The sequence below is a fragment of the Rhodoferax sp. OV413 genome (assembly GCF_900104385.1).
Lineage (GTDB): Bacteria > Pseudomonadota > Gammaproteobacteria > Burkholderiales > Burkholderiaceae_C > Rhodoferax_B.
Window position 1 is genome coordinate 389175 of the sequence record NZ_FNJA01000002.1, and the last position, 56159, is coordinate 445333.

Sequence of the window (56159 nt, forward strand, 5' to 3'; positions counted from 1 at the left end):
CCTCGCCCGCGTCGACCAACGGCGGCAGGCGCAGCGACAGCTTGAAGGCGGTATAGGGCCGCAGCACATTGCCGGCGTTCTGCATGCTGGGGAAGCCCTCGGCACCGGTGACGCTCAGGGTCGGCGTCCAGGTGCGGTTCAGCAGCGCCTGCACCGGTTCGGTGGTGGTGGGCAGCGTAAACATGGTGGAACCACCGCAGTCGTAGTGCGCCCACGGAAAACGTTTGTAAATTTCGTCACCAAGTATGGCGGCCGTGGCGCGCGCCTGGGCCAGCCGATCCGCGGGTACTTCGCAGTGGAAGCTGGCCGGCAGCAAACGGCCGGTGGCGCTGTCTTCCAGCCGATCCAGCACCTGGCGCATGATGCGAAAGCTCGACGGTACCAGGCCGCTGGCGTCGCCGGAATGGACGCCTTCGGTCAGCACCTCCACCTTCAAGGTACCGCTGGCCATGCCACGCAGGCTGCTGGTCAGCCACAGCTGGTCGTAGTTGCCGGCGCCCGAGTCCAGGCAGATCACCAGCGACACATCGCCCAGGCGCGACCGCATCGCGTCCACGTAGGGCAGCAGGTCGTAGGAGCCGCTTTCTTCACAGCTTTCGATCAGGCCGACGATGCGCGGGTGCGCGAGCTTTTGCGCCTTAAGCGCCTGGATGGCGGTGATGCTGGCGTAGACCGCATAGCCGTCGTCGGCGCCGCCGCGGCCGTAGAGCTTGCCGTCCTCGTACTTGGGCGTCCAGGGGCCAAGGTCGTTGCGCCAGCCGTTGAATTCGGGTTGTTTGTCCAGATGCCCGTACATCAGCACGGTCTGGTCGGAGGTGGCCATCACCGGGCCATCGCCGTTGGACGCGGGGATCTCAAAAAACAGCACCGGCGTGCGGCCTTCGAGGCGGATCACTTCCAGTGCCAGGCCTTCCACCTTCTGCGCCTCGATCCAGGTAGCCGCATTGCGTACTACGGTGTCGATATAGCCATGGGCCGACCAGTCGCTGTCGAACACCGGCGACTTGGCGGGGATCTGGATGTAGTCGCTGAGCTGCTGGACGATGTCGCCATCCCAGGCGCGGCTGGCATCGGCCAGGGCCTGTGCCGGGTTGAGGGCAGATGCGGGGATGCGGGCGTTCATGGGAGCTCCTGGCGGCGGCAAAACCGCTATTGCACCACAAGGCTACCGCCAGCGCCTGCTGCGGTGCTGCCTGCCGCGGTGCTCAGGGGGCTACGAAGGCCGCCACCGCGGCCAGCACGCCCGGGTCTTGCAGCATGCGCCGGTGGCCCAGGCCCTGGGTCTCGACCAGGCGTGCGCCGGGTATGGCCTGGCTGTAGGCCAAGCCATCGGCAAAGCGGTTCACCCGGTCGCCGCGGTCGTGTACCACCAGGGTCTGGGCGCGGATGCGCGGCCCCACGGCGGCGGGCTCGAACTGGGTCATCACCACGCCTTCGCGGGCTTCCAGGCGCTGCTGTAGAGCGGCCCGCAGGGCTTCGCGCAGGCCGAACACCTGGGCGAACTGGTGGGTGTATTGGCGCGGCGACGCTGGCGGCGCCAGCAGCACCAGCTTGGCCGCCGGCAGGCCGCGTGCCAGCGCAAACGCCGCCGCATTGGCGCCCAGCGAATGCGCGACCACCGCCTGCAGCGGCTGGCCGTCTTGCAGCAGGCGGGCGCTGACGTAGTCGATGGCCCGGCTGAACTGCGCCAGGTTGCTGGTCTGGCCGTCGCTGCGGCCATGGGCCGGCATTTCTACCAGCACCGGGTGCAGGCCTTGGGCGGCCAGGGCCTGGGCCAGCGGCAGCATCTGGGCCGCATGGCCGCCCCAGCCGTGCAGCAGCAAGACGGCAGGGGCTTGGGCCGCTGCGGGCAGGCTGTACACCGTCAGGCTGGCCTGCTCGAAGCCCCAGCGCTCGGTCTGCCAGGCGGAACCCCAAGTGTGGTGGCGGCCAAGCCATTTGAGTGGCAGCGGCGTGCCGAACAAGCGGTAGGCCGAGCGCAGCGCCAATGCGGGCGATACCTGCTGGACTGCGCGCAGACCCCAGCGCAAGAAGCGTGTCATTGCGTGGGTGTCGTAGTAGGTGGCCGTCGTAGAGGCAGCGGGGAGCGAGGTATCGGTCATGGCGTGGTCCTTGGGGTGGATGAATGGCACGAGTGTGCGAAATTTGGATAAGAAAAACCGCGGGATGGCTGTTGGCTCAGGTCTGGTAGCTGGCAATCAGCCGGGTCCAGCTGGTCTGGGAGCGCTCGGCGGCGCGCGGGTCGCGCAGGAAGCGCGCATCGTGCAGCAGGCCAATGACCAGGCTGTACAGCTCGCCTACGAGCTGGTCGGCATCGGTATCGGCGCGCAGCTGGCCTAGCCCTATGGCTTGTTGCACGGTGCGCCGCAGCGCCGCGCGCCAGCCGCTGATGGCCTGCATCAGGTGGTCGCGCAGCTCGCCTTCGCGGTCGTCCAGCTCAAACGCGCCGGCGGTAAAGATGCAGCCGCTGTGCACTTCCACCTGGCACACCCGCAGGCTCCAGCGCCGCATGATTTCGTGCAGCCGGGGCAGGCCCTGGGGCTGCTGCAGGGCGGGTGCAAATACCTCGGCCAGAAAGCGGTGGCCGTACTCGTCGATCACCGCTTTCTGCAAGGCCTCGCGCGAGCCTATGCGTGAAAACACCCCGCTCTTGGACAAGCCGATGCGGTCGGCCACGGCTTGCAGGCTGATCGCCTCCAGACCCTCCGCAGCCGCCAGGTCCATGGCCGCGCCAACGATGGCGGCGCGGGTTAGTTCGCTTTTCTGGGTTTTGGCATCCATCGGCAAATATTAGCACGATTGTGCGAAATTGAATGCACCGCGGAATTGCGGGTTTACCTGCACGGGTTTTCACCGGTCCTGCTTTTGCTTACGGCTCCTATAGTTGCACTGAAGCAAAACTAACATGTTAGTGCGCAGTAGCTGCTCCGACTGGCACCTTTCCCGACCCTCCATGCTAAAAAACATTTCGCCCCTGCTGTCCCCCGATCTGCTGCACGTGCTGGCCTCCATGGGCCATGGCGACGAGATCGTGCTGGCCGACGCCAACTTCCCGGCCGCCACCAACGCCAAGCGGCTGATCCACTTGCCGGGCCTGGATGCCACCCGCGTGCTGGACGCCGTGCTGTCGCTGTTGCCACTGGACGAGTACGTGCCCGATGCCGCCTTCACCATGCAGGTGGTGGGCGACGCCAGCGCCGTGCCCGAGGCGGTGCAGGATTTCGCCAGCACCTTGCAGCGCCACGGTGAGCGGGCTCCGGCATCGCTGGAGCGCCATGCGTTCTATGCGCGGGCGGCCCAGGCATTTGCGGTGGTGGCCACAGGCGAAACCCGGCTGTACGGCAATATCCTGCTGAAGAAGGGCGTGGTGCGCTCGTGAGCACCTCGGCCAAGCCCGCCCGCAAAGCCCGCGCCAAGCCGGCGCCGGCCCTGGCCCTGGTGCGCCCCGAATCGAGCAGCCAGCGGGCCCGCGCCTACCAGGGCTTCACCCAGCAAATCCTCAGCGGCAATATCCGGCCCGGCCAGTTTGTCTCGCAGCGCGAGTTGATGACCTTGCTGGATATGCCGCTGGGCGCGGTACGCGAGATGATTCCGCGCCTGGAAGCCGGTGGCCTGGTCAAGACCGTACCCCAGCGCGGCCTGCAGATCGCCCATGTGGACCTGAAGCTGGTGCGCAACGCCTTCCAGGTGCGCAGCCTGATCGAGCGCGAAGCGGTGCGCCATTTCGCCGCCACTGTCAGCGCTGCCGAGCTGGAGACCATCACCGCCAGCCACCAGGACATCCTGCAGCGCGCCAGTGCCGACGTACCCGATGCGGCTTTGCTGGACGACGCCCAGGCGGTGGACTGGGGCCTGCACGACCGCATGGTCGATGCGCTGGGCAACGAAATCATCTCCGAGATCTACCGCGTCAACAGCCTGCGCGTGCGGCTGATCAAGCTGGAGCAAAGCGTGATCACCCCGGCCCGGCTGATCCCGGCGATGCAGGAGCACCTGCGCTTTATAGCGGCCCTGCAGCAGCGCGACGCCACGGCGGCGGTGCAGCTGCTGGAAGCCCATCTGGACAGCGCCCGGAACCGGGTGCTGACCGCCGATTCGATTCTTTCCCCTTAACCCACACAACCACCCCAGGAGCACCCTTTGACACACGCTATAGAGGGCCTTTGGCCCGCCCTGTTGATGCCGTTCGATGCCAGCGGCCAGCTCGATCTGCCGCGCACCCTGGCGCACGTGCGGCGCCTGCTGGATGCGGGCTGCGACGGCGTGACCCTGTTCGGCACCACCGGCGAAGGCCTGTCGTTCAGCGTGGCCGAGCGCAAGAGCTTGCTGGAAGCGGTGCTGGCCAGCGGCGTGCGGCCCGACCAGATCGTCGTCACCATCTCGGCCTGCGCGCTGGCCGAGGCGATTGACCTGGGCCGCCATGCGATTGCGCGGGGCTGCACCCGGCAGCTGCTGATGCCGCCGTTCTTCTTCAACCATCCGCGCGAAGCGGGCGTGGTATCCGCCGTCAGCCAGGTCATCCGCGGCATAGGCTCGGACGACCTGCGTGTGCTGCTGTACCACTTCCCCTCGCTAAGCAATGTGACGTTCACGCATGCCGCGGTGGCCGAGCTGATGCGCTTGCATCCACTGCAGGTGGCTGGCTTCAAAGACAGCGCGGGCGATCTCGAACATTCGCTGGCCATCATCAAGGCCTTTCCCAAGCTGGGGATTCTGGTCGGCTCGGAAGCGCATATCGCCACCGCCATGCGCGCCGGCAGCCCGGGCTCGATCAATGGCTTGTCGAACCTGGCGCCGCATTTGCTCAAGCGCGTGATGCGCAACCCCGAGTCCGTATCGCCGGCCGACGAGGCGCTGATCGTCGATCTGCTGAAGCTGCTGAGCCTACTGCCGAACATGCCCTTCGTCAGCGCCTACAAGACCGCCCTGGCCGAGCAGACCGGTGACGACACCTGGCTGAACGTGCGGGCGCCGCTGACGCCGCTGGATAACACCGAGGCGCAGGCGGTGCGCTTGGCGTACCGTGCGCTAGGCCAGAACGCCGCATCCCTGTAGACAAAAAACTAGGAGACAAACATGACACGTTCCATTCCACGCCGCACCGTCTTGCAGGCCGCCGCCGGCGCCACCGCGCTGGCCGGTTTGCCGACCAGCCAGGCCCAGGGGGCTTTTGACTGGAAGCGCTACAGCGGCCAGAGCATCGAGGTGCATCTGATCAAAAGCCCGCGCGGCGAGCTGCTGCAGAAGTACCAGAAGGAATTCGAAGACCTGACCGGCATCAAGGTCGGCGCCGAGCAGGTGCCTGAGCAGCAGTCGCGCCAGAAGACGGTGATCGAATTCAACTCCGGCAAGACCAGCTTCGACGTAGTGCACCTCAGCTACCACGTGCAAAAGCGCCAGTTCGCCAAGGGCAAGTGGATGGAAGACCTGCGTGGCCTGTTTGCCAATGGAGCAGCGCCCGACTTCGACCTGAAGGACTATTCCGCCGGCGGCATGTTCTACGCCACCCAGAGCGATGGCCGCATCGACAGCCTGCCGTTCAACCTCGACCCCTGGGTGCTGTACTGGAACAAAGAGCTGTTTGCCGCCAAGGGCGTGGCCTATCCCAAGAGCTATGCCGACATCGTCAACGCCGCCAAGAAGCTGCACGACCCGGCGACCGGTGTGGTCGGCTTTGTCGGGCGTGGCCTGAAGAACGCCAACGTGCCGCTATGGACCGGTTTGTTCCTCGGCTTTGGCGGCCAGTTCTTCGACGCCAACGGCAAGCTGGCGACCGAAACCCCCGAAGCCCTGGCCTCGGCCACCATGTACCGCGATTTGCTGAAAAACACCGGCCCGGCCGGCGTGGCCGGCTACAACTGGAACGAGGCGCAAAGCCTGTTCCTGCAAGGCAAGGCGGCGATGTGGCTGGATGGTTCGGGCTTTGCACCGCCGCTGGAAGACCCGGCCAAGTCCAAGATCGTCGGCAAGGTGGGCTACGGCGTGATGCCGCCCGGCCCCAAGCTGCAGGTATCGGCCACCTTTGGCGACGGCATCGGCGTGTCGGCCTTCACCACCAAGAAGGGCCCGGCCTGGTACTACATCCAATGGGCGACCGGCAAGGCCATGCAGGCCCGCATGCTGGCCACCGCCTCGGGCGCACCGGTGCGCTTGTCGGCGTATTCGAATGCCGAGGCGATTGCCAACCTGAAGGTGCCCGCCGAATGGCTGAGCGCCGTGGCCGAGTCGCTGAAGATCGCCCGCCCCGGCCTGCCCATCATCGAGCCGGTGACCGAGTTCCGCGACGTGTTCGGCATTGCGCTGAACAACATGTTGACCGGTGGCGACGTGGCGGCGGAGCTGAAGAAGGCCACGGCCGAATTCGCCCCGGTGCTGGCAAAGTCCGAAACCTGATGCCGTGGCCCGCGCCGCTGGCGTGGGCTGGTTCTTTCCCTTGTGCGCTCCACCCCGGGCGCGTGGAGCTGTAGGCATGCGAAAGCCGTCGCCGTTTCTGTGGTTCATCCTGCCCGCCGTGGTGGTGATCACCGCCGTGATCGTCTTCCCCTGGATGTTCACGCTGTGGATGAGCCTGTTCGACTGGAAGATTGGCTCCAAGGCCACCTTTGCAGGTCTGGGCAATTACGCCGAGTTGGCGAGCAATACCCGCTTCCTGGAGTCGATTGCCCACACCCTGGTCTTCACCACCCTGGCCGTCGCCGCACCGCTGGTGCTGGGCACGGCCGCGGCGCTGGTGTTCAATCAGCAGTTCGCCGGGCGCGGCTTCTGGCGTGGCGCTTTTGTGCTGCCCATGATGGCCACGCCGGTGGCGATTGCGCTGGTCTGGGTGATGATGTTCCATCCGCAGCAGGGCGTGCTCAACTACCTGCTGTCCCTGGTCGGCATAGGCCCGAGCGAGTGGGTGTATTCACCCAAGCTGGCGATCCTGTGCCTGGTGATGGTGGATGTCTGGCAGTGGACGCCGCTGGTGATGCTGATCGTGCTCGGTGGCCTGGCCTCCTTGCCGACCGACCCCTTCGAGGCCGCCTTCATGGAGGGTGCGAGCCGCTGGCAGACCTTCCGCTACGTGACCCTGCCGCTGCTGCTGCCCTTCATTTTGGTGGCTGCCGTTGTGCGGCTCATCGATGCGTTGAAGACCTTCGACACCATCTACGTGATCACCCAGGGCGGGCCGGGCACCTCTACCGAGACCATCAACATCTACCTGTACCTGCAGGCGTTTTCCTTCTACCAGATCGGCAAGTCCTCGGCCGTGGTGGTGGTGTTCTTTGTGCTGGTGGTGGCGCTATCGATGCTGCTGTTCTGGCTACGCGAGCGTTCGAAATACTATGAATAACATCCTTGACCGTCTACGCGACAAGCTGCTGCTGGGCTTGTGCGTCTTCCTGTTGGTATCCCCGGCCATCAGCTTCTTTGTCTGGATGTTGTCGCTGGCCTTCAAGAACGAGGTCGACAACCTGGCCTATCCGCCGGTGTTCATTCCCAGCCCGCCAACCTTGGCCAACTTCGTCAAGGTGTTCGACAGCGGGCCGTTCTTCCAGTACCTGCTGAACAGCATCATGGTCTCGGGCACGGCGACCATCGTGGCCTTGCTGATCGGTGTGCCGGCCGGCTACGGCGTGGCGCGCATGAAGGCGCGCAAGCTGCTGATGGTGATCTTGATCGCCCGCATGACGCCGGCCATCAGCTTCTTGATTCCGCTGTTCACCTTGTTCCAGGCGCTGGGCCTCACCGGTACTTTGGCGCCAGTGATCATTACCCATTTGGTGATTACTGTGCCCATCATGGTCTACATCGTGTCGGGCTATTTCGAGACCTTGCCGGTGGAGCTGGAAGAGGCGGCGGTGGTCGATGGCTGCTCGCCCTGGCAGCGCTTCCGCCATATCGCGTTGCCGCTGGCGCGGCCTGGCATCACGGTGGCCGGCATCCTGGCCTTCATCTTCTCGTGGAACAACTTCATCTTCGGCGCCGTGCTGGCCGGGCGTGAAACCCGTACCCTGCCGGTCGCCATCTACAACGTGCTGACCTTTGAGCAGATCGCCTGGGGCCCGCTGGCGGCGGCGGCCTTGCTGGTCACCTTGCCGGTGCTGATCCTGACCTTGCTGATCCAAAAGGAAATCGTTGGCGGCCTGACCGCGGGCGGCGTCAAGGGCGGCTAACTTTTTATCCAGAGCATATACATCCATGGCATCCGTCACTCTTACCGGCATCGAAAAATCCTTTGCCAACACCCAGGTCATCCGCGGCGTCGATATCGCCATCGGCGACGGTGAATTCGCCGTCTTCGTCGGCCCCAGCGGCTGCGGCAAATCCACCTTGCTGCGCATGCTGGCCGGGCTGGACGCGCCCGACGCCGGTCAGATCCGCATAGGCGACAAGGTCGTCAACGGCCTGCCGCCCAAGGAGCGCGGCGTGTCCATGGTGTTCCAGACCTATGCGCTGTACCCGCACATGACGGTGCAGGACAACATGGGCTTCGGCCTGATGATTGCCGGCACGCCGCCCGGCACCATCGCCAGCAAGGTGGCGGGCGCTGCCAAGATGCTGGGCCTGGACAAGATGCTCGACCGGCTGCCGCGCCAACTGTCCGGCGGCCAGCGCCAGCGCGTGGCCATGGGCCGGGCCATGGTGCGCGATCCGCAGGTGTTTTTGTTTGACGAGCCGCTGAGCAATCTGGACGCCAAGCTGCGCGTGCAAATGCGCACCGAAATCCGCGCCCTGCACCAGCGCCTCAAGACCACATCCATCTACGTGACCCACGACCAGATCGAGGCCATGACCATGGCCGACCGCATCATCGTGCTGCGCGACGGCAAGGTCGAGCAGATTGGCACGCCGGCCGAGCTGTACGACCGGCCGTGCAACAGCTTCGTGGCTACCTTCATCGGCTCGCCTGCTATGAATATCGTAGCTGCTAGAGCAGACAATACAAGCGCCAAAGCCGACTTTGGTGGTCAAGTCTTGCTGCAGGATACATTCGCCAGCCTGGGCAGCCGCCGCGTGTTGCTAGGCCTGCGGCCCGAGCATCTGCAGGTGCGGCCGGCCGGCGAAGCCAATGGCATCCCCTGCGAAGTCAAGGTGGTCGAGTTCAGCGGTGCCGACACTTTGCTGACCTGCGAAGCCCAGGGCCAGCCGGTGCAGGCGCTGGTGCACGACCGCCTGCTGGTCAAGCCCGGCGACAACATCACGCTGGCCGTCGATCCGGCCCGGGTTCACGTGTTTGACGAGGCGACGCAGCAGCGCCTGTAGTTCAGCCTTGCTTGCGGACGATGGCCGCGAGCTTCTTCACTGCAGCGTCCATCTGCTCCGCCGGCACCTGGGCGTAGCCCAGCATCAGGCCGTTCCATACCGGCCCGTTGTCGCCGACTGCATGGGCGCTCAGCGGGTGCGCGACGATGCCTTTTTGCAAAGCCTGGGCGCTGACCACCACGTCGGAGATCGACGCATCCAGGCCCAGCGCCAGGTGCATGCCGGCCGAGCCGCCGTAGACCTGCGCCACACCACCCAGATGCTTCTCCAGCGCGCTGTGCAGCGCATCGCGCCGCTGTCGGTAGAGCCGGCGCATGCGCCGCAGATGGGTGGCGAACTGGCCGCTGCGTAAGAACTCCGCCAGCGCCAGCTGGTCGGCCGCACGGCCCCGCGGCACCGACTGCGTCACCAGCCGTTCCAGCGGCGCCACCAGGTTCGGCGGCACGACGATGAAGCCTATGCGCAGGGCGGGGAACATGGTCTTGCTGAAGGTGCCTAGGTACAGCACTGGCGCGTCCGGCAACAGGCCTTGCATGGCGGCCAGCGGTGGGCCGTCGTGGCGGAATTCGCTGTCGTAGTCGTCTTCGATCAGCAGCGCGCCCGCAGCCTGGGCCTGGGCGATCAGCGCCAGCCGGCGCGGCAGGCTCAGCACGCTGCCCAGGGGGTACTGGTGGGATGGCGTGGCGTAGACCAGCTTGGGTGGATGCAGGCGCCAGTCGGCAGCGCTCGGGGCCATGCCGTCGGCGTCCACCGGAATGCCGTGGACCTGTAGCTCGGCGGCTTTGAACGCCGTGAGCGCACCGCGGTAGCCGGGGTTCTCCAGCCACACGGTGTCGCCTGCATCGGCGAAGGCGTGGGCGCACAGGTCCAGGCTGCTTTGCGTGCCATCGGTGACGAAGACCTGCCGCGCCTCGCAGACCACGCCGCGCGAGGCGCGCAGATGCTCGGCAATCGCTTCGCGCAGCAGCGGCTGGCCGGCCGGACCACCGTAGTTGAGCTGCACGGTCGAGGTGGCACGCCAGGCCCGGTCCATCAGGCGCCGCCAGGCCGGCAGCGGAAAGTCGATCAGCGACGGCACACCGGGCACGAAGGCGCCCATCAGATGGGCTTCGGGCAGCGGCTCTGCGGTCTGGGCGCGGCGCGACAGGCTGGGTGGCGGCTGGGCTGGCCGCGCCCGTGCTGCGGGGCGGGCGACAGCCATGTCCGCCACCCGTGTGCCGCGCCTATCCGGCAGCACATAGCCTTCGGTGGCCAACTGCTCGTAGGCATACAGCACGGTGTTGCGCGACACGCCCAGGTCGCTGGCCAACTGGCGCGTCGCCAGCAGCCGGGTGCCGGCGCCCAGCATGCCGCTGCGGATAGCGGCGCGCAGACAGGCATGCAACAAGCGCTGGCGCGACCAGCCCTGCTGCGCGTGGGCTTGGCTGAATTGCGCGAACAGCACGGCGTAGTCCATTTGTGGCCCTAAAAAATGAAGCAGTTATGGTTCTATTCTTAGAGCCAGAAAAAATTATAGTGCGCAGCCTTTCACTCTTCTTCTGGAATCTGCCCCATGACCGAAACCGCCGTTGCGCCGCCCAGCGCACGCACCCGCATCCGCCGCATTGCCGAGAACGCCGACTACCAGTGCAGCACGCTGCACGCCATCATCGACGCGGCCTATGTCTGCCATATCGCTTTTGTCGACGACAAGGGCACGCACAACATCCCCACCGCCTGCTGGCGCGAGGGCGAGCATCTGTACATCCATGGCTCGAACGGCGGCCGTCTGCTGAAGCTGCTGGGCGCGGGCACCCAGGCTTGTGTGGCCATCACCCATGTGGACGGCCTGGTGCTGGCGCGCTCGGCCTTCAACCATTCGATGAACTACCGCTCGGCCGTCATCTACGGCAGCTTCGAGCGGGTGGCGGAAGACGCGGCCAAACGCGCTGCGATGGATGCCTTCATGGACAAGCTGGCGCCGGGCCGGAACGCGGAAATCCGCCGCGGCAACGACAAGGAGTTCGCCGCCACCACGGTGATGCGCATCGCGCTGGACGAGGCTGTCTGCAAGGTGCGAATCGGCCCGCCCGTCGACGATGCGGAGGACATGGACATTCCGGTGTGGACCGGTGTGTTACCGCTGGTGCAGACCCACGCCACGCCGGTGGTGGACGCAGCAGGGCTTGGCGAAGTGCCGGCCTATGTGCGGCAGTGGCAGGTCAATGCTACTGTTTAGATAGCTGCTAGTGCAGGTGGAATGTGCGCTAGCAGCTGATTTAATGCATAAAAGAGGGCAGACCTTGCGGTGCCAACGGAAACAGGCTCGTGCGCGCCCCTCAAACCATTTGGTCCGACGTCACGACGTGGACACCAGTCTTGGGGTGGATGGCCGCTTCGAGCAGCGCGCTGGCGATCCGCGGGGCCGGGTTGAGGCGCCAGCGCTTGGGCAGCATCGGCCCTGTCCATGCCAGTGCCATCACCATGATCCGCTCGCCCAGCCGGAACTCGTCCCGATGCCCGCCGATGACGCCGGGCCGCACGAAGCCCAGTGACGCGAAACCCTCGCCGGCCAAAGCGTGTTCCAACTCACCTTTGACCCGGTTGTAAAAGAAGCGTGAGCTGGCATCCGCGCCGATCGCCGAGTTCAGCACATAGGTTGGCGTGCCATGCGCACGTGCCAATTTGGCAGCGGCCAACGGGTAGCCGTGGTCCACGCGGCGGAATGCTTGCTCGGAGCCTGCGGCGCGCATTGTGGTGCCCAGTGCGCAAACCACGGCATCCACCTGCCACCAGTCGGCGTCCTGCGGCAGACGATCGAAATCCACCTGCGGATTGCGCAGTTTCGGGTGCACCGGCAACGCTCGGCGCGTGGGCGCGACCACCTCGCCCACGTGCGGGTCGGCCAGCGCCAGTGCCAGAACGTTGCGCCCGACCAGACCGGTAGCACCCAAGAGCAGCAGTTTCATCCGTTCGCTCAGGGGGCGACGTGCGTGTGGTAGATCTTGCTGACCACGGTCCAGTGGCCATCGACCTTCAACAGATGGAAGAAGTCGGTGAAGCAGAAACCGGAGACGTCGTTGGTGTCGATGCGGGCGCTGGCGGCGGTGCCGACGATCTCGATTCTGGCGATCACGTTTTGCGCTTCGGGTGATGGGCGAAAGCCGCTGTCGATGCCGTCGAACAGGTTCTGGATCGCGCCACCGGTGAGCTTGCCGTTGGCACCGACGCCAAAGATGGTCGCCTGTTCGTTGAAGGCCGGCTTCATGATGCTGCTTTGGGCTTGCTTGCAGCCATCGTTGTACTTGTTCAATACCGTGACGATGGCGTTGTAGTCTTGGACGTAAGTAGGTTTGTTCATGGTTTCTCTCTTGGTTGCGTTTGGGGAATCAGTGGGTTCCAGATGCGGCATCGGAACCCAGCTTAGGCTTCGCTCATTTCAGGTGCGCGTTTTTCTGCAGCGGCCAACGGGCCTAGCCGTTGAAGTCTTTTTTGGCGGTCATTGAGCCACCAGCCGGCCTGGATATTCCAGTCAGCGTAAGGATTCTGTGGGTCGGCTGCGTCCAAGGCCTGCAGCGCGTGCAGCGGAAAGTGCGGGTCCCGCAGCGCGCCATGTCCCAGGGCAACGATGTCAGCCTGTCCCGAGGCAACAATCGTCTGCGCCTGTTCCGGATCGACGATCAGGCCCACGGCCATGGTGCGGATGCCCGTCTCGCGACGGATCTGGGCGGCGAACGGTACCTGGAAGCCATAGCCGCTCGGATAGTCGAAGACACCGAAGCCACCCGACGAGCAGTCGACGATATCGACGCCGATCTTGTCGAGTTCCTTGGCGAAAGCCACGCTGTCTTCGATGGTCCAGCCGTCACGGCTGCCATCCACCGCCGATATGCGGACGAACAGCGGCTTGTCCTGCGGCCAGATCTCACGCAGCTCGCGGACGATCTCCAGCGGCAGGCGGATGCGGTTCTCGAAGCTGCCGCCATACGCGTCGGTCCGGTCGTTGGTCAGGGGGGACATGAACGCATTCAGCAAGAAGCCGTGTGCGCAGTGCAGCTCCAATACCTCGAAGCCAGCACGCAGCGCACGGCGCGCAGCGGCGGCAAAGTCGGCTCGGATCTTGGCAATGCCTTGGGCATCGAGCGCGGTTGGCACCAGCCAGCCCTCGGCCACGGGCCGTGCACTTGGAGACACCACCTTCCATGGATGTTCGCCGCGGGCAGCGTCACTCTCGTTCAACGGACCATTGCCCTGGAAGGCGCGCTGGATGCTGGCTTTGGGGCCGGCATGGCCGATCTGGATGCCGGGGACGGCACCGTATTGCTTGGTGAAGGCCGCGATGCGGGCCAGGCCCTCGACATGGGCGTCGTCCCAGATGCCCACATCGCCATGGCTGATTCGCGCCTCGGGGGAAACGCCGGTGGCCTCGACCATCACCAGGCCGAAGCCGCCCAATGCAAAGCGCCCGTAGTGGGCGATGTGGTAGTCGTTCACGAAGCCGTTGCGGGCCGTGTACTGGCACATCGGGCTCAAGGCCAGACGGTTGCGCAAGGTCCCTCCGCGCAAGGCCAAAGGTTCAAATAACTTGCTCATGTTCCAACTTTCTTGAAGTAGATGGATTAATAGATTGATGGACGGCATTGCGGGCGAACCGGGCAATGGTCAGTACCGCCAGCACTGCCGCAGCCAAGCCAACCCAGGTCAGTAAGCGCGCGGCGTCTCCGCCCGCGGCTTCGCCGTTGAGAATCTGCCCCACGTCGGAAACCAGTGAACCGAGATAGACGTACAGGAAGCTGCCTGGCAACAAACCCAGCCACGATGCCAGCACGAAGCTCCGGCCCGAGATGCGGCTGGCGCCCAGCGCATAACTCAGCGGCGCGAACGGCACGATCGAAGCCAGGCGCAGCAGAAACACGATGCGAAAGCCGCCTGTTGCTACAGCCGTGTCCACAGCGGCCAGCCGCGGATGCGCCTGCAGACGCCTGCGCACCCAGGGTCGCGCCGCGGTGCGCCCGATGGCAAAAGCCAAAGCTGCCGACACCACGCCGACCAGAGAGACCAGCAAGGCGCCCCACAGCGGTCCATACAGGAACCCCGCGATGGCCGCCATGGGAGAAGCCGGCACGAACATCAGCGACGCGAGCAGGAAACAAGCGGCATACAAGGCCACGCCAATGCCACCGAATGCACGGACCGCCTCGACCCAGGCCTGAACGTCTTGCGTGAGCGCCTCGATCACTTCCAAATCTGATTTAATGGTTTCACTGTTTTCCCTTTTATTTGTATCGATCACTACAGAAAATAATTATATAGTGATCGATACAGATAGTGTCAAGCGCTTTGATTTCAGAAATTGATGACCATGTCGAACGTCGCATCTCCACCATCCCCCCCATCCCCACTGCGCAGCAAAGGGCGTCCGCGCGGTTTCGACCGCGATGAGGCATTGACCCGCGCACTGGATGTGTTTTGGCGCCGGGGATACGAACCCGCCTCGGTGACCGAGCTCTGCACTGCGATGGGTATCAACCCCCCCAGCCTTTACGCGGCATTCGGTAACAAAGCCAAGCTGTTCCTGGAGGCTGTGGATTTCTATGAGCGCACCTACTGGAATGCCACCTGGGCGGACCTGGAGAAGGCGACCGACGTGTACCGCGCAATCGAGGCGTTCTTCAAGGCCGCGGCGGGCATCCTGCTGTCGCCCCAAGCGCCCTGTGGGTGCCTGGTGGTGCTGGCTGCCATCAATGTGTCATCGGATTCGACCGAGGTTTTTGATGCGATCAAGTCATTGCGCCAAGTCAGCAAGAGGCTCTTCCTGCAGCGGCTCAAGCAAGGTATCAAGGACGGCCAGCTTCCTGCGAAAACCGATGTCAAGTCCCTCGCAGCCACGTTCAGCACCATGCTGGAAGGCATGTCCATCCAGGCGCGCGACGGACTGTCGCCAGCCGAGTTGGTCCGGGTGGGGTCGCATGCTGTCAGGCTGCTGCCACCTCGCTTGACGCACGCGGCATAGCAGTCAGGAGCGGTGCATTTCTGGTGCTACTGTTTGGATATCTTCTAGCGCAGATGGAATATGCGCTAGAAGCTGATTTGATCTATAAAAAAAGGGCGAACCTTGCGGTCCGCCCTTTTCAGGCTCAAGCGTGTGCCGGCACCTGGCGCGGCGCCTCGGCGTAGTGGTCGAACTGCATCGTGTAGCTGGCGCGCCCAGCCGTCAGCGCACGCAGGCTGCCGATGTAGCCAAACAACGTCTGCAGCGGCACCATGGCGCGCACGACCGCCGCGTTGCCGCGCTGGTCCTGGCTGCGCACATGGCCGCGCCGGCGGTTCAGGTCGCCGATCACGTCACCCACATGGTCCATAGGCGTGGTGACTTCCACGTCCATGACCGGCTCCAGCACCGTCGGCCCGGCATTGCGCTGGGCCTGGGTGAAGGCCTGCATGCCGGCGGCCTCAAACGCCAGGGTCGACGAGTCTTTCTCGTGAAAGCTGCCGTCTTCCAGCACCACCCGCACGTCCACCACCGGGTGGCCGGCCAACACGCCGGCCAGGGCCGCACGCCGCACGCCTTGCTCCACGCTGGGGATGAATTCCTTAGGAATCGCCCCGCCGGTGATGGCGCTCTCGAACAGCAGGCCGCCGCCGCGTTCCAGCGGTTCTATGCGCAGCACCACCTCCGCATACTGGCCGGGGCCGCCGCTCTGCTTTTTGTGCAGATGGCGCACCTGGGCCGCACGGCTGATGGTCTCGCGCAGTGCCACCTGGGGCTGGCCGGTATGCACGGTCACGCCGAAGCGGCTGCGCAGCTTTTCCAGCGTCACTTCCAGCTGCAGCTCGCCCACACCGGACAACAGCGTCTGGCCGGTCTCGTCGTCCTGGCCCAGGCGCAGGCTCGGGTCTTCGTCGACCAGCGTGTGCAGGCCGCGCGAGAAGCTGTCCTGGTCTTCGCGCGAGCGCGGCTCTACCGCCATCGAAATGACGGGTTCGGGCGCGTGGATTTCCTCCAGCAGTACCGGCTGCGCCGGATAGGTGAGCGTGTGGCCGGTCTTGCTGTTCTTCAGCCCAGCCACGGCCACGATGTCGCCGGCCTGGGCCAGAGCCAGTTCCTCACGCCGGTCCGCATGCATCTGCACCACGCGCGACAAGCGCTCGCGCTGGCCGGTGTTGGCGTTCAGCACCTGGGTGCCTGCATGGGCTTCGCCACGGTAGACGCGCAGATAGCTCAGCGTGCCGTGCTCGTCATGCACCACCTTGAACACCAGGGCCGCAAAGCCGTCGCCGGCCGGCAGGTCGTTCGCGCGGTCTTCGGGCGCGGGCAGGTAGTCGACCACGGCGTCGAGCAGGGGCTCTATGCCCTTGTTCTTCAGCGCAGCACCGGCTAGCACCGGCACGAAGGCGCGGGCCAGCGTGCCCTTGCGGATGCAGGCCCGCAGGCTGTCGTCGGACACGGCTTGGCCGTCCAGGTAGGCGGTGAGTGCGGCGTCGTCCAGCTCTACCGCCAGATCGACCAGCGTGCGGCGCGCCGCCTCGGCAGCTTGCTGCATGTCGGCGGGAATGGCGGCGCGCGTCAGCGTCGGCTGGCCGCGTTCATTGGGCGGCCAGTAGAGGGCTTGCATGCTCAGCAGGTCGACCACGCCGGCGAATTCGGCCTCCTGGCCGATCGGCAGTTGCAGCACCAGGGGTTGCACGCCCAGGCGCTCGGCGATCATCGCCACCACGCGTGGGAAGTCGGCGCCGGTGCGGTCCAGCTTGTTGACCAGGGCGATGCGTGGCACATGGTATTGGTCGGCCAGGCGCCAGTTGGTCTCGGTCTGCGGCTCCACGCCGGCCACGCCGTCGAACACCACGACTGCGCCGTCGAGCACGCGCAGCGAGCGGCTGACTTCGATGTTGAAGTCGATGTGGCCGGGCGTGTCGATCAGGTTGATCTGGTGGCCGCGCCAGGCCACGGTGGTGGCGGCGCTGTTGATGGTGATGCCGCGTGCCCGCTCCTGCGGGTCGTAGTCCATGGTGGCATTGCCGTCGTGCACTTCACCGGTCCGGTGGATTTCGCCGGTGGTGAACAGCACCCGTTCGCTGACGGTGGTCTTGCCAGCATCGACGTGGGCGATGATGCCAATGTTGCGAAGTTGTCGCGCATGTGTGTTCGTAGTCATACGATGTTCCTTAAAGACAAAAACCCTGGCCTGCTTGTCGCTGGCCAGGGTTTTCAACGGCTGTTTTTAGAACCTGTTCAAGGTCTTTTTGGGGCCGCGCAGCTGCCTTTTCGGGAGGGTCTGGTAGGCGCGGCTCGCCGCCAATAGCCCGGCTATTGGCAAGAGTCGCAACGCCCCAGACTGCCCGAAAAGGCAACTGCCCTTCGGGTTGGGGAGAAATCGGGCGATTTGTCCGCCATCACCCTTGCATGGGCAGAGAGCCCATGCTGCAGGCGCTGACAGCCAACTCATCCCGATTGCTCCTCAACGCGGCCTCAAAAAGACCTTGAACAGGTTCTCAGCCTTGAAAAAATCCCGCAGCTAGCGGTTTATGTCTTGCGCAGATGCAAAGGCACCAATGGACGAGCGCAAGCCCACCATCCACTGGTGCGGATGAATTGCGGCGATCAGCTTGTCAAAGGTGTGCATGGAAATTCCTTAAAAACACGGGTCCAGAAAGCAAAAAACCCCGCGCAAATTGCCGGGGTTGTGTGGGTTCCGGCAAGGCGCATAAGCCCTCCGAAAAATCGGAAGGTTTTTAGAGGATCAAATCTTGGGTGGACATGTGCATGGACGCAATTATAAAAAGTTTTGTAGGTTTTGTCTTTGGGGGTGAATGTTTCAATAGTAATGTGCTATGTAACATTCAAGGCACAAATCACGGCGTGAATCACGGAGCAATTTTTTCCAGACAGTAGCCGAGGCCGCGCACGGTGGCGATGCGGATTGGGCCCTTTTCAATCTTCTTGCGCAGCCGGTAGATGTAGACCTCGATCGCGTTGACGCTGACCTCTTCACCCCATTCGCACAGGCGTTCGATCAGTTGCTCTTTGCTGACCAGGCGGCCGGCGCGCTGCAGCAGCACTTCCAGTAGACCGAGTTCGCGGGCCGATAGTTCGACCAGCTTGCCGTCGATGGTGGCCATGCGCCCCGCGTGGTCGTACACCAGCGGGCCGTGCTGGATGCTGCTGCTGGCGCCACCCGCGCCGCGCCGTGCCAGGGCGCGCACCCGGGCTTCCAGCTCCTGTAGCGAGAACGGTTTGGCCATGTAATCGTCGGCGCCGTAGTCCAGGCCTTTGACGCGCTCTTCCACGCTGTCGGCGGCGGTCAGTATCAGCACCGGCAGCGACGAGCCGCGGGCGCGCAGCTTCTTCAGCACCTCCAACCCATGCATCTTGGGCAGGCCCAGGTCCAGGATCAGCAGGTCGAATTCATGGTGGGTGAGCAGGGCGGTATCGGCTTCGCTGCCGTTGGAGACATGGTCTACCGCCGCGCCCGAGGCCCGCAAGCCGCGCAGCAGGCCGTCTGCCAGTACCTGGTCGTCTTCCGCAATGAGGATGCGCATCCTTGTCTCCTTTACCGCTGTGTGCGGCATTTGTTTTATGGCCCGATTTTAGGTCGCATACGCCTCCAGCCCCAGCGCCACCACGGTCGCCACCTCGGGGCCGACGGCCTGGTGGAATTCGGCTTCGGCCTGGGCGACCGCATCCCGGAACGCCTGCAACCAGACCAGACCGGTGGCAGTGAACACCACGCGCCGGGCCCGAGCGTCCAGCGGATCGGGTTCGCGCGCCACCATGCCCCAGGCCACGCACTGGTCGACCAGGTCGCCCATGGCTTGCTTGCTCATCCCGGCCTGGGCCGCCAGCTCGGTGAGGCGCGCGCCCTGCAGCGGCAGATGCCGGGTGATGTGGATGTGGGCGGCACCCACCTGGGCGCGTGCTGCCAAATTGCTCAGCGCCAGCGGCACCTCGATATTGCGGGCCATCAGCTCCAGCACGCGGGCGTCGAAGCGGCGCAGGGCGGCCTCCATCATGCGCCCCAGATGGGTCTCGCGCCAGCCGGGTTCGGGTGCCAAATCTGCCATGGGTAAATGGTAAGCCAAACTGACTAATAAATCTATTGCAGAAATTTATGGTGCACATAAACTACTGTTCAAGCATCCAGCCTGTTGTTAATAGCAGGCGGTACAACGGTTAAACCCCTTGATTTTGAAAGACCCGATATGAACCCCACCGCCCGCACCCCCGTCGTCGCACCTACTGCAGCCGCTGTCGCTGAAAAGGCCAAGGCCTTGCAAGCTGCCTTGGCGCAGATTGAAAAGCAGTTCGGCAAGGGCACCATCATGCGGCTGGGCGAGGGCGAGGTGATCGAGGACATCCAGGTCGTCTCCACCGGCTCGTTGGGCCTGGACATTGCGCTGGGCGTCGGCGGCCTGCCACGCGGCCGCGTCATCGAAATCTACGGCCCGGAATCCAGCGGCAAGACCACGCTGACCCTGCAAGTCATTGCTGAAATGCAAAAGCTGGGCGGCACCTGCGCCTTCGTCGATGCCGAGCATGCACTCGACACCCAGTACGCCCAAAACCTCGGCGTGAACCTGCAGGAAATGCTGATCAGCCAGCCCGATACCGGCGAGCAAGCGCTGGAAATCGTCGACTCGCTGGTGCGCTCCGGCGCGGTGGATCTGATCGTGGTCGACTCGGTGGCGGCGCTGACCCCCAAGGCCGAACTGGAAGGCGAGATGGGCGACAGCCTGCCCGGCCTGCAAGCCCGCTTGATGAGCCAGGCGCTGCGCAAGCTGACGGCCCACATCAAGAAAGCCAACTGCATGGTCATCTTCATCAACCAGATCCGCATGAAGATCGGCGTGATGTTCGGCTCGCCCGAAACTACCACCGGCGGCAATGCGCTGAAGTTCTACGCCTCGGTGCGCCTGGACATCCGCCGTACCGGCACCATCAAGAAGGGCGACGATTCCATCGGTAACGAAACCAAGGTCAAGGTGGTGAAGAACAAGGTTTCGCCCCCGTTCAAGACCGCCGAGTTCGACATCTTGTTTGGCGAGGGCATTAGCCGCCATGGCGAAATCATCGACATGGGCGTGGAGGCCAAGATCATCGAAAAGTCCGGCGCCTGGTATGCCTACAACGGCGAAAAAATCGGCCAGGGCCGCGATAACGCCCGCGAATTCCTGCGCGAGAACCCTGGCTTGTCGACCGAGATCGAGAACAAGGTGCGCGAATCGCTGGGCATTCCGCTGATCTTGGCCGCGGCGGAAGAGGCCAAGGAAGTCAAGGAAGTGAAAAAAGCCAAGGTTGAGGCATAAACAGACCTCTGGCGCAGGTAGTACCTGCGCCAGTAGCTATTAAAGAGATAGCGAATGGCGCTTCAACCGAACAAAAGCTTGTCGCCCATCAGCCTGAAAGGCCGGGCTTTGCGCCTGCTCAGCGGCCGCGAATATTCGCGCGCCGAGCTGGAACGCAAGCTGGCAGTGTTTGAAGAAAATCCGGGTGAGCTGGCCCAGGCACTGGACGAGTTGCAGGCCAAGGATTTCATCAACGAGCAGCGGGTGGTGGATTCGGTGCTGTACCGGCGTGCCGGCAAGCTGGGTGCGGCGCGTATCCGCCAGGAATTACAGACCAAGGGCCTGGACCCCGGCGCGGTGCTGGATGCGGTGGCCGGTCTGCAGAGTACCGAGCTGGCCCGGGCCCGTGAGGTCTGGCGTAAGAAGTTCGGCAGCCCACCTGAAGACGCCGCCGCCCGCGGCAAGCAGCAGCGGTTTCTGCTGGCGCGGGGCTTTTCGTCGGATGCGGTACGCCGCGTGGTCGCCGGCAGCGACGACTGGGAAGACGAGAGCTGAATTTATACGATTCGTTGCTATTGCGCAGGCACTGCCTGCGCAGGTAGCTACGAAAACGATAGTGAAGCGCGTGTGCGGCGCTTACAGCCCGAGCATCAGTTTCAGGTTTTGCACCGCCGCACCGCTGGCGCCCTTGCCCAGGTTGTCCAGGCGCGCGATCAGCACCGCGTGGCGGTGGGTTTCGTTGCCGAACACGCGCAACTCCATCTTGTTGGTGTTCACCAGGGCGGTGGCATCCAGCTTGCCGCTGTCGCCAGGGGCTTCGACCGTCACCCATTCGCTGCCCGCGTAATGGCGTGCCAGGGCGTCGTGCAGATCCTGGGCTTTCGGTTGGCCCGGCAGCAGGTCCAGATGCAGGGGTAGCTGTACCAGCATGCCTTGCGCGAAGTTGCCCACCGAGGGCACAAAAATCGGCCGACGGGTCAGGCCGGTGTAGCGCATGATTTCTGGCAGATGCTTGTGCTGCAGGCCGAGCGCGTAGATTTCAAACAGCGGCGCTTCGCCTTTTTCATAGGCTTCCATCATGCTGCGCCCGCCGCCCGAATAGCCGCTGACCGAAGGTAGGGCCAGCGCCGCGTCGGGCGCCAGCAGGCCGGCATCCACCAGTGGGCGGATCAGCGCGATGGCGCCGGTGGCATAGCAGCCGGGGTTGCCGACGCGGTCCGCCTGGGCCACGGCTGCTTGCTGGCCGGGCGCCAGTTCGGGGAAGCCGAAGACCCAGCCGGGTGCCGTGCGGTGGGCGGTGGAGGCGTCGATGATCTTGGGCTTTTTGCCGGGCAGGCTATCGACCATGGCCACGGATGCGATGGCCGCGTCGTCGTGCAGGCAGAGGATGACCAGGTCCACTTCGGCCATCAGCGCGCGCTTGGCGGCGGGGTCTTTGCGCAGTTCGGGGGCGATGCTGACGACTTCGATCTGCGGCATCAATTGCAGGCGTTCGCGGATTTGAAGACCGGTGGTACCGGCTTCGCCATCGATAAAGACTTTGGGCATGGTGAGCCTATGGTTGTAAGGTGTTGTGCGCTGCAACATGATACATTCGCGGGCTGACAGAACGCAGCACGCCAGTCTTATACAAGACAGACGAGTAGAACCCCCATCCATTCCTGAGAGAGCCCTCATGAAGATTCACGAATACCAAGGCAAGGAAATCTTGCGCAATTTTGGTGTGCCGGTGCCGAAGGGCATCCCAGCATTCACGGTGCAAGAAGCGGTGGAAGCCGCCCAAAAACTCGGCGGCCCTGTGTGGGTTGTCAAGGCACAGATCCACGCCGGTGGCCGTGGCAAGGGCGGCGGCGTCAAGGTCGCCAAAACCATTGATGACGTGAAGAAGCTGGCCGGCGAGATCCTCGGCATGCAGCTCAAGACGCACCAGACTGGTCCTGAAGGCCAGAAGGTCCGCCGTCTCTATATCGAAGACGGCGCCGACATCAAGAACGAACTGTATGTATCGCTGGTCACCGACCGCGCCACGCAGAAGGTTGCCTTCATCGCTTCCAGCGAAGGTGGCATGGACATCGAGGAAGTGGCACACGCCACGCCCGAGAAGATCATCACCGAGTACGTCGATCCATTGACCGGCATCACGACCGAGCAGAGCAAGAAGATTGCCGCGGCCATCGGCCTGACGGGCGCTTCGGTCGACCAGGCTGTCGACATCTTCGCCAAGCTCTACAAGTGCTACATGGAGACCGACGCCTCGCTGGTGGAAATCAACCCGCTGAACTGCGACTCCAAGGGCAACCTGATGGCGCTGGACGCCAAGTTCAACTTCGACCCGAACGCGCTGTTCCGCCACCCAGAAATCGTGGCCTACCGCGATCTGGACGAAGAAGACGCAGCTGAAGTCGAGGCTTCCAAGTTCGACCTGGCCTACATCAGCCTGGACGGCAACATCGGCTGCCTGGTGAACGGTGCCGGCCTGGCCATGGCCACCATGGACACCATCAAGCTGTACGGCGCTGAGCCGGCCAACTTCTTGGACGTGGGCGGCGGTGCCACCCCCGAGAAGGTCACCGAAGCCTTCAAGATCATGCTGAAGAACCCCAAGGTCGAGGCCATCATGGTCAACATCTTCGGCGGCATCATGAAGTGCGACACCATCGCCACCGGCGTGATCACCGCCTGCAAGGCCGTGAATCTGTCCGTGCCACTGGTGGTGCGCATGAAGGGTACCAACGAAGACTTGGGCAAGAAGATGCTGGCCGAATCCGGTCTGCCCATCATCAGTGCAGACACCATGGCCGAAGCGGCTGAAAAAGTGGTTGCTGCGGTCAAAGCTGCTGCCTAAGGAATAAGCAATGTCTATCTACATCAATAAAGACACCAAGGTCATCACCCAAGGTATTACCGGCAAGACCGGTCAGTTCCACACCGAAAAGTGCCAGGAATACGCGAACGGTAAGAACGCCTTCGTGGCGGGCGTGAACCCCAAGAAGGCCGGCGAATCGATTTTCGGTATCCCAATTTTTGCCTCCGTCAAGGAAGCAGCTGCAGACACAGGCGCTACCGTGTCGGTGATCTACGTGCCGCCGGCTGGCGCAGCCGCTGCGATCTGGGAAGCTGTTGAAGCCGACCTGGATCTGGCGATCTGCATCACCGAAGGCATCCCGGTCAAGGACATGCTGGAAGTGCGCAACCGCATGAAGGCCAAGGAAGCTGCTGGCGGCAAGAAGACCTTGCTGCTGGGCCCTAACTGCCCCGGCCTGATCACGCCTGACGAAATCAAGATCGGCATCATGCCCGGCCATATCCACCGCAAGGGTCGGATTGGCGTGGTTTCGCGCTCCGGCACGCTGACCTATGAAGCTGTGGCCCAGCTGACCGAAATCGGCCTGGGCCAGTCCAGCGCTGTCGGTATCGGTGGCGACCCGATCAACGGTCTGAAGCACATCGACGTGATGAAGGCTTTCAACGACGATCCAGATACCGACGCGGTCATCATGATCGGCGAAATCGGTGGTCCAGACGAAGCCGAAGCCGCCCGCTGGTGCAAGCTGAACATGAAGAAGCCTATCGTTGGCTTCATCGCTGGCGTGACCGCGCCTCCCGGCAAGCGCATGGGCCACGCCGGTGCGCTGATCTCCGGTGGCGCCGACACGGCGGATGCCAAGCTGGCGGTGATGGAAGAGTGTGGCTTCACCGTTACGCGCAATCCTTCTGAAATGGCCAAGCTGCTCAAGGCTTTGCTGAAGTAAGGCAGACACGCGCCAAGGTCTGGTGCGGCCCTCGGGTCTGCCAGTCCGGGCGTTCCCTCGACAGGCCTGGTATTGCGGTTATCCACAGTGCCGGGCCTGAATTGTTTAGGGGACAATCAGATTTTTGCTTAGACGCTACGCGCAGGCGGACCCGTACGAGCTGTCACGCTAAGGACCACCATGGAAGAATTCCTCACAGCCCATTTCTGGCTGGCTGTCGGCCAAATCATCATGATCGACATCCTGCTGGGAGGGGACAACGCCGTTGTTATCGCTCTGGCTTGCCGGGGCCTGCCTGCAAAGCAGCGTACCAAGGGCATCCTTTGGGGTACGGTGGGCGCAATCGTGTTGCGTGTGGTGCTGATCGCTTTTGCGCTGTCGCTGTTGCAAGTGCCGTATCTCAAGCTGGTCGGCGCGATTTTGCTGTTGTGGATTGGCATTAAATTGCTGGTGCCTGAGGAAGACGGTGGTCACGACAACATCCAGGCCAGCGACAAGCTGTGGAGTGCGGTGAAAACCGTGATCGTGGCCGACTTGGTCATGAGCATCGACAACGTGATCGCTATCGCGGGTGCAGCCCAGGGTGCTGGCGAGACGCACCAGTTGCCGCTGGTGATCTTCGGTCTGCTGGTCAGCATCCCTATCATCGTGGGCGGTAGCCAGATCGTGCTGAAGCTGATGGACCGCTTCCCGTTCATCATCACCGTAGGTGGCATGTTGCTGGGCTGGATTGCCGGAACCATGGCGCACAGCGATCCAGCTTTGGTCCAGTACCTGCCGCAAGACAAGAACTGGCACTATGCATTTGGCATCGCTGGCGCTTTGATCGTCTTGGCTGTGGGAAAATTCATGCAACGCAAGCCATCGGCTGGTGCCGCTTAATTTGCTGTTTGCAGCCTCACAGTCCTGACCGCTACGTAGGCACGCGGTAAAACAGCCCCATTGGGGCTGTTTTTATGTGTTATTTGTAACAAAATATATCAAAATTGAGCAATCTCGCATATCGGTGTGTCAGATCGACCGCATACCGCGGCAGACTATGATCAATTCTCTGCATACGGTAGTTTGCTCCCCCGAAGTTAGCCTGACAACAAGATGATTTACGAGTTCTGCACGCAAACCCACCCGGGCCTCCTGCGTGAAAATAATGAAGATGCGGTGGCCTTTGACGCGCCCAGCGGCGTTGCCGTCTTGGCGGATGGCATGGGCGGCTACAACGCAGGCGAGGTGGCCAGCAGCATGGCGACCGCCTTTATCCAAACGGAGCTAGGGCGTTGGTTGCTGGATGCGGGCCTCCAGGCCAACGGCAAGGAAGTTCGGCGCGCCATGGATATTTGCGTGCACAACGCCAATCTGGCCGTGTTTACCGCCGCCAATACACACGAGCAGTACGCCGGTATGGGCACCACGCTGGTGGTGGGCGTGTTCCAGGATTCCCGTCTGCTGCTGGGCCACATCGGCGACTCGCGCTGTTACCGGTTTCGCAATAACGCATTGGTGCAAATCACGAAAGACCATTCTTTGCTGCAAGAGCAACTGGATGCGGGTCTGATTACACCGGCCCAGGCGGCTATCTCGGTGAACAAGAATCTGGTTACCCGCGCATTGGGCATCGAGGATACCGTGTTGCTGGAAGTGCATGAACATGTCGTAGAAGAAGGCGATGTGTACTTAATGTGCTCCGATGGCTTGTCTGATATGGTTGAAGATGCCCCGATCGCCCGTATCATGGAAACCGATGCCGAGCTAGAACAAAAAGCCATCCAACTGGTCAGCATCGCCAATGCGCACGGCGGACGGGATAACATTACAGTTTTGCTGGTGCAAGCCATGGCCGGTTCCAAAAAACGGGGACTGGTATCCCGGCTATTAGGAAGCTAGATTTTTACGGGTGCCAAGTCCATGAACAGACACAGGAGCCGACCATGCCCAAATTGATCGTGTCGATCGATGGAGTGGTCATCAAAGAAGTACAGTTGACCAAAGACCGTACGACTTTGGGGCGTCGGCCTTATAACGATATCGTTATCGACAATCTGGCGGTCAGCGGTGAGCATGCCGTCGTCCTGATGGTGGGGCAAGAGGTCCATCTGGAGGATCTCAATAGCACCAACGGTACGTACATCAACGGTAAGGCAGCCCGCAAGCAGGTTCTGCAAAACAACGATTTGGTGGAAGTCGGGAAATACAAGCTCAAGTTCATCCATGAAGGCGCAGAAGCAGGCTTGGAGAAGACTTTTACGACACGGCCAGGGATGGTCAGCGGCGTGCCTTTGGCGACGGGGCCGGTGCAGTACACACGTCGAGCGTCCGACCACTCTGCTCCTACACCGCTCGCCGGCGCTGAGCTCGCAGCCCATAGCCATGCGGCAATCAAAGTGTTGACAGGTGCGGCTGCAGGGCGTGAGGTGACCTTGACAAAGGTCGTCACCACTTTAGGCAAACCAGGGGTGGCGGTGGCGGCGATTACCCGGCGTCCTCACGGCTACGTCGTGGTGCATGTCGAAGGTGCGGAGCAGCCCATGCTGAATGGTTCACCGATTGGCGCCACACCGGTGTCGCTCAAACATAGCGACGTGTTGCAGCTTGCGGGCACGCAAATGCAGTTCATCCAGCCTTAAAGATTGTCGGCAGATCGATAAGCGTTTTCAACGGTATCGGAAGTTGGCACTAAATTCTGTAGCTCAAGCAGTGAGTGAACTGTAAAACGCTTATGTTCTGCGCCAGAATGAGAAAAAGTACCTTTTCTGTCTTTAGCATGCGGGGTAGCCTCTACGCCTCAGTTGCTGTCCGATTCTGATGAGATGGCTCCCCTAATTTGAGATCATATAAAAGGTGTGCCCATGAAGGTCCGCGTACTGGGATGCTCTGGCGCCATCGCGAAAGACTGTAGGACCACGTCTTTCCTTATCGATTCCGATATTTTGATTGATGCGGGTACCGGTGTCGGTGACCTCACGTTGGATGAAATGTGCGCGGTCAACCATGTGTTCCTCACCCACTCGCACCTCGACCACGTAGCCGCGCTACCGCTGATGGTGGACGCTGTGGCATCCCAGAGGACGGAAGCACTGAAAATTTACGCCCTGGCTGGCACCATTGCGGCGCTGAAAGCGCATATTTTTAACAATGTGATATGGCCAGATTTCAGTGTAATTCCTTCTACAGCCGCGCCTTTTATCAGTTTCCACGAAATTGCCATGGGCCAAACTATTTGCGTCGTTGGTAAAAACATTGAAGCTCTGCCCGCTGTGCATACAGTTCCTGCTGTTGGGTATTCCGTATCAGCAGGAGGCCCGTGCTGGGTCTTTACCGGTGACACCGAGCGCAACCCCGCTTTTTGGCGGCGTTTGGAGCAACTTGACGTGGCCATGCTGGTGATTGAAACGGCTTTCAGCAACCGAGAGAAGGAGCTCGCTCGCCGGAGTCTGCATTTGTCCCCGGCTACGCTGGCCAGCGAATTGGATCTGATTGACGAGCAGCATAAGTTCCCCATCTTCATTACCCATACCAAACCTTTTGAGACAGAGTTAATCATGGGTGAGATCGCTCAGTTTGACGAAGTTTTACCTGGAGGTAGTTTTCCGCACGACATACGGTGGCTGAATGCAGGTCAACTGTTCGAAGTGTGAGATAGTGATGTTTCACGCGCGGATATGTCAAAAAAGTCGTTTTTTCGGATGTAGACTTTTGTGGGTGACAAAAAAGTCAACAGTTCAAGATGTTTCAGTGCAGAACTGATAAATCTTCGCAAACTTTTTGACCTTAGCGGAGCAATATTTGCTGGCACGGTATCTGCATTGATTGCTTGTCGTAACATTTACTTTAGGAGTTTTCAATGAAGCGTTCTCTGCAAAAGGGCTTTACCCTTATCGAGCTGATGATTGTCGTGGCAATTATTGGTATTTTGGCTGCAGTAGCTCTGCCTGCATACCAAGATTACACTGTGCGAGCCAAGGTTTCGGAGGTGATTTTGGCGGCTTCTTCAGCCAAAACATCCATTTCTGAAGCAGCACAGGTTTTTGGTCAAATGCCGGACGTTGCTAGCGCAACAGTGAATAATCAAGTTTCTAAGTATGTGAGCGCGGTTTCTTACACTACTTCTGCAACAACGAATGGCATCGTAACGGCTACTGCGCAGGGTGAAGCTCGAATTACTGGCTCCAATATCCAGTTAGTTGGTACGTATTCTTCGACGACTGGCCAAGTTATCTGGATTTGCTCTGGCACTGTTACGGCTAAATACCGTCCTGCTAGCTGCCAAGGCGTTTGATAAAATATTGCCTAAAAGGCCTCCTTCGGGGGGCTTTTTTTATGTCTAAAACACTTGTACCAAGTGGTGTTTGTTGCCCTAAAACTGGAATGACTTCATTTTGAAAAAGCCGCTTCCTCCTCTTTGGTTAAGTTTGTGGATTCCATTGTTAGCAATGGCATGGCTAATCCCCAACCATTATTATCCATGGGCCACATTTCATACGGATGCTTGGGTGGCTGTAATATTGTCTTTTGCGGCATTGGCAGTCATCGTGCGATCAAGTGACAAGGTCAATTGGCATGCTCTCCCTGTAGTTGTGGCGATACTCTCATTTGTGCCATTCGTACAGTTTTTCGCGGGAATGATTCCGTATGCGGGCCAAGCATGGGTGTGCACTGCCTATTTATTAGGGTTTTTGTGTTCACTTTTGATCGGTTCCCGCTGGGAGGCAGCCACGCCGAATATGGCTGCCGACGGTTTATTTCTAGCGATTGGAATCGCCGCCATGGTGTCTGTTGGTTTGCAGTTGCGGCAATGGTTAGGCATATCATTCGATTTTGACCAATTGGAGATTTGGTCCGCTGAGTTTTCACCCGGCCGTCCATCTGCGAATTTAGGGCAACCTAACCAATTAGCTACTCTGCAAATTTGGGGGCTGTTGGCGTGCGCCTGGGGAGTATGTAGAAAAAAAATTGGATTTGCATTCTCTGTGATCACAGCGCTGATTTTGTTATTTGGCATAGTGATGACTCAATCCAGAATGGCATTTTTGGCATTATTTCTGATAACTTGTGCAGCTTGGGTTTGGCGAAGGTTATGGTCTTCCCCTAAAGTACCTCAAGTGATAATTTTGCTTTTTTTATACTTTGTTGGTTGCACATTTTTATTGCAATACTTTAGTAATATATTAGGTCTTGACGTAGAAATTCGTTCCACTTCTTTGGGTGGGGCCTCCACGCTGTTGCGGCTTAAAGCCTATAGTTTGTTCTTGGATGCAGTTGTAAAAAATCCATTGTGGGGTTATGGCTGGAATCGACTGGCCGTTGCGCAATTGACGGTTGCACAAGACCACGCAAACCTGACGGCATTTTTTCTTCAATCTCATAACTTGTTTTTGGATTTGATTCTTTGGTGCGGAATTCCTATCGGAGGTGCAGTTGCAGTTTATTTTTCAATATGGATGATCGATTCGTTAAAAAAGATCTCAAATAAATACGATGCGATTTTAATGGCATTTGTTTTTTCTGTGGGGGTTCATGCAATGCTGGAACTACCTCTGCACCATGCCTATTTTCTTTTGCCAACGGGATTGGTGATGGGTATGTTGAATAATAATCTGCATGCTCGAGTCGTATTTAAGATGAATCGATGGGTTGTGCTTTCAATATTTTTAGTAATATTTGCCCTGTTGGGTTTTATTATTAGAGATTATCTTCGGGTTGATGCTAGTTTCAGAGCATATCGCTTAGAGATGGCTCGTGTTGGCAACTTGCCGCCCGGTGAATCTCCGGATGTTATTTTGTTGAACGATTTGGCAGAATTCATTCGTTATGCACGAAAAGATGTTGAGTCTGATATAAGTGAAGACGATTTGCAAAAACTAAAAAAAATCACAAGCAGTTTTCCAACGCCCTCAAATATGTTAAATATGGCGAAAGCACTGGCTTATCGCCACCGAACGGAAGAAGCCTACGAATGGATAGGTAAAATGGAAAATGTTTTACCTAGAGGATCTTTTCAAGATTTGCAGCGTATATGGATTAATTTATCCCGCACCGAGCCCGCTATTGCGGCAGTCACGTGGTCAATTCCTGCGCAACATCCATCCTCACCGCCTACTCCTTGAAGCTGGCTTTTAAATTAGAAAATATAACGAACTTCGTGTGCTTTATTAATGCGTGCGCTCGGTTTTACTGATTGGAAACTCTGGTTTGCATGTACTCTGCTAGCCGTTCCCTGGCTTAACCCTTTTGCGCCAGGCCCCGCTTCAGCGGTTATCCCCTGGTTGATTTCTTGTGGCGCAGTGGCCGGGTTACTGCTTTTGCAGGCGTTCTGGCTGACCTGGCTACGTGCATCGCGCCTGGATTGGCCGCGGGTGGCGGCCAGCGCCTGGTTGCTTGCGGGAGGACTGAGCAGTGCGATTGGTCTGGCCCAGTATTTTGGCCTGAGTGCAGAGCTCTCCCCTTTGGTAAATGTGGCATCGCTGGGGGAGGCGTTTGGCAACTTGCGGCAGCGCAACCAGTATGCGAGTCTAACCAGCATCGCCTTCGCTGCATTGTTGTGGTGGTCGGTACAAGTTAAGCCGCCGACCATGACCTTGATGCTACGAGGCGGGCAACTGGGCTTGGCAGTGTTGCTGGCGGTGGGCAACGCGGTGTCGTCGTCACGGACAGGTTTATTCCAGATCACGCTGCTGCTGGGTCTTGTTGGCCTATGGGGGGGCTATAGCCAACCGGCTGCGCGTCTGGTGGTGGGGTACGTACTTGCTTACGGCTTTGGCTTGCTTGCCTTGCCTATGGTGATTGGTTTGGACCCCTGGTCCAGCGGTGCCTGGGCGAGGCTGCAGGCGGGCGATGCCGTGTGCTCCAGCCGCATTACGCTGTGGCGCAACGTGCTGGCGCTGATCGCCGAGCATCCCTGGTTCGGCTGGGGCTGGGGCGAACTTGACTATGCCCACTACATCACCTTGTACGACGGCCCGCGGTTTTGCGACATTCTGGACAACGCCCACAACCTGCCGCTTCATCTGGCGGTCGAGCTGGGTGTGCCGACGGCGCTGGCCCTGTGTGGCCTGCTGACGATATGGGTGCTGCGCGCCAGGCCCTGGGCCGAGACCGATGCCACCCGGCAGATGGCCTGGTCGGTGCTGGCGGTGGTGGGTTTGCACAGCCTGCTGGAATACCCGCTGTGGTACGGCCCGTTCCAGATTGCCGTGGGCTTGTGTGTGTTGCTGTTATGGCGGCGTCCGCCAGCGGTATTTATGAAAAATCGGGCCCTGGTGCAAGTAGGATATGCAGGGATGGCTACTTTTTTGATAGCGGCATGCGCTTATGCGGGCTGGGACTACCACCGGATCAGCCAGATTTACCTGGCGCCCGATGCGCGCGATCCGGCCTACCGGACCGACACCTTGAACAAGATCCGCGACACCCGCCTGTTCCAGAGCCAGGTCCGGTTTGCCGAGCTGTCGGTGACCCCGCTGACGGCGGAGAACGCGGCCGCCCAGTTGCGTCTGGCGCTGGATATGCTGCATTTCTCTCCCGAGGCCAGGGTGGTGGAGCGGGTGATCGACAGCGCGCTGCTGCTGGGGCGCGACGACATTGCGGCCTTCCATCTGGCCCGCTTCAAGGAGGCGTTTCCCGATGCTTATGCCGACTGGATGGCCAGCCACCCGCCGGCGCCGTAAATCGATCAGCGCGTATTGCTCTGCACAATGCTGTCGACAAACTCCTTGATCGCCAGTTGTGCCTTGGGCTCGATGGAGGTGAATTCCACCGGGAACATGTACCCGCCATCGATCTTGGTCACACGCAGCACCTTGGCGTAAATCTCGGTCAGCTCGCGGCCCATCAGTGAAAGCGACAGCGCGATCTTGATGTCGTCAAAAGGCTCCAGCTCGTCCGGGCTGACGACGAACATGCCGCCATAGCCTAGATCGACAATCCGGCCGGTATGCTCTTCGGGCAGCACCGATTTGCCCTTCAGGACCTGGTAAGCCAGCGGCATGTCCACTTCGACACGGGCGCTGTTGCGCACCTCGCGTTGGGGGGCGGTCATCGGACGCGCGCCGCGCAGGGCCAGCAGCTCGACCATGCGCACGCAGCCCCTTTTGCCTTTCACCTGCACCTCGTTGACATCGCCGATGTCGATGTAGTCCTTGGCTTGCTGGTAGGTGTTCTCGCTCAGCAGAATCTGCCCGCGCAGGCTGTGCGCCTCGACCCGTGAGGTCAGGTTCACCTGGTCGCCGATCACCGTGTATTCGCTGTGCAGCCGTGAGCCCAGGTGGCCGACCACCACCTCGCCGGTGTTGATGCCTATACCCATGTACAGCGGCGCCATGCCGTGCAGCAAGTTCTGCGCATTGATGTCGTCCATGGCCAGCTGCATCTCGATGGCGCAGGCCAGCGCGGCCTCGATGTCGTTGTCCAGCGGCAGCGGCGCGCCGAACAGCACCATGATGGAGTCGCCCATGAACTTGTCGATGCAGCCGCCGTGGCGCACGATGATCTCGGTCATTCGCTCCAGATAGCGGTTCAGCGCCGTCACCATCTCCATGGCGGTGAATTGCTCGGCCACCGCGGTGAAGCCGCGCAGGTCGGATAGCAGAATCGTCACCCGCCGGGTCTCGCTGTCGGTGGGGGCGTGCACCGTGGCGCGGTCGATGGCGGTGCCAATTGCTTGCAGGCGCTGTTCGCCGTTCTGCGGCAGTGCCGGGTTGCCGGGGTCAAAAGTCGCCAGCAGTTCGCGGATCAGATCTTGCCGGTCGATGTGCTTCATGGCGCCACAAAGCTCCCCGACTTGCCGCCGTGCTTTTCCACCACCCGCACTCCCTGCATAACCATGCCGCGGTCGACTGCCTTGCACATGTCGTAAATCGTCAGCAGGGCGACTTGCACCGCGCACAGTGCTTCCATCTCCACCCCGGTCGGACCCACGGTTTCCACCGTGGCGGTGCACTGCACCGATGGTGGCTCGGCCAGTGTCGCAAACTCCACCGCCACCCGGGTCAGCGCCAGCGGATGGCACAGGGGCACCAGGTCGCTGGTCTTCTTGGCCGCCTGGATGCCGGCGATGCGCGCAATCCCCAGCACATCGCCTTTCTTGGCGTTGCCGCTCTCGATCACGGCCAGCGTGGCGGCCAGCATGTCAATCCGGCCGGTGGCCACGGCCGTGCGGTGGGTATGGGCTTTGGCGGCCACGTCGACCATATGGGCTTGGCCGTGGGCGTCAAAATGCGTCAGGGTCGTCATGCGGGTCACAATCCGGGATTTACAGAAACTTCACTCATCTCAAGCATCATAAGGTTATGGTCAACTGGAAAGAACGGTTTCGTGCGGCGGGCATCCACATCGGGATTTGCCTGGGCGTGGCCTTGCTGGCGGGCCTGGTGGTGTTTGGTCTGTGGTACCCCTATCCTTACCGGGAGATATCGGGAGGACGCGAGCTTTTCTTGCTGGTGGTCGCGGTGGATGTGGTACTCGGTCCGCTGCTGACCCTGGCGATCTTCGACCGCGCCAAGCCCTGGCCAGTGCTGCGGCGCGACCTGGCCGCCATTGCCCTGGTGCAACTGGGCGGGTTGGGCTACGGTATGTGGACGGTGTTCGAGGCCCGTCCGGTGCACCTAGTGTTTGAAGTCAATCGCTTTCGGGTGGTGCATGCGGCCGAAGTGCCGCGTGAGCTGCTGGACCAGACACCTGCCAGCATCACCGCCTTGCCGTTGTGGCGTCCGACGCTGTTGTCGCTGCGCCCCTTCAAGGATGGAACCGAAAAGTGGAACTTGGCGCTGGCAGAAATGGGCGGTGTGCCCATTGCCGCCCGGCCCGATGTCTGGCAAAGCTATGCCGCCGGCCAGGCCGATGTCCGCAAAGCTGCCAGGCCGGTGGCCGAACTTAGCAGTCGCTTCGCCGGCAGCGCCGCCGACATCGGCCGGACGGTAGCCGCTACCGGGCTCAGCGCCGACGGCCTGGGTTATCTGCCTCTGATAGGGCGCAAGTCCTACTGGACGGTCTTTGTCGATCTGCAGACCGCACAGCCCATCGCCTTTCTGCCATTGGATTCATTTTGAACAAAATTTTTATGAAAAATAGGGGTTTGGCGAATGCATACCATGCGTCGGCAGCTCTATTTTTAATAGCAAGTACGCTGCTGCTTCCCGTGCCTGGTGTGGCCCAAACGCGCGCCGCCCCGGCAGCCGAGCTGCCCAGCCTGGGCGACGGCAACAGCATGGGCACCAGCGCCGAGCGCCGTCTGGGCGAGCGGATTGCCCGCGAGATCTACCGCGACCCCGACTACATCGACGACGCCGTGCTGGTCGAGTACGTGCAAAGCATCTGGCAGCCGCTGCTGGCTGCAGCCCGCCAGCGTGGCGAGTTGACCGACGAGCTGGACCAGCGCTTCGCCTGGGAGGTGCTGATGGGTGCCGACCGCACCATCAACGCCTTCGCCGTGCCCGGCGGTTACCTGGGCCTGCACCTGGGGCTGATCGGCGTGGTCACCAGCGACGACGAGCTGGCCTCGGTGCTCGGCCACGAGCTCAGCCATGTGACCCAGCGGCATATCGCCCGGATGATGGATTCGCAAAACCGGCAAACCCCCTGGATGATCGGCGCCATGGTGCTGGGCGCGCTGGCCGCCAGCAAGAACCCCGACGCCGCCAACGCGATGATCGTCGGCGGCCAGGCGGCGGCGGTGCAGAACCAGCTGAACTTCTCGCGCGACATGGAGCGCGAGGCCGACCGCATCGGCTACGGCGTGATGACGCAGGCCGGCTTCGACCCGCTGGGCTTCGTCAGCATGTTCGAAAAGCTGCAGCAGGCCTCGCGCATCAGCGACAACGGCTCCTTCCCCTATCTGCGCAGCCATCCGCTGACCACCGAGCGCATTGCCGACATGCAGTCGCGCCAGGCGTTGGACGCGCGGCCCACGCCTACGCCGCAGAGCCCGGTGCAGGCTATGATGGCGGCCCGCGCGCGGGTGCTGGGCAACCCTGGTGTGGACATGCTGCGTGCCTGGGTTGGCGAGGCCAAAGGCGCCAAACCGACCGGCCCGGCCATGGATGTGCGCAGCGTCGGCGTGCTCTACGCTGGCACGCTGTCGGCGCTGCGCCAGCGTGACTTTGCCCAGGCCCGCGGCCTGGTGGTCCGGCTGCAAGCCCTGGTTGAGCCCCACGCCGCCGCCGTCCGCATCGCCCGCCTGCTGGCGGCCGAAATCGAATGGACGGCGGGCGATCTGCCCGCCACAGCTGCGCTGGTTGACATGCAAGCCCCGGGCCGGCCCGAGCTGCTGCTGGGTTCGCAGATCCGCACCCGCAGCGGCAAGGCGGTAGACGCGATCGCCCGGCTGCAGCCCTGGGTGGCCTTGCATCCGCGCGACGGCACGGCCTGGCAGCTGCTGGCCGCCGCCTACACCGCGCAAGGCCAGACCCTGCGCGCGATCCGCGCCGAGGCCGAGGCCCAGGTGGCCCGGCTGGACTATGCGGGGGCGATGGACCGCTTCCGTGCCGCGCAAGACTGGGCGCGCAAGCCGCCAGTTGGCAGCGGGCCGGTGGACGACATCGAGGCTTCGATCATCGACACCCGCGCGCGGCAAATCCAGGCACAGCTGAAACAGCAGGCCCTGGACAAGCTAGACAAATGAGTCGATGGCGATGCCGAGTGCCGAATAGATCAGCGAGCCGATCAAGGCCGCGGTGAACCCGGTCACGTGGAAGCCGGCCAGCAGGCCGGACGCCGACCAGAACATCAGCGCGTTCAGCACAAACAGGAAGAGGCCCAAGGTCAGCACCGTGACCGGCAGGGTCAACACCACCAACACCGGCCGCAGCACGGTATTGAGCAGGCCGATCACCAGCGCTGCGATCAGCGCCGTGGTGAAGTTCTGCACTTGCACTCCGCTGTACAGATGGGCCACCAGAAGCAGGGCGGCCGCGCTGAGCAGCCATTTGAGTAGAAGTTTCATGCGGCCAAGGATACCGCTTCTGCGGGGCCGCATGGACCGCGGATCAGGCCGTGGCTTGCACTTTACGTCGTGCGCTCCAGCTGCCCGTGGCCAGCACGCCGGCAACCGCTACTGCGTACACACCCCAATGGGCGGCAGTGCTCCAGGGGGCGGCGGGGCCGAACACCGAGGCAAGTACCGGTTCGCCGACGATCATCTTGGCAGCGGTAAAGGCCAGCACGGCGGCGCCGATCTGGATGATGGCCGGGAAGCGCTCGACCAGCTTCAGCACCACGGTGCTGCCCAGCACCACGATGGGCACGCTGACCAACAGGCCGATCACCACCAGGTCGAAGGCGCCATGGGCGGCACCGGCCACGCCCAGCACGTTGTCCACGCCCATCAGCGCGTCGGCCACCAGAATGGTTTTCATCGCGCCCCAGAAGGTGCTGACTACCGGACCGTCGTGCCCGTCTTCGCTGCCCTGGTCGGCCAGCAGTTTGTAAGCAATCCACAGCAGGCCCAGACCGCCGACCAGCATCAGGCCGGGAATCTTCAGCAGCCAGACCACGCCGATGGTCATCACCGAACGCACGGCGATGGCGCCCACGGTGCCCCACATGATGGCCTTCTTCTGCAGATGCGGCGGCAGGTTGCGCGCGGCCAGGGCGATGACGATGGCGTTGTCGCCGGCCAGTACCAGGTCGATCAAAATGATCGCCAGCAGGGCAGACCACCAGGGGGCGGATAAAAATTCCATGAAAGTACTCCTAATGACTTACATTCCGCCCGGTTGGCAGGCCTTTGGCCTGCCAACCGGGCGGAATGTAAGTCGTGACTCCGTAACGTTGTGGGTAACCGCAAACGGTGAGATCGGGAGTGTGGGGCGGGCTGGCCGCTGGGAGCACTTCGACCCCAACCATTGCAGGTGGGTATCGAAGGTCTTGCTCGGCATCTGTGAGATGCCCCGCTGGCCGGAAGCCCTTGCGGGGCAACGTATTGACGACCAGTGGGTGCCCGCGATTGCGGCGGGCGGGAGCTACTCCCCTTCAAGCCCGCGATTAGAGCACAATCACCCTCCCTTTGCCAACCCTCGCGCTGATCCTTGTCCATGGCCGGAATCCACATCACTGACATCGAAGCCGCCATCAACTACTGGCGGGCCCAGAAGCCGTCGCCTGACGGCATCACCCTGTGCGCCGAATTGCGCGCCCTGGCCGAGGTGTACGCGCTGTTGGTTTACTACCACGAAGACGAGGCCGACGAGGCCAGCATGCCGCCCAAGGCCCGCGCCGCCTGGCTGGCCTGGTACGAAACCACGCCCGACACCCCGTGCATCGCCATCTGCTCGACCTTCCAGGGCGACGCCCTGTGCAAAGGCTGCGGCCGAACCTTCGAGGAGGTCCAGCTCTGGCCCGCCATGGGACCGGTAGAAAAGCGCGCTACCTGGCGCCGCATCACCCAGGAGGGCACCTCCTGGCGCTTCAATCGCTACGCCGAACGCGCCGCCGAAGGTCGCTTGCCTGCTATTGATTAAGTAGCTGTTGGCGCAGATGAAATAAGCGCTAGCGGCCTAAAAGGTATTGAAAATAGAGCGGGAGTTACTTCCAGCGGACGCACTCTACGTCTACGCTGCCTTTTTCGCTGCTGAGGGTCAGGGCGCCCTCTTGCACCGTGGCCTGCAGTTGCATGCTGCGCTCGGCCAGCGCCGCCAGGGCCTGCGATGCCTCGGTGGGCACGCGCCAGACCTGCAGGTTTTGCGGGCGCGACAGTTTGGATTCCATGCTGCGCCACCAGATGTCGGCCGAGGAGCTGAACGGGTACAGCAGCACCTGGTCGGCCTTGCCGCAGGCTTTGATCAGCGGTTTGTCTTCGGGCTGGCCGACCTCGACCCAGAGCTTGGTCTGGCCGGTGAAATCGCGCAGGCTCAGATCCGGGTCGTCCGGGTTGCTGAGTCCCGCGCCAAACGCCAGCACACCGTCGCCGCCGCACACGCTTTGCAGCTTGTAGGCGTTCAGCGCCAGCGCCACCAGGCGCACCATCATGCGTTCGTCGGTTTCGCTGGGATGGCGCGCCAGGGTCAGCGCGTGGTCGGCATAGTAGCCGTGGTCAATGTCTGCAATTTGCAGGTTGGCCTTAAAGATCGTGGATTTGAGGGCCATGCAAATTACTATTGTTTTTATAGCTGCTAGCGTAGGTACTACCTGCGCTAGAGGCCTATTTTTTAAAAATTACGCTCGGCGTGCCAGCTCGGCTGCGATGCCGGTGTAGCTACCTGGCGTCATGGCCAGCAGGCGCTGCTTCTCGGCTTCGGGAATCTCCAGCGAGGCGATCAGGCCGTGCAGGGCTTCGGCGGTGACGGTCTTGCCGCGGGTGACTTCCTTGAGCTTTTCGTAGGCGCCCTGTACGCCGTAGCGGCGCATCACGGTCTGGATCGGCTCGGCCAGCACTTCCCACGACGCATCGAGGTCAGCGGCCAGGGCTTCTTCGTTGAGTTCCAGCTTGTTCAGCCCGGTCAGCAGCGACTGGTAGGCCAGCGCCGCATAGCCCACGGCCACGCCCATATTGCGCAGCACGGTGGAATCGGTCAGATCCCGCTGCCAGCGGCTGATAGGCAGCTTTTCGCTCAGGTGGCGCAGCAAGGCGTTGGCCAGGCCCAGATTGCCTTCGGCGTTCTCGAAGTCGATCGGGTTGACCTTGTGCGGCATGGTGCTGGAGCCGATTTCGCCGGCTTTCAGGCGCTGCTTGAAGTAGCCCAGCGAGACATAGCCCCAGACATCGCGCGACCAGTCGATCAGGATGGTGTTGGTGCGGGCGATGGCGTCGAACAGCTCGGCCATGTAGTCGTGCGGCTCGATCTGGATGCTGTAGGGCTGGAACGTCAGGCCCAGGCCCCAGGGGGCGATGCCGGCTTCGGACACCGGCTCGGGGGTCTCGATGACCTTGCGGCTGAAAGCTTCCCAGTCGAAATCGGGCCAGGCGGACAGGTGGGCGTTGTAGTTGCCGACCGCGCCGTTCATCTTGGCCATCAGCGGCACGCCGGCGATCTTCTCGCGGGCGGCGGCCAGGCGGACCAGCACGTTGGCGACTTCCTTGCCCACCGTGGTCGGGCTGGCGGTCTGGCCGTGGGTGCGGCTGAGCATGGGTACGTCGGCAAATGCCTGGGCCATTTCGCGCAGCTTGGTGATCAGAGCGTCCAGGCCGGGCAGGATCACCAGGTTGCGCGCGCCCTTGAGCTGCAACGCGTGGCTGGTGTTGTTGATGTCTTCGCTGGTGCAGGCAAAGTGCACGAACTCGGCGGCGGCCAGCAGCTCGGGCCGGGCTTCGAATTTGGACTTGATCCAGTATTCGACGGCTTTCACGTCGTGGTTGGTGGTTTTTTCGATTTCCTTGATGGCGCGGCCATCGGATTCGCTGAAGTTCTTCACCAGGTTCAGCAAATAGGTGCGCGCGCCAGGGGTCAGCGGCTTGAATTCAGCGAAACCGGCGTCGCTGAGGGCGATGAACCAGGCGACTTCGACCTGGACACGGCGTTGCATATAGCCCTGTTCGCTCATCAAAGGGCGCAGGGAGGCGAGTTTGGCGGCGTAGCGGCCGTCCAGTGGCGACAGGGCCGAGATCGTGGAAAGATTCATACCCGAATTGTAGGATGCGCGCCACCCCGGCGGCTTGGCGGGCCCGCGACAGGGGGGTGAATCGCTAGAATGGATGCATCCCCAGTCCTATCTTGCCCATGAAACTCATCGGATCTCTCACCAGCCCCTACGTACGCAAAGTGCGCGTTGTGATGGCCGAAAAAAAGCTCGACTACCAGCTGGTGCTGGAGGACGTGTGGGCGTCGGGCACCAATATTTCCGAGTCCAACCCGCTGGGCAAAGTGCCTTGCCTGGTGATGGAAGGCGGCGAAGCCGTGTTTGATTCGCGGGTCATCGTTGAGTACCTGGACACCTTGTCGCCGGTCGGCAAGCTGATTCCGGCGCAAAGCCGTGAACGTGTGGAAGTCAAAACCTGGGAAGCGCTGGCCGATGGCCTGTGCGACGCCGGCCTGCTGGCGCGCATGGAATCCGTCTGGGTGGACCGCCCCGAGGCCCAGCGCAGCCAGGCCTGGATCGACCGCCAGATGGGCAAGATCGACGCCACCCTGAAAGCCATGTCCCGCGGCCTGGCCGAGAAGCCGTTTTGCAGTGGCATCCACCTGAGCCTGTCCGATATTGCCGTGGGCTGCGCGCTGGGCTGGCTGGAGTTTCGCTTCCCGGCCGTGGACTGGCGCAGCCGCCACCCGAACCTGGGCAAACTGCAAGACAAGCTGATGCAGCGTCAGAGCTTTATCGACACAAAGCCAGTGTAGGGCGTGGGTAAGCCCTTGATCGCCACACCGCAAACCCAGCATTTCCCCGACCGTCTCCCACTGCAAGGCGGCGGTTCCATCCGTGCCTACGACTTGGCGTTTGAAACCTATGGCACGCTGAATGCCGATAAGTCGAATGCGGTACTGGTTTGCCATGCGCTGAACGCCTCGCACCATGTGGCCGGCGTGTATGCCGACCAGCCCAAATCTGCCGGCTGGTGGGACAACATGGTCGGGCCCGGCAAGCCGCTGGACACCAACCGCTTCTTCGTCATCGGCGTGAACAACCTGGGCTCGTGCTTTGGGTCCACCGGGCCTATGCACGTCCACCCTGACACAGGCCAGGTCTACGGTGCCGACTTTCCGGTGGTCACGGTGGAAGACTGGGTCAACGCCCAGGCCCGCCTGCTCGACAGCCTGGGCATACAGCAGCTCGCGGCCGTAATGGGTGGCAGCCTGGGCGGCATGCAGGCGCTGGGCTGGACGCTACAGTATCCAGAGCGCGTGCGGCATGCGGTGGTGATCGCCAGCGCGCCGAACCTGACGGCAGAGAACATCGCCTTCAACGAAGTGGCGCGCCGCGCCATCGTCACCGACCCGGACTTCCACGGCGGCCACTTCTACCAGCATGGCGTGGTGCCGCAGCGCGGCCTGCGCATCGCCCGCATGATCGGCCATATCACCTACCTCAGCGACGACGTGATGAACACCAAGTTTGGCCGCCAGCTGATTGGTGACAGCTACCGCTACACCACGCAGGACGCCGAGTTCCAGATCGAAAGCTATCTGCGCTACCAGGGCGACAAGTTCAGCGACTACTTCGATGCCAACACTTATCTGCTGATCACCCGCGCGCTCGACTACTTTGACCCGGCCCGGCATTTCGACGGCAAGCTGACCGCGGCCTTTGCCAAGGTGCAGGCGCAGTTTCTGCTGGTCAGCTTTACCACCGACTGGCGCTTCTCGCCGCAGCGCAGCCGCGAGATGGTCAAGGCTTTGTTGGACAACCGGCGCACCGTCAGCTATGCCGAGATCGACGCGCCGCACGGCCACGATGCGTTTTTGCTGGACGACGCCCGCTACATGGCGACGGTACGCGCCTACTTCGACCGTATCGCCCAAGAGGTGGCAGCATGAGCGCCCAAGCCACGATGGAATCGATTGCCCGCCTGGTGCCCAAAGGCTCGCGCGTGCTGGACCTGGGCTGCGGCGACGGCGCTTTGCTCGCGCATCTGCAGGCCACGCGCGGTTGTTCGGGCTACGGCATTGAAATCGACGACGCCAAGTTGCTGAAATGCGTGCAGCGCGGCGTGAATGTGATCCAGCTGAACCTGGACGAAGGCCTGGCGATGTTCGACGACGCCTCGTTCGACGTGGTGCTGCAGATCGACACCTTGCAGCATCTGCGCAATGCCGAAACCATGCTGCGCGAAACCGCCCGCGTGGGACGCACGGGCGTGCTGGCCTTCCCCAACTTCGCGCACTGGCCGAACCGCATGAGCATTCTGCGCGGCCGCATGCCGGTGACCAAGCGCCTGCCCTACCAGTGGTACGACACGCCGAATATCCGCGTCGGCACCTTCAAGGACTTCGAGGTGCTGGCCGAGAAGAACGACCTGCGTATCCTGGATGCGTTTGGTTTGCAGGAAGGCCGCGAAGTGCGCGTCTGGCCGAACGCGCTGGCCGGCACCGCAGTCTTCAAGTTCCAGCGGAGCTGATCTCTGCCAGCTGCTGCAAGCGGCTTGCCAGCAGGCTGAGGGCCTCGCGCAAGGCCGGCGGCTGGCGCACTGCGAAGTCAAACGGCAGGCGCGCCAGTTCGCGTGCAAACCAGTGCACGTCGTCGGCTTGGCTGTGCAACACCACGCCGCCGTCCACCGGGTGCAGCAGGCCTATGCTGTCGAACAGTGCGGCACGCGCCGTCTCCATATCCGTGTGCAGCAAGACCTCGATCTGGATCGCCCGTGGAATGCTGGCGACCCCCAAGGCCAGGTGGCGCACGGCATCAAAGTCGGCCGGCGGCACGAACTGGTGATCGTTCGGCTGCACCGCCTGTACCCGGTCCAGTCGGAACGAGCGCAGCCCCTGGCGCAGATGGCAATGGCCGACCACGTACCAGCGCCGGCCCCGGTAGGCCAGGCCGTAGGGGTCGAAGTCCCGCTCGCTCACCACGTCCTGCGCCGAGCAGTAGTGCAGATGCACTTGCTGCTGCTGGTAGGCGGCCAGGCTGAGCGCGATCAGCGCCTGGTTGTCCTTGGCCGGTTCTGCAGGCCGATGCTCCAGCACCACGGTTTCGCCCAGCGCCCGCACCCGCTGCTTCAGCGGGGCCGGCATCACCCGCTCCAGCTTGGCCTGGGCACTTTCGACGGCGGCCGTGGCAGCCGCCAGACCCAGGCCGCGCGCCGCCACCAGTCCTAGCGAGATGGCCAGGGCCTCATCGTCGGTAAACACCATGGGCGGCAGCTTGAAGCCGGGCATCAGGCTGTAGCAGCCGTAGCGGCCACGCTCGGCCAGCACCGGAATGCCCAGGTCTTCCAGCTTGCGGATGTAGCGCCGTAGCGTCCGCCCATCTACTTCCAGGCGCTGCGCCAGATCCGGGCCACTCAGGTGGCCGTGGGCTTGCAGCAGCTCCAGCACGGTCAGCACACGGGTGGTGGGGGAATACATGCTCGTAAGTTTAGGCAGGTATCAGGGCCAATATCGCCCTGATAGGGTTTTAAGCTGAGGTTTTCAATCCACAGAAGCTCTACGCGATGACCCACTACACCCACCTTTGGCTCTTTTTCGTGATGGTGCTCGGCATCATTGTTTTGCCCGGTATGGACATGGCGTTCGTGCTGTCCAACGCCTTGGTCGGTGGGCGCAAGTCCGGCCTGTATGCCGTAGCTGGAATGGTGGCCGGGGGCATCTGCCATGTTGTGGCCGGGGTGCTGGGACTCGGCTTGGTGCTGCGCTGGGTGCCGGGCCTGCTGAATGCCTTGCTGCTGCTGGGCGCGGTGTACATCGCCTGGATCGGCGTGTCGGTGCTGCGCAGCCAGTCGGCGATAGGGCCGCTGCCAGCGGTCGGCACGCCGCCGCCCGGGGTCATCTTCCGCCGGGCCATGCTGACCTGTTTGATGAACCCCAAGGCCTATTTGTTCATGCTGGCGATCTTTCCGCAGTTTCTGCGCGTGGAATATGGGGCGGTGTGGGTCCAGGCTGTCGTGCTGGGGCTGATCATCGCGTTGACGCAGACCGTGGTCTACGGTTTCTGGGCTGTGGCGGCTGGGGGCTCGCGCGCCTGGCTGGCGGCCCGGCCCCAGGCCTCCATAGCCATGGGGCGGCTGGTGGGCGGCGTGCTGGTGCTGGGGGCGGTATGGACGGCGGTGCAGGGCTGGAATGCCGTCTAACCGGCGCTGAAAAGCTCTAAAGTCCCCGGCGTTTTACACTCTAGGGTTGGCATGCGTGTGATGTCGCAGCCACGGCTTGCTTGATTCCGGCCCAATTTCCTCTTGAGAACGCCCTGATGACTACTGTCCATACCTCTTCCATCCACAGCCTGCCCCTGCTGGCGCGCGGCAAGGTGCGCGATAACTACGCCGTGGGCGATGACCGCATTCTGATGGTGGCCAGCGACCGCCTGAGCGCCTTCGACGTGATCCTGGGCGAGCCCATCCCCGGCAAGGGTATTTTGCTGACGCAAATGGCCTTGTTCTGGTTCGGCAAGCTGGGCCATATCTGCCCTAACCACCTGACCGGCGAAGCGCCCGAGAGCGCGGTTCTACCGGATGAAGTGCCCCAGGTGCAAGGTCGCTCCATGCTGGTCAAGCGCCTGAAGCCCATCCCGGTGGAAGCCGTGGTGCGCGGCTACCTGGCCGGCAGCGGCTGGAAGGAATACCAGGAAAGCCGTTCGGTCTGCGGCGTGCCGCTGCCCGAGGGTTTGACCAATGCCTCCAAGCTGCCTGCGCCGATCTACACCCCGGCGGCCAAGGCGGCAGTCGGCGACCACGACGAAAACATCACCTTCGAGAAAACCGTGGAAATGATCGGCGCCGACCTGGCCGGCCGCATCCGCGACATCAGCATCCAGATCTACTCCGAAGCCGCCGCCATTGCGCTGACCAAGGGCGTGATCATTGCCGACACCAAGTTCGAGTTCGGCCTGGACACCGACGGCACGCTGGTGCTGATGGACGAGGTGCTGACCCCCGACTCCTCGCGCTTCTGGCCGGTCGAAGGCTATTTGGAGGGCACGAACCCGCCCAGCTACGACAAGCAATTCGTGCGCGACTGGCTGGAGCAGGTGCAGATCGACGGCAAGCCCTGGAACAAGACCCCGCCCGCACCCCGCGTGCCGCAGGAGGTGATCGCCAAGACCGCCGCCAAGTACCAGGAAGCGCTGCAACGCCTCACGGCCTAGGCCATGGCCAGCTCTCTGGTGGCGCGCAGCCTGGCGCACATCTGGCACCCCTGTACCCAGATGCAGCGCGCGGCCCAGGTGCCGCCGCTGCCCATGGTGCGCGGCCAGGGTGTCTGGCTGTTTGACGAAGACGGAAATCGCTACTTTGACGCCATCAGTTCCTGGTGGGTGAACCTGTTCGGCCATGCCGACGCGCGCATCAACGCCGCCATCAAGGACCAGCTGGACACCTTGCCGCATGTGATGCTCGCAGGCTGCACCCATGCGCCGGCGGTGGAGCTGGCCGAGCGGCTGTCGGCCCTTACGCAAGGCGTACTCGGCCACTGCTTCTTCGCCAGTGATGGCGCGTCTGCAGTGGAAATCGCGCTGAAGATGGCTTTCCACCACTGGCGTAACCGGGGGCTGGCCGACAAGCGCGAATTCGTCTGTCTGCGCCAGGGCTACCACGGCGAAACCCTGGGCGCGCTGGCCGTCACCGATGTGCAGATCTTCCGCGATGCCTACGACCCGCTGCTGTTGCGTTCGCACCAGGTGATGTCGCCCGACGCGCGCCAGGCCTTGTCCGGCGAATCGGCGGCCGACGTGGCGCTACGCGCCGCGGCCGAGTTGCAGTCCTTGCTCGAAGCGCGCCATGGCCAGATCGCCGCCCTCATTCTCGAGCCACTGGTGCAGGGCGCCGCCGGTATGGCCATGTACGACCCCGTCTATCTGCGTGCCGTGCGGGCACTGTGCGACCAGTACCAGGTGCTGCTGATCGCCGACGAGATCGCCGTCGGCTGCGGCCGTAGCGGCACCTTCTTTGCGGTGGAGCAGGCTGGCATCTGGCCCGATCTTCTGTGCCTGTCCAAAGGCATCAGCGGCGGCTACCTGCCGCTGTCCCTGGTGCTGTCGCGCGACAGCGTCTATGAGGCTTTTCTGGACGACGACGTGGCGCGCGGCTTTTTGCATTCGCATTCCTACACCGGCAACGCGCTGGCCTGCCGCGCCGCGCTGGCGGTGCTGGACCGGTTTGCCGAAGACGATGTGCTGAACCACAACCGCCAGCAAGCGACCATCCTCAGTGCCGGGTTGGTGCCCTTGCAGGCCGACCCGCGCGTCGAGAATTTCCGCCACATCGGCATGATCTGGGCATTCGACGTGAAAGAGCCGCTGGCTGGTGCGCGCTTTGCCGAGCGCTTTCACCTGGCCGGCCGGGCCCGCGAGCTGCTGATTCGCCCGATCGGCCGCACTGTGTATCTGCTGCCGCCGTATTTGCTGGACGCAGAGCTGTCGCCTTGGCTGGCCCAGCAGGTGATGGCCACGCTGGACGACGTACTGAACCAAACCCCCACCGATGCTGATCGAGCACCTGAACCGCCAACTGCGTGAGCGTGCCGAGCAGGCGCTGACCCGCAGCCGCCGCACGGCCGAGTCGCCGTGTGCGCCCCAGCAGCGCGTGGCGCGCGATGGCCAGCCGGCGCGCGAGATGCTGGCCTTCTGCAGCAACGACTACCTGGGCCTGGCCAACCACCCGGCCTTGATCGCTGCGCTGGCCGAGGGCGCACAGCGCTTCGGTGCGGGCAGCGGCGCCTCGCATCTGGTCAGCGGCCACTCCAGCGCGCACGCCAGGCTGGAAGCCGAACTGGCGGCCTGGATGGCGCCGAATATTCCTAACGCCCGGGCTTTGTACTTCTGCACCGGCTATATGGCAAACATGGCTCTGGCGCCCGCACTTGCTGCGCAGGGTGCTACGATTTTTGCAGATAAGCTGAACCACGCCTCATTGGTCGACGGTGCGCTGTTGTCCAAGGCTACGCTGCAGCGATACGCCCACCGCAACCTGGTGGTGTTGGAGCGCCAGCTCAGCGCCTGCGACAGTGCGATCAAGCTGATCGTCACCGACGCTGTGTTCAGCATGGACGGCGACCTGGCCGATTTGCCGGTGATGCTGGCGCTGGCCGAAAAATACGACGCCTGGCTGGTGGTCGACGACGCGCATGGCGTTGGCGTGCTGGGGCCGCAAGGCCGTGGCAGCCTCGCGCATTTCGGTCTGTGCAGCGAGCGGTTGATCTACATGGGCACGCTGGGCAAGGCCGCCGGCGTGGCCGGAGCCTTCATCGCCGCGCACCCGACCATCGTGGAGTGGCTGGTGCAGACCGCGCGGCCCTACATCTACACGACGGCTGCGCCGCCCGCCATCGCCCACGCCGTCAGCGCCAGCCTGCTGGTGCTGGCCTCTGACGATGGCGCACAGCGCCGCGCCCATCTTGAACGCTTGGTGGGTTTGTTGCGCCGCCAGCTGACCTTGCTGATGGAGGCCCATCCTTCGCTGGGCTGGAGCCTGGCCGATTCGCACACCGCCATCCAGCCGCTGATCGTCGGCGACAACGCTGCCGCACTGGCCTTGTCGGCGGCGCTGGAGCGGCAAGGCCTGTGGGTGCCGGCGATCCGCCCGCCGACGGTGCCGGTAGGCACTGCACGGCTGCGCATAACCCTCAGCGCTTCGCACACGGTTCACGACGTTCTGCGCCTGGTCAATGGGCTGGCGCTGGCGGCCCAGGATCTGCATGTCTGAAATTTTTATTACGGGTACCGACACCGAAATCGGCAAGACCCGCATCAGCGCGGCGCTGCTGCATTGGTGCGCGCAACAGGGTTGGCGCAGCGCCGGCTTCAAGCCGGTGGCGGCGGGGCTGGAGGCCGATGGCAGCAACGAAGACGTGCAGGCGCTGCGCGCAGCCGGTTCGCTGGCGCTGAGCAGCGCCGAGGTCGGCCCGCTGCAGTTCCAGGCCGCCTGTGCGCCGCATATCGCCGCCGCGCTGGAAGGCCGGGCCATCGACCTGCCGACTCTGGTGCAACAGGCCCGCGCATTGGCTGCCCGTGCCGACGTGCTGGTGGTCGAAGGCGTGGGCGGCTTCTGCGTGCCGCTAGGCCCCGATGCCGACACCGCCGACTTGGCACTGTCGCTGGGCTATCCGGTAGTTTTGGTGGTCGGCCTGCGCCTGGGCTGCATCAGCCACGCCCTGCTGACGGCCGAGGCGATCCGCGCCCGTGGCCTGCGGCTGGCCGGCTGGGTGGCGAATACGGTCGATCCGCAAATGGCCCATTTGCAGGCCAATCTGGACACGCTGTGCCACGAATTCACGCGCCGGCACCAGGCGCCGTGCCTAGGCGTAGTGCCGCGCCTGGCCGAGCCGACGCCGGCTGCCGTCGCCGCGCACCTGGATGTCGCCGCCTTGCACAGATTGTTTTCCGCATGACCCCGATTGCGCCTTTTGTCGACGCCGCCTTTCTGGCCAATCCCTATCCGGCCTACCAAGCGCTGCGCGAGGCCGGGCCCATCCACTGGAGCACCGAATTCTTCGGCGGCGCCTGGCTGCTGACGCGCCATGCCGATGTTGAGCAGGTGCTGCGCGACCCGCGTTTCTCGGCGCAGCGCACCGGTGGCTGGGTGAACGACCGCGAGCAAGAAAAAGGCGAGTTGGCCGGCTTCCAGCAGCTGTTCGCCCGCGCCATGCTGTTCCTCGATGCGCCCGACCATGGCCGCATCCGCAAGGTGCTGAATGCCGGCTTCAAACCCGAAGCGATCCAGGCGCTGCTGCCGCACATTGAGCAGACCGTTAGCGAGCTGCTGGACGCGGTCGACGGCCAGCCCAGCTTCGACTTCATGCAGGCCGTAGCGCGCCCGCTGCCGGTGCGCGTCATCGCCAAGATGATGGGCATAGACCCCGATGCGAACGCCGATTTCGTCGCATGGTCGGACGACCTGGCGGTCTTCATCGGCGCGCCGCTGGCGACCCACGCGCAGGCGCGCCGCGCCCAGGCCAGTCTGCTGGCCATGGGCCGCTATTTCGAAACCCTGGTGGCGCAGCGCCGCCAGAATCCCGGTGACGACCTTGTCAGCCGCTTGTTGCAGGCCGAAGACGCGGGCGACATCCACAGCCACGCCGAGCTGCTGGCCCAGTGCGCGATGCTGCTGTTCGCCGGCCATGAGACCACGCGCAATCTGCTGGGCAACGGCCTGTATGCCTTGCTGAGTAACTCCGATCAATGGCAGCGCCTGCAACAAGACCCCGGCTTGCTGCCGGGCGCGGTGCGCGAGCTGCTGCGCTTCGACAGTCCGGTGCAGTACACCGGCCGCCGCGTCGCCGCGGATATGGAATTGCACGGCCAACGGCTGCGCCGGGGCGATCTGGTGGTGCCGCTGATCGGCGCAGCGAACCGCGACCCGGCACGGCATCCCGAGCCGGACCGGCTGGATGTGGCCGGGCGTGATGGTGGTTCGGTGTCCTTCGGCTCGGGCGCGCACGTCTGCATTGGTGCCATGCTGACGCGGGTGGAGGCGGAGATCACTTTCAGGCTGCTGTTGCAGCGGTTTCCCGATTTGCGCTTGGGTGAAGCTGCAGTGCAGTGGGTGGCGAATCCGGCTTATCGGGGCGTAGTGGCGTTGCCGGTGAATGTGGGTAGCTCTTGAACGCTGGCGAGAGATCTTGCCTCTAGCCGGAAATCTGCTCACTTGCCGAACATGCGGTCGCAGGCGTTCGTCAGGTGCTGGCGCATGGCCAGTTCAGCCGCCCCACTGTCGTGGCGCTGCAGCGCATGCAGGACGGCCTCGTGTTCCGCCTGCACCGTCTTCTGGCGGTCCCTGCTCTTGAGCAGTGAGAGATTGCGCATCATGTTCATGCTGAACAGCAACTGCTCCTGCATGGATGCAATGGCCGAGACGAAGAACTGGTTTTTTGAGGCCCTGGCCACGGCGAGGTGGAACTCGAAGTCCTCATTCGCCCCCAGCGCCTGCTCGGCCACCACGGTGTTGAGTTGGGCGTAGGCGCGCTCGATCTCCGCCAGGCTGGCGTCGTCGACTTGTTTGGCCGCCAACGCGGCCGCACCCGACTCCACAACAATGCGGAAGTCAAAGCAGCGCCGCAGGTCGGAGATGGATTCGAGCGGTGCAAAACGAGGGATGTTCGGGTCGGGAAGCCGGGTGACAAAGGTGCCCGAACCCTGGCGGCTGGTGATGATGCCATCGGCCCGCAAACGCGACAGGGCTTCGCGGATGGTGGGGCGTGACGCGGTAAAACGTTCGGTCAGCGCTTGCTCGGTGGGTAGCCGGTTGTGCCGGCTGGTGGTGGGCCGCGTCAAGCGACTTTCGTCCAATGCCTGGTCGGCAGAGGGCTGGCCTCCTTCAGTCAACTCGCCGCGCATGATGCTGCCCAGAATTTCGCGGTAAACGCGGTCCACGAGGCTGGTAGTCGGGCGGTCAGTCATGGCGTGAGTAGGCTGGTTAGAGTTTTCAAAGCCGTTGGTCGGCGGCCAAAAGAGTGGCCGCGACGGTCTTGATCTCGGCCATCCGGTCTGCGGGCGAGGCGCTGAGTAGCGGCAGGTGCGCACCCATGTCGGCTACTCCGCTGAGTGTGACGGCATCGTGTAGCACGCGGATCAGCGAGATCGAGTCACGCAGGGTTTCCAGAGGCATGAAGGCGTCGTACAAAGTCTGCGTGCGTGCTGTGTCGGCATGTTTGAGCGCCTGCAGCAAGGCCATACAGGCCTTGGGCGCAATACAGCCCGAACCGGTGGTGAAGGAGGCCAGGCCAAACTGGCTCACATGCGCCGGCGCAGGCCGTTCTCCCATGCCACTGACGATGCGGGCGGGCGTAATGCGATCTACCAATGCCCGGAGGTAGGGGTCGTTGACGGGGTCGTCGCGCACGATGGCGTACTTGACGGCCAGAATCCGCCCGCTGTCCACCAGCCGGCCCAAGGTGGCCACGTCCAGGTACTGCTCACTCTTGATGTAGAGCGTGACCGGGATGCCAGCGGTGTCCACAAAACGCGAGATTCCATCGGCCACACCTTCGGGCGTGGTGAAGCCCTGCATGGGCAGAACCATGGCTGTGCGGTAGCGGCTGCCACGCAGCAGTTGCGCCTGGTCCATCATTTTTCCGAAGTCCGGGCCAATGGCCGGGATCACCCGCGTGGTGTCGGACGCGCTGTCGGCCAGTTGCTCCAGCAGCAAGGCGTAGTCAGCCATCGAGGTGTGGTAGAGGTTGGCGTTGCCACCGTAGAGCAGAGTGCGGATGCCACCGGCTTCGATGTGGCGGATGAGCTGGCGGTTTTGCGCCTCGTCAATCGACAAGTCGGCGCGCCGGGCCAGCGGTGGCACGGCCAGAACGGAGGTGGAAAACTCGTCAACATGCAAGGGTGCGATGTTCATGGATACCTCGGGATGGTGGTGGTTCCAGGACGGATAAGCGTCCCATGGGGATGATCAAAAGTGCTTTAGATTGTATGGAATCTTCAGAATTTGTCAGGCAAATTTGTTGTTGTTGATTTCTACTGGTGGCTTTGTCTTCACATTTCCCCGAGTAAAGCAGGATTGACAAGCAAAAATTCGTCTGACAAAGTGGTGTCGGTCGGGGTTCGAACACTTATTCGGAGACAAGCCATGAAAGAAGAGACAAGAACAAGCTTGGGTGGTATGCGTGCAGGCCGACGCACCGTGCTCAAGGGCTTCGCTGGCGCCGCGGCCCTGGCGGGCATGGGGCAGTCAGCGCTTGCCCAGCAAGCCAAGGAAGCCCCCGCACTGGCCAAGCTGGTGGCGGACGGCAAATTGCCTGCGCTGGCCCAGCGTCTGCCCGCGACACCGCTGGTCATTCAGGCGGAGAAAGTGGGCGTTTACGGCGGCGCCCTGCGCAGGGGGTTGCGCGGCAGTGCCGACCACAATGGCATTTTGCGGCTGGTAGGCAACCAGGGGCTGGTGCGCTGGAACCTGGCGTTTACCGAAGTCTTGCCCAACGTGGCCGAAAAATGGGAGGTCAATGCCACCTCCACCGAGTTTATTTTCTATTTGCGCAAGGGCATGAAGTGGTCGGACGGCAAGCCCTTCACGGCCGACGATGTCGTTTTTTCGATTGAAGATTGCGCCAAAAACACCGATTTGTTCAAGACGCCTCCGGGCACGCTGGTGATTTCCGGCAAGCCCGTCGTGGCCAGCAAAATCGATGAGACCACGGTGAAGTTCACCTTCCCCGCCTCTTACGCCATGTTTTTGGAGCAACTGGCCACGCCACTGGGCCAATACCCCACGCTGTACGCCAAACATTACGCCAGCCAGTTCCATCCCAAGTACAACAGCAACGTGGCGGCACAAGCCAAAGCGGCCAACCTGTCGGACTGGACGGCCCTGTTCCGCAGCAAATGTGGCGACATCGAAATCCCTGCACGCTGGGGCAATGTGGACAAACCCACGCTGGACCCCTGGGTGGTGACCGAAGCCTATACCGGCGGTGTGACGCGCGTGGTGATGGACCGCAACGCCTACTTCTGGCAGGTGGACCAAAGCGGCCAGCAACTGCCCTACATCGACAAGCTCAGTTTCAGCATTGCGCAAGATGTGGAGTCGCTGATGCTAGACGCCCTGTCGGGCAAGCTGGACATCCAGGAACGCCATATCGACTCGCTGCAGAACAAGCCCACGCTGTCGCAAAACCAGCAAAAAGGCGGCTACCGTCTGGTGGAGTTGGAGGCAACCAGCGCCCAGCAGGTGCAGATCTACCTGAACCTGACGCACAAAGACCCGAAGATGCGCGAGATGTTCGGCAACAAGCAGTTCCGCCAGGCGCTGTCGCTGGGTATCAACCGCAAGGAAATCATTGATTTGGTGTACCTCGGCCAGTCTGAGCCCTACCAGACCGGTCCTCGCCCCGGCCACCCCTGGTACAACGAAAAGCTGTCCCGCCAGTTCACCAACTTTGACCCCAAACAGGCCAACGAAATTCTGGACAAAATTGGCTATGCCAAGCGTGACGCGCAGAAGTTCCGCCTGCGCCCGGATGGCCAGCGGGTTTTCTTCTCGATTGACGTGATCCCCACACTCTACCCAGACGCCGTGGACACGCTGGAGCTGGTGAAGCGGCACTGGGCCGACATCGGTGTCGACATGAAGGTCAATACCATCGAGCGCGCCTTGTTCTATACGCGTGGCGACAACAATGACCATGACGGAGCCACTTGGCCCGGCCCGGGTGGACTGGACCCGATGCTGGACCCCCGTGATTATTTTGCCCAGCACCCGCAGGGCTCGCGTTATGCAATCCCCTGGACCATCTGGTTTGCCTCCAATGGCAAAGACGGCCAGGAGCCGCCAGAAAGCCAGAAGCAGCGCAAGAAGCTGTTTGACGAAGCGCTGGCCACCGCCGACCTGAAGAAACGCGGCGAGGCCATGAAAAAGGTGTTCGACCTGTGTGCGGATGCCTATGAAACTATTGGTGTTTGCCTTGCGGTCAACACCTTCGGCATCGTCAAGAACAATCTGCAAAACGTGCCCAAGAAGTATCCCAATTCGTGGACCTGGCCCAACCCTGGACCTGCGCTGCCACAGCAGTTCTTCTTCACCCGGACTTGACCCGGCACACCGCGTTTGCAGCCCACACCCAGGACGTGTACAGGCCGCGAACCGGCTGGTGGTTGACGCCACCGGCAGGTTTGTGCGCCGCTTTCAAGGGATACCGATATGTTCGTTTTTATCGTCAAGCGGATGCTGTGGATGCTGCCATTTCTGCTGGCCATCAGCTTTCTGTCGTTCGTGTTGATCCAGCTGCCGCCCGGCGACTACGTCACGACCTACATCGCCACGCTGGCGGCCTCCAACGAGGTGGTGGACCAGGCCACGGCAGCAGATCTTCGCAACCGGTTTGGCCTGGACCAGCCCATGATCGTCCAGTACTGGAAGTGGATTTCCAACATCGTTTTACACGGTGACTTTGGTCTGAGTTTCGAGTGGCAACAGCCGGTAGGTGACCTGATCTGGGAGCGCATGGCCTTGACGTTGTTGCTCACCTTCTCGACGCTGCTGGTGACCTGGGGCATTGCCTTGCCCATCGGCGTGTTCTCTGCGGTAAAGAAGTATTCGATTGGCGACTATGTGGTGACCTTTCTCTCGTTTCTTGGCCTGGCCGTGCCCAGCTTTCTGCTGGCTCTGGTGCTGATGTATGTCGCAGCGGTCGAATTCGGGCAGAACGTGGGGGGCTTGTTTTCAGACCAGTACCTCACCGCCCCCTGGAGCATGGCCAAGGTGGTGGATCTGATGCAGCATCTGTGGATCCCGGTGATCATCCTGGCCGTGTCGGGGACGGCTAGCCTGATCCGGGTGATGCGCGCCAATATGCTCGACGAGCTGAACCGACCCTATGTGACCACGGCCCGCGCCAAGGGGCTGTCGGAGTTCACGCTGCTGGTCAAGTACCCGATGCGCATGGCGCTCAACCCCTTCATCTCCACCATCGCCTGGCTGCTGCCCAACCTGGTTTCGGGTTCCATCATCGTGGCCATCGTGCTGAGCCTGCCCACGGCCGGCCCCCTGCTGCTGCAATCGCTGATGAGCCAGGACATGTACCTGGCGGGTGCTTTCATCCTGCTGATCTGCGTGCTGACCGTTACGGGCTCGTTGATCAGTGACATTCTGCTGGCGCTGGTTGACCCGCGCATCCGTCTTGAGTAACGCATCTTGAACACCCCTGCTGCATCCTCTCCCGCCATCGACGGCATAGTTGAACAGACGGCCAGCCGGCTTGCCGTTGCGTCACAGTGGCAACTGGTTTGGTGGGCCTTCAAGCGCCACCGGCTGGCCATGGTGGGCTTGTTTGTCACTATTGCGCTGTACGTGATTGCCGTGGTGCCCGGCTTCTTTGCGGTCAACGACCCATCGCAACAGAACCGGCGTGCCGTGTTCTATCCGCCGCAGACCGTGCACTTCATCGATACCGGTGCGGATGGCTGGTCGATCCATCCCTACATCCATCCTTACGTGCTCAAGCGTGACCCGGTCACGCTGGCATCGGTGTACCAGGAGGACAAGGAGCGCAAGGTGCCCCTGCGCATGTTTGGTGAGGGTTACGAGTATTCGGTGTTCGGCCTGTTCAGCTCGCGCATCCATCTGTTTGCCACGCAGGATGCAGACCAACCGCTGTTCTTGTTTGGCGCCGACCGGTTGGGGCGCTGTGTGTTCAGCCGCATCATGGTGGGGACCCAGATTTCACTGTCCGTCGGTTTGCTGGGCGTGATCCTGTCCCTCACGCTGGGGATCATTTTGGGCGGTATTTCCGGCTATTACGGGGGGCGTATCGACTTTGCGATCCAGCGCGTCATTGAGTTGGTGCTGTCTCTGCCCACCATCCCGATCTGGTTGGCGCTGGCGGCGGCCTTGCCGCAGGATTGGCCCGCCACGCTGAACTACATGATGATCACCCTGATCTTGTCGCTGACCGGGTGGGCGCAACTGGCCCGCGTGGTCCGTGGACGCTTCCTGAGCTTGCGCACCGAAGAATTTGTGACCGCGGCACGGCTGGACGGTGCGTCTGAAGGCCGCATCATCTTCCGCCATATGCTGCCCAGCTTTTCGAGCCACATCATTGCCTCGGTGAGCCTGGCCATTCCGGCCATGATCCTGGCCGAAACCTCGCTCAGCTTTCTGGGCCTGGGCTTGCAGCCGCCCACCATCTCCTGGGGCGTGCTGTTGCGTGAAGCCCAGAACATCCGCTCCATCGCCACAGCGCCCTGGCTGTTTGCACCCGGTGCTGCCGTGGTGTTGGCCGTGATTGCCCTCAACTTCCTGGGGGACGGTTTGCGTGACGCCTCCGACCCCTACAACAAATGACCATGACCCCAGGAACTCCCACCCCAAGCGCGACCGCCGTGTCGCCCATCCTGCTGCAGGTCAGCAACCTGAGTACGCACTTTGCCGTGCGCAACGGCAGCATCAAGGCCGTGGACGGCATCTCGTTCAATGTGGAGCGCGGTCGCACGCTGTGTGTGGTGGGCGAAAGCGGCAGTGGCAAAAGCGTCACCGCCCGCTCCATCCTGCAGATCGTGGACGAGCCTGGGCGCATTGCGGGCGGCTCCATGGTGCTGAACCGGGCCGACGGTTCCAGCGTAGACCTGGCCAAACTCCATCCACGTGGCAAGGAGATCCGAGCCGTGCGGGGTGCCGAGATCGCCATGATTTTTCAGGAGCCCATGTCGTCGCTGTCGCCGGTACATACCGTGGGCAACCAGATCATCGAGGTGCTGCGCCTGCACATCAAGATGGGCAAGCTGGAGGCACGGGCTCGCTGCATCGAGCTGCTGGCGCAGGTGGAGATACCCAACCCCGACAAGGCCGTGGACCGCTACACCTTTGAGTTCTCGGGCGGCATGCGCCAGCGCGTGATGATTGCCATGGCTCTGGCCTGCAATCCATCACTTTTGATAGCGGATGAGCCAACCACC

At 62.4% G+C, this 56159-nt stretch carries 57 protein-coding genes (2 of these 57 cut by a window edge); 36 read left to right on the forward strand and 21 right to left on the reverse strand.

Going from position 1 to position 56159, the window contains the following annotated elements:
* The 3 genes from BLT66_RS09295 to BLT66_RS09305 all read right to left on the reverse strand — a co-directional run.
* Positions 1-1123, reverse strand: partial view of a M20 family metallopeptidase gene (locus BLT66_RS09295; RefSeq protein ID WP_092757405.1) — the 5' portion only. 371 nt of this gene lie to the left of the window's left edge; the window shows 1123 of its 1494 coding nt (coding positions 1-1123); its start codon is at positions 1121-1123; its stop codon lies off the left edge, out of view.
* 82 nt (positions 1124-1205) lie between these two features.
* Positions 1206-2102: an alpha/beta fold hydrolase gene (locus BLT66_RS09300; RefSeq protein WP_092757852.1), complete on the reverse strand. Its 897-nt coding sequence runs from the start codon at positions 2100-2102 to the stop codon at positions 1206-1208.
* A 76-nt stretch (positions 2103-2178) separates the two neighbouring features.
* A complete protein-coding gene (locus BLT66_RS09305; RefSeq protein ID WP_092757406.1) occupies positions 2179-2781 on the reverse strand; it encodes a TetR/AcrR family transcriptional regulator in 603 nt (200 codons plus the stop codon).
* A gap of 172 nt (positions 2782-2953) precedes the next feature.
* On the opposite strand from BLT66_RS09305, the gene BLT66_RS09310 reads away from it, so the two are divergent.
* From BLT66_RS09310 to BLT66_RS09340, 7 genes are all read left to right on the forward strand, one after another.
* On the forward strand, positions 2954-3379 hold the full coding sequence (locus BLT66_RS09310; protein WP_092757407.1) for an RbsD/FucU family protein: 426 nt from the start codon (positions 2954-2956) through the stop codon (positions 3377-3379).
* Positions 3376-4113: a GntR family transcriptional regulator gene (locus tag BLT66_RS09315; RefSeq protein ID WP_255406854.1), complete on the forward strand. Its 738-nt coding sequence runs from the start codon at positions 3376-3378 to the stop codon at positions 4111-4113. The genes BLT66_RS09310 and BLT66_RS09315 overlap by 4 nt, the downstream gene beginning before the upstream one ends.
* Before the next feature lie 27 nt (positions 4114-4140).
* Positions 4141-5055, forward strand: coding sequence for a dihydrodipicolinate synthase family protein (locus tag BLT66_RS09320; protein WP_143029183.1), 915 nt, complete (start codon positions 4141-4143; stop codon positions 5053-5055).
* A gap of 21 nt (positions 5056-5076) precedes the next feature.
* Complete coding sequence (locus BLT66_RS09325; protein ID WP_092757409.1) at positions 5077-6393, forward strand: ABC transporter substrate-binding protein; 1317 nt, start codon at positions 5077-5079, stop codon at positions 6391-6393.
* A gap of 76 nt (positions 6394-6469) precedes the next feature.
* Positions 6470-7333, forward strand: coding sequence for a carbohydrate ABC transporter permease (locus BLT66_RS09330; RefSeq protein ID WP_092757410.1), 864 nt, complete (start codon positions 6470-6472; stop codon positions 7331-7333).
* Complete coding sequence (locus BLT66_RS09335; RefSeq protein WP_092757411.1) at positions 7326-8156, forward strand: carbohydrate ABC transporter permease; 831 nt, start codon at positions 7326-7328, stop codon at positions 8154-8156. Before BLT66_RS09330 ends, BLT66_RS09335 begins: the two co-directional genes overlap by 8 nt.
* A 25-nt stretch (positions 8157-8181) precedes the next feature.
* Complete coding sequence (locus tag BLT66_RS09340) at positions 8182-9246, forward strand: ABC transporter ATP-binding protein (RefSeq protein ID WP_092757412.1); 1065 nt, start codon at positions 8182-8184, stop codon at positions 9244-9246.
* 1 nt (position 9247) lies between these two features.
* Here BLT66_RS09340 and BLT66_RS09345 read toward each other — a convergent pair whose 3' ends face one another.
* Positions 9248-10702 carry a MocR-like pyridoxine biosynthesis transcription factor PdxR gene (locus BLT66_RS09345; protein WP_092757413.1) on the reverse strand — a complete coding sequence of 485 codons (1455 nt, stop codon included), beginning with the start codon at positions 10700-10702 and terminating at the stop codon, positions 9248-9250.
* Between the two features lie 96 nt (positions 10703-10798).
* Between BLT66_RS09345 and BLT66_RS09350 the strand changes: the two genes are divergently transcribed.
* Positions 10799-11464, forward strand: coding sequence for a pyridoxamine 5'-phosphate oxidase family protein (locus tag BLT66_RS09350; RefSeq protein WP_092757414.1), 666 nt, complete (start codon positions 10799-10801; stop codon positions 11462-11464).
* Between the two features lie 100 nt (positions 11465-11564).
* On the opposite strand, the gene BLT66_RS09355 is transcribed toward BLT66_RS09350, so the two are convergent.
* From BLT66_RS09355 to BLT66_RS09370, 4 genes are all read right to left on the reverse strand, one after another.
* The gene (locus tag BLT66_RS09355; protein ID WP_092757415.1) at positions 11565-12194 is read right to left on the reverse strand and encodes a Rossmann-fold NAD(P)-binding domain-containing protein; all 630 of its coding nucleotides are present in this window, start codon (positions 12192-12194) and stop codon (positions 11565-11567) included.
* A gap of 8 nt (positions 12195-12202) precedes the next feature.
* Positions 12203-12586, reverse strand: a complete 384-nt coding sequence (locus tag BLT66_RS09360) for a nuclear transport factor 2 family protein (protein ID WP_092757416.1) — start codon at positions 12584-12586, stop codon at positions 12203-12205.
* A 62-nt stretch (positions 12587-12648) separates the two neighbouring features.
* Positions 12649-13818, reverse strand: a complete 1170-nt coding sequence (locus tag BLT66_RS09365; protein WP_092757417.1) for an NADH:flavin oxidoreductase/NADH oxidase — start codon at positions 13816-13818, stop codon at positions 12649-12651.
* Positions 13802-14518, reverse strand: a complete 717-nt coding sequence (locus BLT66_RS09370; protein ID WP_218922586.1) for a TVP38/TMEM64 family protein — start codon at positions 14516-14518, stop codon at positions 13802-13804. The genes BLT66_RS09365 and BLT66_RS09370 overlap by 17 nt, the downstream gene beginning before the upstream one ends.
* Positions 14519-14587: 69 nt before the next feature.
* Between BLT66_RS09370 and BLT66_RS09375 the strand changes: the two genes are divergently transcribed.
* Positions 14588-15238, forward strand: coding sequence for a TetR/AcrR family transcriptional regulator (locus tag BLT66_RS09375; protein WP_092757855.1), 651 nt, complete (start codon positions 14588-14590; stop codon positions 15236-15238).
* A 124-nt stretch (positions 15239-15362) separates the two neighbouring features.
* On the opposite strand, the gene fusA is transcribed toward BLT66_RS09375, so the two are convergent.
* The 3 genes from fusA to BLT66_RS09390 all read right to left on the reverse strand — a co-directional run bounded on the left by fusA (position 15363) and on the right by BLT66_RS09390 (position 19287).
* Positions 15363-17381, reverse strand: a complete 2019-nt coding sequence (gene fusA / locus BLT66_RS09380; protein ID WP_092757856.1) for an elongation factor G — start codon at positions 17379-17381, stop codon at positions 15363-15365.
* A 709-nt stretch (positions 17382-18090) separates the two neighbouring features.
* Positions 18091-18765, reverse strand: coding sequence for a response regulator (locus BLT66_RS09385; RefSeq protein WP_092757418.1), 675 nt, complete (start codon positions 18763-18765; stop codon positions 18091-18093).
* Positions 18766-18813: 48 nt separating this feature from the next.
* Positions 18814-19287 (reverse strand): MarR family winged helix-turn-helix transcriptional regulator, encoded by a 474-nt coding sequence (locus BLT66_RS09390; protein WP_092757419.1) that lies wholly within the window; start codon positions 19285-19287, stop codon positions 18814-18816.
* Positions 19288-19425: 138 nt separating this feature from the next.
* Here BLT66_RS09390 and recA point away from each other — a divergent pair, with 138 nt between their 5' ends.
* Both recA and recX read left to right on the forward strand, forming a co-directional pair.
* Positions 19426-20529 (forward strand): recombinase RecA, encoded by a 1104-nt coding sequence (gene recA, locus BLT66_RS09395; protein WP_092757420.1) that lies wholly within the window; start codon positions 19426-19428, stop codon positions 20527-20529.
* 54 nt (positions 20530-20583) lie between these two features.
* On the forward strand, positions 20584-21063 hold the full coding sequence (recX, locus tag BLT66_RS09400) for a recombination regulator RecX (RefSeq protein ID WP_092757421.1): 480 nt from the start codon (positions 20584-20586) through the stop codon (positions 21061-21063).
* Between the two features lie 81 nt (positions 21064-21144).
* Here the strand turns inward: recX and argC are convergent, their stop codons facing one another.
* On the reverse strand, positions 21145-22056 hold the full coding sequence (gene argC / locus BLT66_RS09405) for an N-acetyl-gamma-glutamyl-phosphate reductase (protein WP_092757422.1): 912 nt from the start codon (positions 22054-22056) through the stop codon (positions 21145-21147).
* Positions 22057-22183: 127 nt separating this feature from the next.
* Between argC and sucC the strand changes: the two genes are divergently transcribed.
* The 9 genes from sucC (at position 22184) to BLT66_RS09450 (ending at position 31921) form a co-directional block, all read left to right on the forward strand.
* Positions 22184-23353, forward strand: coding sequence for an ADP-forming succinate--CoA ligase subunit beta (gene sucC / locus BLT66_RS09410; RefSeq protein ID WP_092757423.1), 1170 nt, complete (start codon positions 22184-22186; stop codon positions 23351-23353).
* A gap of 10 nt (positions 23354-23363) precedes the next feature.
* Positions 23364-24260: a succinate--CoA ligase subunit alpha gene (sucD, locus tag BLT66_RS09415; RefSeq protein WP_092757424.1), complete on the forward strand. Its 897-nt coding sequence runs from the start codon at positions 23364-23366 to the stop codon at positions 24258-24260.
* 180 nt (positions 24261-24440) lie between these two features.
* Entirely contained in the window at positions 24441-25142 is a 702-nt protein-coding gene (locus BLT66_RS09420; protein WP_092757425.1) for a TerC family protein, read from the forward strand.
* 213 nt (positions 25143-25355) lie between these two features.
* On the forward strand, positions 25356-26141 hold the full coding sequence (locus tag BLT66_RS09425; RefSeq protein ID WP_092757426.1) for a Stp1/IreP family PP2C-type Ser/Thr phosphatase: 786 nt from the start codon (positions 25356-25358) through the stop codon (positions 26139-26141).
* Positions 26142-26185: 44 nt separating this feature from the next.
* Positions 26186-26881: an FHA domain-containing protein gene (locus tag BLT66_RS09430; protein ID WP_092757427.1), complete on the forward strand. Its 696-nt coding sequence runs from the start codon at positions 26186-26188 to the stop codon at positions 26879-26881.
* 222 nt (positions 26882-27103) lie between these two features.
* A complete protein-coding gene (locus tag BLT66_RS09435; RefSeq protein ID WP_092757428.1) occupies positions 27104-27892 on the forward strand; it encodes a 3',5'-cyclic-nucleotide phosphodiesterase in 789 nt (262 codons plus the stop codon).
* 206 nt (positions 27893-28098) lie between these two features.
* Positions 28099-28533 (forward strand): pilin, encoded by a 435-nt coding sequence (locus tag BLT66_RS09440; RefSeq protein ID WP_092757429.1) that lies wholly within the window; start codon positions 28099-28101, stop codon positions 28531-28533.
* Between the two features lie 100 nt (positions 28534-28633).
* Positions 28634-30361: a PglL family O-oligosaccharyltransferase gene (locus BLT66_RS09445; RefSeq protein WP_143029184.1), complete on the forward strand. Its 1728-nt coding sequence runs from the start codon at positions 28634-28636 to the stop codon at positions 30359-30361.
* Positions 30362-30538: 177 nt separating this feature from the next.
* Positions 30539-31921 (forward strand): PglL family O-oligosaccharyltransferase, encoded by a 1383-nt coding sequence (locus tag BLT66_RS09450; RefSeq protein ID WP_255406855.1) that lies wholly within the window; start codon positions 30539-30541, stop codon positions 31919-31921.
* A gap of 5 nt (positions 31922-31926) precedes the next feature.
* On the opposite strand, the gene BLT66_RS09455 is transcribed toward BLT66_RS09450, so the two are convergent.
* Both BLT66_RS09455 and moaC read right to left on the reverse strand, forming a co-directional pair.
* Positions 31927-33012: an adenylate/guanylate cyclase domain-containing protein gene (locus BLT66_RS09455; protein WP_092757432.1), complete on the reverse strand. Its 1086-nt coding sequence runs from the start codon at positions 33010-33012 to the stop codon at positions 31927-31929.
* Positions 33009-33485: a cyclic pyranopterin monophosphate synthase MoaC gene (gene moaC, locus BLT66_RS09460; RefSeq protein WP_092757857.1), complete on the reverse strand. Its 477-nt coding sequence runs from the start codon at positions 33483-33485 to the stop codon at positions 33009-33011. Before moaC ends, BLT66_RS09455 begins: the two co-directional genes overlap by 4 nt.
* Positions 33486-33541: 56 nt before the next feature.
* Between moaC and tfpZ the strand changes: the two genes are divergently transcribed.
* Both tfpZ and BLT66_RS09470 read left to right on the forward strand, forming a co-directional pair.
* The gene (gene tfpZ, locus BLT66_RS09465; protein WP_092757433.1) at positions 33542-34300 is read left to right on the forward strand and encodes a TfpX/TfpZ family type IV pilin accessory protein; all 759 of its coding nucleotides are present in this window, start codon (positions 33542-33544) and stop codon (positions 34298-34300) included.
* Positions 34301-34311: 11 nt separating this feature from the next.
* Positions 34312-35871, forward strand: a complete 1560-nt coding sequence (locus BLT66_RS09470; protein WP_092757434.1) for a M48 family metalloprotease — start codon at positions 34312-34314, stop codon at positions 35869-35871.
* Here the strand turns inward: BLT66_RS09470 and BLT66_RS09475 are convergent.
* A complete protein-coding gene (locus BLT66_RS09475) occupies positions 35860-36192 on the reverse strand; it encodes a phage holin family protein (protein ID WP_092757435.1) in 333 nt (110 codons plus the stop codon). The two genes, BLT66_RS09470 and BLT66_RS09475, sit on opposite strands and share 12 nt — an antisense overlap.
* A gap of 43 nt (positions 36193-36235) precedes the next feature.
* Complete coding sequence (locus BLT66_RS09480) at positions 36236-36931, reverse strand: TerC family protein (RefSeq protein ID WP_092757436.1); 696 nt, start codon at positions 36929-36931, stop codon at positions 36236-36238.
* 351 nt (positions 36932-37282) lie between these two features.
* On the opposite strand from BLT66_RS09480, the gene BLT66_RS09485 reads away from it, so the two are divergent.
* Entirely contained in the window at positions 37283-37708 is a 426-nt protein-coding gene (locus BLT66_RS09485) for a DUF3717 domain-containing protein (protein ID WP_092757437.1), read from the forward strand.
* A 64-nt stretch (positions 37709-37772) separates the two neighbouring features.
* On the opposite strand, the gene BLT66_RS09490 is transcribed toward BLT66_RS09485, so the two are convergent.
* Positions 37773-38333, reverse strand: coding sequence for a YaeQ family protein (locus tag BLT66_RS09490; RefSeq protein WP_092757438.1), 561 nt, complete (start codon positions 38331-38333; stop codon positions 37773-37775).
* Positions 38334-38402: 69 nt separating this feature from the next.
* Positions 38403-39806 carry an adenylosuccinate lyase gene (gene purB / locus BLT66_RS09495; protein WP_092757439.1) on the reverse strand — a complete coding sequence of 468 codons (1404 nt, stop codon included), beginning with the start codon at positions 39804-39806 and terminating at the stop codon, positions 38403-38405.
* Positions 39807-39904: 98 nt separating this feature from the next.
* Between purB and BLT66_RS09500 the strand changes: the two genes are divergently transcribed.
* The 3 genes from BLT66_RS09500 to metW are packed head-to-tail and all read left to right on the forward strand — an operon-like array spanning position 39905 to position 42237.
* The gene (locus BLT66_RS09500) at positions 39905-40519 is read left to right on the forward strand and encodes a glutathione S-transferase N-terminal domain-containing protein (RefSeq protein ID WP_092757440.1); all 615 of its coding nucleotides are present in this window, start codon (positions 39905-39907) and stop codon (positions 40517-40519) included.
* Positions 40520-40522: 3 nt separating this feature from the next.
* Positions 40523-41656, forward strand: coding sequence for a homoserine O-succinyltransferase MetX (locus tag BLT66_RS09505; protein WP_255406856.1), 1134 nt, complete (start codon positions 40523-40525; stop codon positions 41654-41656).
* Entirely contained in the window at positions 41653-42237 is a 585-nt protein-coding gene (gene metW / locus BLT66_RS09510) for a methionine biosynthesis protein MetW (RefSeq protein WP_092757442.1), read from the forward strand. The genes BLT66_RS09505 and metW overlap by 4 nt, the downstream gene beginning before the upstream one ends.
* Here the strand turns inward: metW and BLT66_RS09515 are convergent.
* A complete protein-coding gene (locus BLT66_RS09515) occupies positions 42218-43183 on the reverse strand; it encodes a helix-turn-helix transcriptional regulator (RefSeq protein ID WP_092757443.1) in 966 nt (321 codons plus the stop codon). The two genes, metW and BLT66_RS09515, sit on opposite strands and share 20 nt — an antisense overlap.
* Positions 43184-43269: 86 nt before the next feature.
* On the opposite strand from BLT66_RS09515, the gene BLT66_RS09520 reads away from it, so the two are divergent.
* The 6 genes from BLT66_RS09520 to BLT66_RS09545 all read left to right on the forward strand — a co-directional run bounded on the left by BLT66_RS09520 (position 43270) and on the right by BLT66_RS09545 (position 49368).
* A complete protein-coding gene (locus tag BLT66_RS09520) occupies positions 43270-43905 on the forward strand; it encodes a LysE family translocator (RefSeq protein ID WP_092757444.1) in 636 nt (211 codons plus the stop codon).
* Positions 43906-44021: 116 nt separating this feature from the next.
* The gene (locus tag BLT66_RS09525) at positions 44022-44915 is read left to right on the forward strand and encodes a phosphoribosylaminoimidazolesuccinocarboxamide synthase (protein ID WP_092757445.1); all 894 of its coding nucleotides are present in this window, start codon (positions 44022-44024) and stop codon (positions 44913-44915) included.
* A gap of 3 nt (positions 44916-44918) precedes the next feature.
* On the forward strand, positions 44919-46283 hold the full coding sequence (gene bioA / locus BLT66_RS09530) for an adenosylmethionine--8-amino-7-oxononanoate transaminase (protein ID WP_092757446.1): 1365 nt from the start codon (positions 44919-44921) through the stop codon (positions 46281-46283).
* Positions 46249-47469 (forward strand): 8-amino-7-oxononanoate synthase, encoded by a 1221-nt coding sequence (bioF, locus tag BLT66_RS09535; RefSeq protein WP_092757447.1) that lies wholly within the window; start codon positions 46249-46251, stop codon positions 47467-47469. Before bioA ends, bioF begins: the two co-directional genes overlap by 35 nt.
* The gene (gene bioD / locus BLT66_RS09540) at positions 47462-48154 is read left to right on the forward strand and encodes a dethiobiotin synthase (protein ID WP_092757448.1); all 693 of its coding nucleotides are present in this window, start codon (positions 47462-47464) and stop codon (positions 48152-48154) included. Before bioF ends, bioD begins: the two co-directional genes overlap by 8 nt.
* Positions 48151-49368, forward strand: coding sequence for a cytochrome P450 (locus BLT66_RS09545; RefSeq protein ID WP_092757449.1), 1218 nt, complete (start codon positions 48151-48153; stop codon positions 49366-49368). The genes bioD and BLT66_RS09545 overlap by 4 nt, the downstream gene beginning before the upstream one ends.
* A 38-nt stretch (positions 49369-49406) precedes the next feature.
* Here BLT66_RS09545 and BLT66_RS09550 read toward each other — a convergent pair whose 3' ends face one another.
* Entirely contained in the window at positions 49407-50162 is a 756-nt protein-coding gene (locus tag BLT66_RS09550; protein WP_092757450.1) for a FadR/GntR family transcriptional regulator, read from the reverse strand.
* Positions 50163-50187: 25 nt separating this feature from the next.
* Positions 50188-51108 carry a dihydrodipicolinate synthase family protein gene (locus BLT66_RS09555; RefSeq protein WP_092757451.1) on the reverse strand — a complete coding sequence of 307 codons (921 nt, stop codon included), beginning with the start codon at positions 51106-51108 and terminating at the stop codon, positions 50188-50190.
* 231 nt (positions 51109-51339) lie between these two features.
* Here BLT66_RS09555 and BLT66_RS09560 point away from each other — a divergent pair, with 231 nt between their 5' ends.
* The 4 genes from BLT66_RS09560 to BLT66_RS09575 all read left to right on the forward strand — a co-directional run.
* Positions 51340-53298 carry an ABC transporter substrate-binding protein gene (locus tag BLT66_RS09560; RefSeq protein ID WP_092757452.1) on the forward strand — a complete coding sequence of 653 codons (1959 nt, stop codon included), beginning with the start codon at positions 51340-51342 and terminating at the stop codon, positions 53296-53298.
* A 108-nt stretch (positions 53299-53406) separates the two neighbouring features.
* Positions 53407-54393, forward strand: a complete 987-nt coding sequence (locus BLT66_RS09565) for an ABC transporter permease (RefSeq protein ID WP_092757453.1) — start codon at positions 53407-53409, stop codon at positions 54391-54393.
* 6 nt (positions 54394-54399) lie between these two features.
* The gene (locus BLT66_RS09570) at positions 54400-55548 is read left to right on the forward strand and encodes an ABC transporter permease (protein WP_218922587.1); all 1149 of its coding nucleotides are present in this window, start codon (positions 54400-54402) and stop codon (positions 55546-55548) included.
* A 2-nt stretch (positions 55549-55550) separates the two neighbouring features.
* On the forward strand, positions 55551-56159 hold the beginning of the coding sequence (locus BLT66_RS09575; RefSeq protein WP_092757859.1) for an ABC transporter ATP-binding protein. 1110 nt of this gene lie beyond the right edge of the window; 609 of the gene's 1719 nt are visible here — the first part of the coding sequence; its start codon is at positions 55551-55553; the stop codon falls past the right edge of the window.

Coding starts and splice junctions, on each gene's coding strand:
- BLT66_RS09300 (WP_092757852.1), bottom strand. CDS start 2,102: ATGACCGATACCTCGCTCCCCGCTGCCTCTACGACGGCCACCTACTAC.
- BLT66_RS09305 (WP_092757406.1), bottom strand. CDS start 2,781: ATGGATGCCAAAACCCAGAAAAGCGAACTAACCCGCGCCGCCATCGTT.
- BLT66_RS09310 (WP_092757407.1), top strand. CDS start 2,954: ATGCTAAAAAACATTTCGCCCCTGCTGTCCCCCGATCTGCTGCACGTG.
- BLT66_RS09325 (WP_092757409.1), top strand. CDS start 5,077: ATGACACGTTCCATTCCACGCCGCACCGTCTTGCAGGCCGCCGCCGGC.
- BLT66_RS09330 (WP_092757410.1), top strand. CDS start 6,470: ATGCGAAAGCCGTCGCCGTTTCTGTGGTTCATCCTGCCCGCCGTGGTG.
- BLT66_RS09335 (WP_092757411.1), top strand. CDS start 7,326: ATGAATAACATCCTTGACCGTCTACGCGACAAGCTGCTGCTGGGCTTG.
- BLT66_RS09340 (WP_092757412.1), top strand. CDS start 8,182: ATGGCATCCGTCACTCTTACCGGCATCGAAAAATCCTTTGCCAACACC.
- BLT66_RS09345 (WP_092757413.1), bottom strand. CDS start 10,702: ATGGACTACGCCGTGCTGTTCGCGCAATTCAGCCAAGCCCACGCGCAG.
- BLT66_RS09350 (WP_092757414.1), top strand. CDS start 10,799: ATGACCGAAACCGCCGTTGCGCCGCCCAGCGCACGCACCCGCATCCGC.
- BLT66_RS09355 (WP_092757415.1), bottom strand. CDS start 12,194: ATGAAACTGCTGCTCTTGGGTGCTACCGGTCTGGTCGGGCGCAACGTT.
- BLT66_RS09360 (WP_092757416.1), bottom strand. CDS start 12,586: ATGAACAAACCTACTTACGTCCAAGACTACAACGCCATCGTCACGGTA.
- BLT66_RS09365 (WP_092757417.1), bottom strand. CDS start 13,818: ATGAGCAAGTTATTTGAACCTTTGGCCTTGCGCGGAGGGACCTTGCGC.
- BLT66_RS09375 (WP_092757855.1), top strand. CDS start 14,588: ATGTCGAACGTCGCATCTCCACCATCCCCCCCATCCCCACTGCGCAGC.
- fusA (WP_092757856.1), bottom strand. CDS start 17,381: ATGACTACGAACACACATGCGCGACAACTTCGCAACATTGGCATCATC.
- BLT66_RS09385 (WP_092757418.1), bottom strand. CDS start 18,765: ATGCGCATCCTCATTGCGGAAGACGACCAGGTACTGGCAGACGGCCTG.
- BLT66_RS09390 (WP_092757419.1), bottom strand. CDS start 19,287: ATGGCAGATTTGGCACCCGAACCCGGCTGGCGCGAGACCCATCTGGGG.
- recA (WP_092757420.1), top strand. CDS start 19,426: ATGAACCCCACCGCCCGCACCCCCGTCGTCGCACCTACTGCAGCCGCT.
- recX (WP_092757421.1), top strand. CDS start 20,584: ATGGCGCTTCAACCGAACAAAAGCTTGTCGCCCATCAGCCTGAAAGGC.
- argC (WP_092757422.1), bottom strand. CDS start 22,056: ATGCCCAAAGTCTTTATCGATGGCGAAGCCGGTACCACCGGTCTTCAA.
- sucC (WP_092757423.1), top strand. CDS start 22,184: ATGAAGATTCACGAATACCAAGGCAAGGAAATCTTGCGCAATTTTGGT.
- sucD (WP_092757424.1), top strand. CDS start 23,364: ATGTCTATCTACATCAATAAAGACACCAAGGTCATCACCCAAGGTATT.
- BLT66_RS09420 (WP_092757425.1), top strand. CDS start 24,441: ATGGAAGAATTCCTCACAGCCCATTTCTGGCTGGCTGTCGGCCAAATC.
- BLT66_RS09425 (WP_092757426.1), top strand. CDS start 25,356: ATGATTTACGAGTTCTGCACGCAAACCCACCCGGGCCTCCTGCGTGAA.
- BLT66_RS09430 (WP_092757427.1), top strand. CDS start 26,186: ATGCCCAAATTGATCGTGTCGATCGATGGAGTGGTCATCAAAGAAGTA.
- BLT66_RS09435 (WP_092757428.1), top strand. CDS start 27,104: ATGAAGGTCCGCGTACTGGGATGCTCTGGCGCCATCGCGAAAGACTGT.
- BLT66_RS09440 (WP_092757429.1), top strand. CDS start 28,099: ATGAAGCGTTCTCTGCAAAAGGGCTTTACCCTTATCGAGCTGATGATT.
- BLT66_RS09455 (WP_092757432.1), bottom strand. CDS start 33,012: ATGAAGCACATCGACCGGCAAGATCTGATCCGCGAACTGCTGGCGACT.
- moaC (WP_092757857.1), bottom strand. CDS start 33,485: ATGACGACCCTGACGCATTTTGACGCCCACGGCCAAGCCCATATGGTC.
- tfpZ (WP_092757433.1), top strand. CDS start 33,542: ATGGTCAACTGGAAAGAACGGTTTCGTGCGGCGGGCATCCACATCGGG.
- BLT66_RS09470 (WP_092757434.1), top strand. CDS start 34,312: ATGAAAAATAGGGGTTTGGCGAATGCATACCATGCGTCGGCAGCTCTA.
- BLT66_RS09475 (WP_092757435.1), bottom strand. CDS start 36,192: ATGAAACTTCTACTCAAATGGCTGCTCAGCGCGGCCGCCCTGCTTCTG.
- BLT66_RS09480 (WP_092757436.1), bottom strand. CDS start 36,931: ATGGAATTTTTATCCGCCCCCTGGTGGTCTGCCCTGCTGGCGATCATT.
- BLT66_RS09485 (WP_092757437.1), top strand. CDS start 37,283: ATGGCCGGAATCCACATCACTGACATCGAAGCCGCCATCAACTACTGG.
- BLT66_RS09490 (WP_092757438.1), bottom strand. CDS start 38,333: ATGGCCCTCAAATCCACGATCTTTAAGGCCAACCTGCAAATTGCAGAC.
- purB (WP_092757439.1), bottom strand. CDS start 39,806: ATGAATCTTTCCACGATCTCGGCCCTGTCGCCACTGGACGGCCGCTAC.
- BLT66_RS09500 (WP_092757440.1), top strand. CDS start 39,905: ATGAAACTCATCGGATCTCTCACCAGCCCCTACGTACGCAAAGTGCGC.
- metW (WP_092757442.1), top strand. CDS start 41,653: ATGAGCGCCCAAGCCACGATGGAATCGATTGCCCGCCTGGTGCCCAAA.
- BLT66_RS09515 (WP_092757443.1), bottom strand. CDS start 43,183: ATGTATTCCCCCACCACCCGTGTGCTGACCGTGCTGGAGCTGCTGCAA.
- BLT66_RS09520 (WP_092757444.1), top strand. CDS start 43,270: ATGACCCACTACACCCACCTTTGGCTCTTTTTCGTGATGGTGCTCGGC.
- BLT66_RS09525 (WP_092757445.1), top strand. CDS start 44,022: ATGACTACTGTCCATACCTCTTCCATCCACAGCCTGCCCCTGCTGGCG.
- bioA (WP_092757446.1), top strand. CDS start 44,919: ATGGCCAGCTCTCTGGTGGCGCGCAGCCTGGCGCACATCTGGCACCCC.
- bioF (WP_092757447.1), top strand. CDS start 46,249: ATGCTGATCGAGCACCTGAACCGCCAACTGCGTGAGCGTGCCGAGCAG.
- bioD (WP_092757448.1), top strand. CDS start 47,462: ATGTCTGAAATTTTTATTACGGGTACCGACACCGAAATCGGCAAGACC.
- BLT66_RS09545 (WP_092757449.1), top strand. CDS start 48,151: ATGACCCCGATTGCGCCTTTTGTCGACGCCGCCTTTCTGGCCAATCCC.
- BLT66_RS09550 (WP_092757450.1), bottom strand. CDS start 50,162: ATGACTGACCGCCCGACTACCAGCCTCGTGGACCGCGTTTACCGCGAA.
- BLT66_RS09555 (WP_092757451.1), bottom strand. CDS start 51,108: ATGAACATCGCACCCTTGCATGTTGACGAGTTTTCCACCTCCGTTCTG.
- BLT66_RS09560 (WP_092757452.1), top strand. CDS start 51,340: ATGAAAGAAGAGACAAGAACAAGCTTGGGTGGTATGCGTGCAGGCCGA.
- BLT66_RS09565 (WP_092757453.1), top strand. CDS start 53,407: ATGTTCGTTTTTATCGTCAAGCGGATGCTGTGGATGCTGCCATTTCTG.